General features: G+C 56.0%; 37 protein-coding genes, 1 tRNA gene, 2 rRNA genes and 3 pseudogenes (2 of these 43 only partly in view). 13 read left to right on the top strand and 30 right to left on the bottom strand.

Translation table 11 applies throughout. The features are described 5' to 3' along the window. The 6 genes and pseudogenes from ACZ1HV_RS15000 to ACZ1HV_RS15025 form a co-directional block, all read right to left on the bottom strand. Positions 1–189 (bottom strand): annotated as a pseudogene (locus ACZ1HV_RS15000) (SDR family NAD(P)-dependent oxidoreductase) (its annotated part extends 507 nt beyond the left edge of the window); the annotation flags it as partial. A gap of 88 nt (positions 190–277) precedes the next feature. Next, positions 278–1,705: a carnitine 3-dehydrogenase gene (locus ACZ1HV_RS15005; RefSeq protein WP_472715619.1), complete on the bottom strand. Its 1,428-nt coding sequence runs from the start codon at positions 1,703–1,705 to the stop codon at positions 278–280. Beyond that, a complete protein-coding gene (bcoG, locus tag ACZ1HV_RS15010) occupies positions 1,702–2,613 on the bottom strand; it encodes a 3-dehydrocarnitine:acetyl-CoA trimethylamine transferase BcoG (protein WP_472715620.1) in 912 nt (303 codons plus the stop codon). The genes ACZ1HV_RS15005 and bcoG overlap by 4 nt, the downstream gene beginning before the upstream one ends. Before the next feature lie 9 nt (positions 2,614–2,622). After that, positions 2,623–3,407 (bottom strand): annotated as a pseudogene (locus tag ACZ1HV_RS15015) (carnitinyl-CoA dehydratase). Further along, positions 3,397–5,439 (bottom strand): acetate--CoA ligase family protein, encoded by a 2,043-nt coding sequence (locus ACZ1HV_RS15020; protein WP_472718453.1) that lies wholly within the window; start codon positions 5,437–5,439, stop codon positions 3,397–3,399. Before ACZ1HV_RS15020 ends, ACZ1HV_RS15015 begins: the two are co-directional and overlap by 11 nt. Further along, positions 5,436–6,596, bottom strand: coding sequence for an acyl-CoA dehydrogenase family protein (locus ACZ1HV_RS15025; protein ID WP_472715621.1), 1,161 nt, complete (start codon positions 6,594–6,596; stop codon positions 5,436–5,438). The genes ACZ1HV_RS15020 and ACZ1HV_RS15025 overlap by 4 nt, the downstream gene beginning before the upstream one ends. A gap of 78 nt (positions 6,597–6,674) precedes the next feature. Between ACZ1HV_RS15025 and ACZ1HV_RS15030 the strand changes: the two genes are divergently transcribed. Beyond that, positions 6,675–7,628, top strand: coding sequence for a GlxA family transcriptional regulator (locus ACZ1HV_RS15030; protein ID WP_472715622.1), 954 nt, complete (start codon positions 6,675–6,677; stop codon positions 7,626–7,628). Positions 7,629–7,687: 59 nt separating this feature from the next. Here ACZ1HV_RS15030 and pcaQ read toward each other — a convergent pair whose 3' ends face one another. Further along, positions 7,688–8,608 carry a pca operon transcription factor PcaQ gene (gene pcaQ, locus ACZ1HV_RS15035; RefSeq protein WP_298822675.1) on the bottom strand — a complete coding sequence of 307 codons (921 nt, stop codon included), beginning with the start codon at positions 8,606–8,608 and terminating at the stop codon, positions 7,688–7,690. 92 nt (positions 8,609–8,700) lie between these two features. Between pcaQ and pobA the strand changes: the two genes are divergently transcribed. The 8 genes from pobA to ACZ1HV_RS15075 all read left to right on the top strand — a co-directional run bounded on the left by pobA (position 8,701) and on the right by ACZ1HV_RS15075 (position 14,735). Then, the gene (gene pobA / locus ACZ1HV_RS15040; protein WP_472715623.1) at positions 8,701–9,870 is read left to right on the top strand and encodes a 4-hydroxybenzoate 3-monooxygenase; all 1,170 of its coding nucleotides are present in this window, start codon (positions 8,701–8,703) and stop codon (positions 9,868–9,870) included. After that, complete coding sequence (gene pcaD / locus ACZ1HV_RS15045) at positions 9,870–10,670, top strand: 3-oxoadipate enol-lactonase (RefSeq protein ID WP_472715624.1); 801 nt, start codon at positions 9,870–9,872, stop codon at positions 10,668–10,670. The genes pobA and pcaD overlap by 1 nt, the downstream gene beginning before the upstream one ends. Then, the gene (gene pcaC / locus ACZ1HV_RS15050) at positions 10,654–11,037 is read left to right on the top strand and encodes a 4-carboxymuconolactone decarboxylase (RefSeq protein WP_298965983.1); all 384 of its coding nucleotides are present in this window, start codon (positions 10,654–10,656) and stop codon (positions 11,035–11,037) included. The genes pcaD and pcaC overlap by 17 nt, the downstream gene beginning before the upstream one ends. Before the next feature lie 28 nt (positions 11,038–11,065). Next, complete coding sequence (gene pcaH, locus ACZ1HV_RS15055; protein WP_298965986.1) at positions 11,066–11,794, top strand: protocatechuate 3,4-dioxygenase subunit beta; 729 nt, start codon at positions 11,066–11,068, stop codon at positions 11,792–11,794. A gap of 3 nt (positions 11,795–11,797) precedes the next feature. Beyond that, entirely contained in the window at positions 11,798–12,418 is a 621-nt protein-coding gene (gene pcaG, locus ACZ1HV_RS15060) for a protocatechuate 3,4-dioxygenase subunit alpha (RefSeq protein WP_472715625.1), read from the top strand. Positions 12,419–12,522: 104 nt separating this feature from the next. Further along, positions 12,523–13,359, top strand: coding sequence for a 3-oxoadipate:acetyl-CoA acetyltransferase (locus ACZ1HV_RS15065; protein ID WP_472715626.1), 837 nt, complete (start codon positions 12,523–12,525; stop codon positions 13,357–13,359). 54 nt (positions 13,360–13,413) lie between these two features. Then, positions 13,414–14,298, top strand: a complete 885-nt coding sequence (locus ACZ1HV_RS15070) for a lyase family protein (RefSeq protein ID WP_472715627.1) — start codon at positions 13,414–13,416, stop codon at positions 14,296–14,298. Then, positions 14,295–14,735 carry a hypothetical protein gene (locus ACZ1HV_RS15075; protein ID WP_472715628.1) on the top strand — a complete coding sequence of 147 codons (441 nt, stop codon included), beginning with the start codon at positions 14,295–14,297 and terminating at the stop codon, positions 14,733–14,735. The genes ACZ1HV_RS15070 and ACZ1HV_RS15075 overlap by 4 nt, the downstream gene beginning before the upstream one ends. Positions 14,736–14,786: 51 nt before the next feature. Here ACZ1HV_RS15075 and ACZ1HV_RS15080 read toward each other — a convergent pair whose 3' ends face one another. The 15 genes and pseudogenes from ACZ1HV_RS15080 to ACZ1HV_RS15150 all read right to left on the bottom strand — a co-directional run bounded on the left by ACZ1HV_RS15080 (position 14,787) and on the right by ACZ1HV_RS15150 (position 29,832). Beyond that, entirely contained in the window at positions 14,787–15,917 is a 1,131-nt protein-coding gene (locus ACZ1HV_RS15080) for a Kae1-like domain-containing protein (RefSeq protein WP_472715629.1), read from the bottom strand. After that, positions 15,869–17,128 (bottom strand): carbamoyltransferase HypF, encoded by a 1,260-nt coding sequence (gene hypF, locus ACZ1HV_RS15085; RefSeq protein WP_472715630.1) that lies wholly within the window; start codon positions 17,126–17,128, stop codon positions 15,869–15,871. The genes ACZ1HV_RS15080 and hypF overlap by 49 nt, the downstream gene beginning before the upstream one ends. A gap of 98 nt (positions 17,129–17,226) precedes the next feature. After that, positions 17,227–18,936, bottom strand: coding sequence for an enoyl-CoA hydratase-related protein (locus ACZ1HV_RS15090; protein ID WP_472715631.1), 1,710 nt, complete (start codon positions 18,934–18,936; stop codon positions 17,227–17,229). A gap of 2 nt (positions 18,937–18,938) precedes the next feature. Next, positions 18,939–19,975: pseudogene (gene hypE, locus ACZ1HV_RS15095) on the bottom strand (hydrogenase expression/formation protein HypE). Next, positions 19,972–21,126: a hydrogenase formation protein HypD gene (gene hypD / locus ACZ1HV_RS15100; RefSeq protein ID WP_298822663.1), complete on the bottom strand. Its 1,155-nt coding sequence runs from the start codon at positions 21,124–21,126 to the stop codon at positions 19,972–19,974. Before hypD ends, hypE begins: the two are co-directional and overlap by 4 nt. Continuing rightward, the gene (locus ACZ1HV_RS15105; RefSeq protein ID WP_298822662.1) at positions 21,123–21,377 is read right to left on the bottom strand and encodes a HypC/HybG/HupF family hydrogenase formation chaperone; all 255 of its coding nucleotides are present in this window, start codon (positions 21,375–21,377) and stop codon (positions 21,123–21,125) included. The genes hypD and ACZ1HV_RS15105 overlap by 4 nt, the downstream gene beginning before the upstream one ends. A gap of 9 nt (positions 21,378–21,386) precedes the next feature. Beyond that, positions 21,387–22,256 carry a hydrogenase nickel incorporation protein HypB gene (gene hypB, locus ACZ1HV_RS15110; protein ID WP_472715632.1) on the bottom strand — a complete coding sequence of 290 codons (870 nt, stop codon included), beginning with the start codon at positions 22,254–22,256 and terminating at the stop codon, positions 21,387–21,389. Next, a complete protein-coding gene (gene hypA / locus ACZ1HV_RS15115) occupies positions 22,256–22,597 on the bottom strand; it encodes a hydrogenase maturation nickel metallochaperone HypA (protein ID WP_472715633.1) in 342 nt (113 codons plus the stop codon). Before hypA ends, hypB begins: the two co-directional genes overlap by 1 nt. Before the next feature lie 648 nt (positions 22,598–23,245). Further along, on the bottom strand, positions 23,246–23,671 hold the full coding sequence (locus ACZ1HV_RS15120; RefSeq protein WP_298819558.1) for a GlcG/HbpS family heme-binding protein: 426 nt from the start codon (positions 23,669–23,671) through the stop codon (positions 23,246–23,248). A gap of 42 nt (positions 23,672–23,713) precedes the next feature. Further along, entirely contained in the window at positions 23,714–24,919 is a 1,206-nt protein-coding gene (locus ACZ1HV_RS15125) for a CaiB/BaiF CoA transferase family protein (protein ID WP_472715634.1), read from the bottom strand. Beyond that, positions 24,916–25,692, bottom strand: a complete 777-nt coding sequence (locus ACZ1HV_RS15130; RefSeq protein ID WP_298966006.1) for an enoyl-CoA hydratase — start codon at positions 25,690–25,692, stop codon at positions 24,916–24,918. Before ACZ1HV_RS15130 ends, ACZ1HV_RS15125 begins: the two co-directional genes overlap by 4 nt. Further along, positions 25,689–26,969 (bottom strand): TRAP transporter large permease, encoded by a 1,281-nt coding sequence (locus tag ACZ1HV_RS15135; RefSeq protein ID WP_298819552.1) that lies wholly within the window; start codon positions 26,967–26,969, stop codon positions 25,689–25,691. Before ACZ1HV_RS15135 ends, ACZ1HV_RS15130 begins: the two co-directional genes overlap by 4 nt. Continuing rightward, positions 26,969–27,535 carry a TRAP transporter small permease gene (locus ACZ1HV_RS15140; protein ID WP_298819549.1) on the bottom strand — a complete coding sequence of 189 codons (567 nt, stop codon included), beginning with the start codon at positions 27,533–27,535 and terminating at the stop codon, positions 26,969–26,971. Before ACZ1HV_RS15140 ends, ACZ1HV_RS15135 begins: the two co-directional genes overlap by 1 nt. Positions 27,536–27,637: 102 nt before the next feature. Beyond that, positions 27,638–28,618 carry a TRAP transporter substrate-binding protein gene (locus ACZ1HV_RS15145; RefSeq protein ID WP_298966011.1) on the bottom strand — a complete coding sequence of 327 codons (981 nt, stop codon included), beginning with the start codon at positions 28,616–28,618 and terminating at the stop codon, positions 27,638–27,640. Positions 28,619–28,653: 35 nt separating this feature from the next. Further along, a complete protein-coding gene (locus ACZ1HV_RS15150) occupies positions 28,654–29,832 on the bottom strand; it encodes a pyridoxal-phosphate-dependent aminotransferase family protein (protein ID WP_472715635.1) in 1,179 nt (392 codons plus the stop codon). A gap of 167 nt (positions 29,833–29,999) precedes the next feature. Between ACZ1HV_RS15150 and ACZ1HV_RS15155 the strand changes: the two genes are divergently transcribed. After that, positions 30,000–32,846 (top strand): FAD-binding and (Fe-S)-binding domain-containing protein, encoded by a 2,847-nt coding sequence (locus ACZ1HV_RS15155; protein WP_472718454.1) that lies wholly within the window; start codon positions 30,000–30,002, stop codon positions 32,844–32,846. A 31-nt stretch (positions 32,847–32,877) separates the two neighbouring features. Continuing rightward, the gene (locus ACZ1HV_RS15160; RefSeq protein WP_298966030.1) at positions 32,878–33,546 is read left to right on the top strand and encodes a GntR family transcriptional regulator; all 669 of its coding nucleotides are present in this window, start codon (positions 32,878–32,880) and stop codon (positions 33,544–33,546) included. A gap of 95 nt (positions 33,547–33,641) precedes the next feature. On the opposite strand, the gene ACZ1HV_RS15165 is transcribed toward ACZ1HV_RS15160, so the two are convergent. The 5 genes from ACZ1HV_RS15165 to ACZ1HV_RS15185 form a co-directional block, all read right to left on the bottom strand. Continuing rightward, on the bottom strand, positions 33,642–34,727 hold the full coding sequence (locus ACZ1HV_RS15165; protein WP_298984414.1) for an Ldh family oxidoreductase: 1,086 nt from the start codon (positions 34,725–34,727) through the stop codon (positions 33,642–33,644). After that, the gene (locus tag ACZ1HV_RS15170; protein WP_298819540.1) at positions 34,711–35,577 is read right to left on the bottom strand and encodes an ABC transporter permease; all 867 of its coding nucleotides are present in this window, start codon (positions 35,575–35,577) and stop codon (positions 34,711–34,713) included. Before ACZ1HV_RS15170 ends, ACZ1HV_RS15165 begins: the two co-directional genes overlap by 17 nt. Further along, the gene (locus ACZ1HV_RS15175) at positions 35,574–36,383 is read right to left on the bottom strand and encodes an ABC transporter ATP-binding protein (protein ID WP_298819538.1); all 810 of its coding nucleotides are present in this window, start codon (positions 36,381–36,383) and stop codon (positions 35,574–35,576) included. The genes ACZ1HV_RS15170 and ACZ1HV_RS15175 overlap by 4 nt, the downstream gene beginning before the upstream one ends. Beyond that, a complete protein-coding gene (locus ACZ1HV_RS15180) occupies positions 36,380–37,405 on the bottom strand; it encodes an ABC transporter substrate-binding protein (protein ID WP_472715636.1) in 1,026 nt (341 codons plus the stop codon). The genes ACZ1HV_RS15175 and ACZ1HV_RS15180 overlap by 4 nt, the downstream gene beginning before the upstream one ends. A 66-nt stretch (positions 37,406–37,471) precedes the next feature. After that, entirely contained in the window at positions 37,472–38,398 is a 927-nt protein-coding gene (locus tag ACZ1HV_RS15185; RefSeq protein WP_472715637.1) for a fumarylacetoacetate hydrolase family protein, read from the bottom strand. Between the two features lie 135 nt (positions 38,399–38,533). On the opposite strand from ACZ1HV_RS15185, the gene ACZ1HV_RS15190 reads away from it, so the two are divergent. After that, on the top strand, positions 38,534–39,214 hold the full coding sequence (locus ACZ1HV_RS15190; RefSeq protein WP_472715638.1) for a FadR/GntR family transcriptional regulator: 681 nt from the start codon (positions 38,534–38,536) through the stop codon (positions 39,212–39,214). Between the two features lie 150 nt (positions 39,215–39,364). Further along, positions 39,365–40,048: a fumarylacetoacetate hydrolase family protein gene (locus tag ACZ1HV_RS15195; RefSeq protein WP_472715639.1), complete on the top strand. Its 684-nt coding sequence runs from the start codon at positions 39,365–39,367 to the stop codon at positions 40,046–40,048. 725 nt (positions 40,049–40,773) lie between these two features. On the opposite strand, the gene ACZ1HV_RS15200 is transcribed toward ACZ1HV_RS15195, so the two are convergent. The 3 genes from ACZ1HV_RS15200 to ACZ1HV_RS15210 all read right to left on the bottom strand — a co-directional run. After that, positions 40,774–40,850 (bottom strand) — tRNA-Met (locus ACZ1HV_RS15200). A 192-nt stretch (positions 40,851–41,042) separates the two neighbouring features. After that, positions 41,043–41,157 (bottom strand): 5S ribosomal RNA (gene rrf / locus ACZ1HV_RS15205). A 380-nt stretch (positions 41,158–41,537) separates the two neighbouring features. Continuing rightward, positions 41,538–43,910: ribosomal RNA gene (locus ACZ1HV_RS15210) — 23S ribosomal RNA — on the bottom strand (it continues 352 nt past the right edge of the window).

Here is a 43,910-nt window from a genome sequence, read left to right on the forward strand (position 1 = left end):
CGAGACATCACAGCGTGCGAACCGAACGGCCCCGGAAAGACTTGTCGCAACAGTACGAAGACGCGCGTCCGCAATGTCTCCAAGGATCAAGTCAGCACCCTGTGCAGATAGTTTTTCAGCAAGCAGCTTGCCAAATCCGCTAGCTGCGCCGGTGATGAGTACGCTCTTTCCAGCAAACTCGGATGTCATCTGATGGTCCTGACTGTTGCGCGCCGCTCAGTCGGACAGCAGATGCATCGGATTGCAAGGATTATTCATTCAATGCCAATGAACGACGCTATCCCACCTGACTTTTTTGTCCCACGTAGCGACCTGCACCTTCCGGCAGCGGCAGGTTCTTGTGCTTTGCTGCAAAAATGCTGAGCCTGGAAGCGACAGTCGCTTCAGGAGGGCAACTCGACCGTGAATTCAGATCAACGTGCAGCAGCAACGTTTCCATGGTCGCTGCGAGCTTGCCGTCCGCGTTTTTCAGAAAATGAAACAACTTCAATTTCTTGCCTTCGCCCTCAAGAACCTGTGTCGTGATGATGAGGCGCTCACCCTCTTTCAGCTCGTCCAGATAGCGAAGGTGATTCTCAACGGTAAAGTAGCTCTTGCCAGCAGTGATGTAGTCAGCGTCTGCCCCTATCAGCTCCATAAAACGGTCAGCGGCTGCCGCACCGGCTTCCAGATAGTGAGCCTCATTCATGTGGCCATTGTAGTCGGTCCAACTCTGCGGGATCTGCCGGTCACCCGTGATCGGCAGCGAGGCAGATGTCGATTGCGTCAGTTCGTTTTCGTGAGAAGAAATGACCCCGCCGGCGCCGCTTCCACTTTTCTTCAGGCTCCGCAATAACCCGACGAGATTGTCGTCCCGCAGCCGCTCCAGCTCCCGGATCGACCTATGTCCAGACTGATCGTCGGATTGGCCCGCAATCAGATCGACAAGGTCCTCCGTGAATTCCGGAACATCCATCAGTTTTGTCCAGGGCCACTCCAGCGCCGGCCCAAACTGAGCCATGAAATGTTTCATGCCGGCTTCACCTCCCGCAACCCGATAGGTTTCAAAGAGCCCCATCTGTGCCCAGCGCAAGCCAAAACCCATGCGGATGGCTTCGTCGATTTCCTCAGTTGTCGCGACCCCGTCCTTGACGAGCCAAAGGCTTTCCCGCCAGACCGCCTCTAGGAGACGGTCGGCAATATGGGCTTCAATTTCCTTGCGAACGTTCAGGGGGAACATGCCGATGCTACGCAGGATATTTGCCGCCCGTTCCGTTTCGCTCGATTTGCCAACGAGTTCCACCAGCGGCAACAGGTAAACAGGATTGAACGGATGAGCGACAATTGCCCGGCCACCATCGTGATTCAGCTCTGACGGTTTGAAGCCTGATGTTGAGGATCCGATGACCGCATCCGACTGAGCAAGGTCCGTCAGATTTCCAAGCACCTTGTGTTTCAACTCCAGCCGCTCCGGAACGCTTTCCTGTATCCAAGCTGCCCCCTGAACAGCGTCGACGAGATCTGCGTGAAATATCAGTTGCCCTTCTTCAGGCAGAGATCTGTCATAAAGAGAAGGAAGACTGCGGCGGGCATTTTCGATCACTTCGCCGATTTTGCGTCGAGCTTCCGGATCCGGGTCAAACACGGCAACGTCCCAGCCGTTGAGCAGAAAACGCGCCGCCCAACCGCCACCGATGACGCCACCTCCGACGATTGCGGCCTTCATGCCGGTACCCCCAGCGTCAGGTCCAATCTGTCCCGTACCTCGGTAGGCCCGATCAATCTGGCGCCCATGCCTTCAATGACGGCCGCGGCCTTTTCAACCAGTTGAGCATTGGTTGCCAGAACTCCCTTTTCCAGAAAGAGATTATCTTCCAGTCCAACACGCACATTACCGCCTGCGAGCACGGACGCCGCAACAAACGGCATTTGGTCACGGCCGAGGCTGAATGCAGACCAGGACCAGTCATTTGGGATCGCGTTGACCATGGCCATGAATGTGTTCAGGTCATTGGGCGCTCCCCAGGGCACACCCATGCAAAGCTGGACCAGAGCCGGTGACGCCAGTGTTCCTTCTTCAACAAGTTGCCTGGCAAACCACAAATGGCCCGTGTCAAAAGCTTCGATTTCGGGCTTCACACCCAATTCCGTCATCATGGACCCCATGGCGCGCAGCATGCCGGGCGTGTTTGTCATGACATAGTCGGCTTCGGCAAAGTTCATCGTGCCGCAATCAAGCGTGCAGATCTCCGGCAAGCATTCCCTGATATGAGCCATCCGTTCCGTGGCCCCGATCATGTCGGATGCTTTCTCATTGACCGGAAAAGGTGCTTCGGTTGAACCGAATACAATATCGCCGCCCATGCCTGCGGTCAGGTTGAGCACGACATCCACCTCAGCTGAGCGAATGCGGTCCGTCACTTCCCGGTAAAGATCCAGCCGGCGGGAAGGTGCTCCGGTTTCCGGGTCGCGGACGTGACAATGCACGATTGCGGCCCCCGACTTGGCGGCGTCGATCGCGCTTTCAGCAATCTGGGCAGGGCTGCGCGGGACATGAGGTGATTTGTCTTGCGTGCCGCCGGACCCGGTTACCGCGCAGGTGATGAAAACCTCGCGATTCATTTGCAATGGCATCTTGATCTCCTATCGGCCCTTCCAGACCGGATCTCGTTTCTCGGCAAAGGCACGCGCGCCTTCCTTCTGGTCTTCCGACCGGTAAAGTGTCTCGACCGTTTCAAACTGGCTTGCAGTGATGCGGTTCAGCGCGTCCTGAAATTTCATGTCTTCCGCCTCGCGCACAACTTCCTTGATTGCGGCGTAGACAAGGGGGGACCGGAGGCCAGAAGTTCAGCCAGCTTCCGTGCCTCGTTCATCAGGTTTTCGGCGGGGTAGATGTGATTGATCAAGCCCCAGCGCGCCGCCTCCTCCGCATCCAACCATCGACCGGTGAACAGCATTTCCATCGCAATGTGGTAGGGGATACGTTTCGGTAATTTGATGCTGGCCGCATCTGCGACCGTACCGGAGCGGATTTCCGGCAAGGCAAAGGTTGCATGACCGGCAGCAAGGATCATGTCGGCAGAGAGAGCCAGTTCCAGACCGCCGCCACAGCAGATACCGTTCACTGCAGCAATCACGGGCTTGTTCAAGCCGCGCAATTCCTGAAGGCCGCCGAACCCGCCCTTGCCGTAGTCGCCGTCAACAGCATCGCCATCCGCCGCGGCCTTGAGATCCCATCCCGGACAGAAGAACTTTTCGCCGGCGCCGGTGACAATGGCGACCCTTAGCTGCGGATCATCACGAAACTCCGTGAAGACCTCGCCCATGATCCGGCTGGTGGCCAGGTCGATGGCATTTGCCTTGGGCCGGTCGAGTGTCACTTCAAGAACATGTCCGTCCCTGCGGACCTTGATCGGTTCATCGTTCATATTCCGCTCCACACTTGATCAACGCGTCCGCCGCGATGGCAAAATCCTTTCCGCACAACAACGGATTGATTTCCACTTCCTCGCTCGGCACCGATGACACAAATTCCTGCACTGCCATGACGGCAGAAATGATCGCAGGTAAATCGCAAGCTTGCCTGCCCCGATACCCCTTCAGAACTTTGCCGATTCTCAAGGAGTTGAGCGCCGCCTCAATCTCCGCGGGGCAGGTCGGCAATATCAGGGAAACACTGTCATCAAGAAGTTCAGTCAGGATGCCACCGGCACCGAGCGTCAAAACGTATCCGTGGGCCGGGTCCAGAACGACGCCGACCAGCAGTTCGGCAAATGCGTCCGTGACCATTTCCTCAACCATCAGAGATGATACCGGCATTCCGATGGCTGCCTCTTTCACGTCATCCAACGAACCAAGGTTGAGAGCAACGGCCCCTGCTTCGGTTTTGTGAGCGAATCCCGTGGCCTTCAAAACAACGGGCAAACCGATTGATTGTGCTGCTTCGACAGCCTGCTGGCACGAATGTGCGAGGCGTCTCTTCGGTGCCTGAAGGCCATACGCGGAAAGTACGTCTTTTGCGCTGTTCTCCGTCAATGTGATTGTTTCACCGATGGATTCCGGTGCCAGAATGTCTTTTCCTGTCAGCGTCCGATTGCAGGACGCAACAGCGCCAATCGCTTCGAGCGCTTCCGCCATGCCGCACAAGGGCACAATGTTTCGATTGATAAGATCGCGTGCAATTGTTTCAGGCAAAGTTTCTGAAAGTGAGCTCAAGACAGCTATTGGTTTGCCGCTTTGTTTGGTGGCGACTTCGATCGCGTCGATCACCTTGAGCCACTCTCCGGCCGAACACCGGTCCTGGCGCGGGAAATCAAGAACGACGATGCCCAAAGACGCCGGGCCGGACATCATGGCGCCAAAAGCGCGGCTCATGGCATCAACATCGCCCCAGATATAAGTGTGGTAGTCGAGAGGATTCGCGAGGGCAACCTTGGGACCGAGCACTTCGCGAAGCAGATCTTTTTGGGTTTCAGTCAGGTCCGGAAATCGGGTCGAGCAACTTTTGGCTATATCTGCCATCAAGCTGGCTTCGCCACCGGAACAGGACATTGACGCCAATTCCGCATTGGGAAGAGCTCCGGTCACATGCACCAGTTTCAATGCTTCAAGCAGCACCGGCAAGCTGCTGACTTCGGCAATGCCAAGCCGCCTGAAAAGAGCCGATGAGCCGGCTGAACTGCCGGCTATCGCGGCCGTATGAGAAATTGCGGCGCGACGAGCCTGTTCCGACTTTCCAACTTTGAGGGCAATTATGGGCTTCCCCATTGAATTGGCCCTGCGCGCCAATCGCTCGAAATGGCCAAGATCGCCAATTCCCTCAATGTGCAGGCCAAGCGCAGTCACCCGGTCATCGTCCAGCAGTGCTTCGCAGATCTGTGACATGCCCGTTTGCGCCTGATTGCCTACCGTGACCAGGTAGGAAACCGGCAGCCCCCTGGCCTGCATCGTCAGGTTCAGGGCAATATTGGAAGACTGAGAGACAATCGCGACACCGCGGCCCACTGCCTCAAGGCCATGTTGGTCCGGCCAGAGCGCGGCACCGTCAAGCGCGTTGATGAAGCCATAGCAGTTTGGGCCCAGTACCGGCATGTCACCTGCCGCATCGACAAGCGCACCCTGAAGACCGGCGCCGTCGGACAACTCGGCTGCAGCTTCCTGAAAGCCGGACGCAAAACAGACCGCTCCGCCGGCATTCATAGCCGCAAGTTCTCTGACGATGTCAACTGTCGCGATCCGATTGACGCCTATGTAGGCAGCGTCCGGAACGATCGGCAATCTGTCCAGCGAAGGCAATGTGGCACAGCCGGCGATCTCCGCGCGCGTTGGATGAACCGCCCAGAGCTCACCGTCGAAGCCGAACTTCCGGCATTCACGAACCACATTTTCGCACCAGCGGCCTCCGCCGATCACGGCAATGGATTTTGGGCGCAACAGACGGTCAAGTGCGTGCATCCTCAGGCTCCAAGCGGGCGGAAGAGATCGCGGCTGATGATGTGGCGCTGGATTTCGCTGGTGCCATCCCAAATTCGTTCGACGCGCGCATCCCGCCAGAAACGTTCGATTGGAAAGTCGTCCATGAGACCCATTCCACCGTGGATCTGAAGCGTTGCGTCCGTAACCCTTGCCAGCATTTCGGTTGCGTAGAGCTTCGCGCTTGCGATCTCCCTGTTTGCCGGAAGACCTTCGTCCAGCCGCCAGGCGCCCGCCAATGTCAGCCAGTCGGCTGCGTCGATCTCCGTAATCATGTCGGCAATTTGGAAGCTGACCCCTTGAAATTTTGCGATCTGCTGACCGAATTGCCTTCGTTCGACAGCGTAGGATACAGCGTGGTCGAAACAGCGGCGTGCCCTGCCGACGCTCATTGCCGCAACCGTCAGCCGCGTGGCATAGAGCCATTCGTTCATTACCTCAAAACCACCATCGACCTTGCCGAGCACCTGGGCATCCGGCAGCCGGCATCCATCAAAATAGAGGATGTAATTCTTGTAACCGCGATGGCTGACGGATTTGTAGCCGTCCCGGACTTCAAAACCCGGCGTGTCCCTGTCGACCAGAAAGCATGTGATCCTCTTTTTCGGACCCTTGTCGGTGTCATCGACACCCGTTGCAACGAACACGATAAAGAAATCGGCATGTTCAGCGCCGGAGATGAAGTGTTTGGAACCGGTCACGACCCAGTCACCGCCCTCGCGCACTGCCTGACATTTCATGCCGCGGACATCTGATCCGGCGTCCGGCTCAGTCATGGCGAGGGCGTCCATTTTCTCACCCCGCACAGCGGGCAACAGATAGCGCTCCCGCTGATCACCTTCGCAGGCCATCAAAATGTTTTGCGGGCGGCCGAAGAAGTGCGTCAGCGCCATTGATCCACGACCTAGTTCACGCTCCACAAGCGTGAAATCCAAATGACTCAGTCCGGCGCCCCCAACTTCTTCCGGGAAATTGCAGGCGTAAAATCCGAGATTCAGACATTTGCGCTTGATCTCTTCACCCAATTCCGGCGGCACGTCACCGGTCTGCTCCACCAGTTGCTCGTGCGGATAGATTTCGTTCTCGACGAATGATCTGACCGTAGAGACGATCATGTCCTGTTCTTCGCTCAAACCAAACTGCATGCGGCTGCTCCTGTTGCGCCAAGACAGGCAGCATGAGACAACGCGCCCTCAATAATCGTGCTGTTTTGGATTAATTTCATGCCATTTTCGGAAAAACTCCCCGGCCACCGAAAAATTTCCGTGCTCCTGTTCGAGGCATTTTCAAATCATTGCCTTGCAAACACCATTGAGCCGTTCCGAGCGGCCAACACGATTGCCCGGGAACCGCTATACATTTGGCAGTATTTCAGCATGGATGGAGGCACAGTTACATCCTCGAGCGGGCTCCCGGTTGAGACCGCTTCCTGGCCGCATGCCCGGCCCCAGGGCGACATTCTGTTTCTCATGCCGAGCTACGGCTTTCGGGATCTGGCAACACCGCGACTGAGCCACACCCTTCGCGCCGCAAGGGAGCGCTTTCAGCTGATTGTGGGATTGGATACGGGCGCCTGGCTGATGGCGTGCGCCGGATTGCTCGACGGACGGCAGGCAACGATCCACTGGGATGAGTTTACGCTTTTCGCTGAGACCTTCCCCGACATCGATGTGCTGGAAGACCGGTTTGTATTGAATTCGGACCTGGCGACATGCGGAGGCGCTTCAACGGCGATCGAACTGATGCTTGAAATGATCAAGCAGCAGCACAGCGCGATGTTCTCGCTCGAAGTCGGCGCTCTTTTCATGCATGGCGACAAGCTTGACCTGCACGACCCTTATCAAAGGATGAGTTCGCACAAACTGGTTGGAAGCGCGACAGCGCTGATGCGGCGGACCATCGAGACCCCTTTGACGATACCTGAATTGGCAGGCCGTCTCAAAACCGATCAGCGCGAACTTGAGCGCCATTTTCAAAAGGAAATGACGATGTCACCGCTCGCTGTCTATAAGGCGATCCGTTTGCGGGAAGCGCGCCGTCTTGTCGAGCTGACACGTTTGAGTGTTGCGGAGATCGCGACGCGGTGCGGATATCGAAATGCCAGCGCACTGACCCGCGCCTACAGGTTGGAATTCGGGGCACCACCCAGAACCCACCGGAGCGCAACCGGGCCGTAAATCCAGCGACGCACCAATGACATTTCGATCCCCGCATCTCGTTTGATGTCACGTCAGGGTCAGGAGCTCAACATAAGATCCTCGATCACGCGTTGCACCGCGAGACGGAACACCTGCTCTTCCGGTCGCTGAGGTGCCTCGGGCCGCGTCATCAAGCCGACCGGGCCCTTGGTAATGTCCGTATCGAATGGCAGGCGAACAAGATGACCGTCAGCGGTTTCGTTTTGGACGACACCAGATGAGATGATCCAGACGGCATCGGTTTTGCGTGTATAGATTCTGCCGAATGCACCCGAGACCGTTTCAACCTTGTTGGGAAGGTCGCCGACGCCGTTCGCAATCATGAAACGTTCAACCAGGGGCCTGATCGCCGCGCCTTCCGGCGGGTAGATAACCGGCCAATCGGTGATGCGCTTGATGTCCGGGTTTTGCAGAAGGGGATGGCCTGCGCGCACCACAAGATCGACACGCTCTGAATAGAGCTGGGTAAAGGACACAGCTTCCATTGAAGCCGGCCGGCCGAGACGGCCAATGACAAGGTCAAGCTTGCCAAGCTTCAGATGTTCGATCAGGTGAGAATGCGGGCCATCCATGATCCGGACCATCACATGTGGTGCCATCTCGGAAAATTCACGGATAACCGGCGGCATTAGGCTGGCGGCCACGCTCGGCAGGACGCCGACATTCAATGTCGCACGCGCCTGATCACCTTCCTTTTCCACGCCGTCCAGGCCCTGTTGCAGACTGGCCAGGGAAATCTGCGCGAAGTGCAGAAAGACTTCCCCCTGTTTGGTCAGTGCTATTCCCGCCCGATTGCGGGTCATCAGTGTCGCGCCGACGATCTCCTCAAGCTCTTTCAGTGTCTTGGACACAGCTGGTTGCGTAAGACCCAACTTGTCTGCAGCCAGCTTCAAACTGCGCTCCTGAGCGATTTCAACGAGGCACTGGATGTGACGGAATTTGATGCGGCGATCGATCATTTAGTTATCTATTTTGGAAAGTAAGAGGCTTCATATCTCATTTTACTTCTCAAATTCGTTCATTCAATATGAATTCAGGTGAGGAGAAATATATGCGAACACAAGTTGTCATTGTCGGTGGAGGCCCTTCCGGTCTTCTGCTCGGTCAGCTTCTTCATTTGAAGGGGATCGAGACAGTGATCCTTGAACGCAAGACACGTGACTACGTTCTGGGCCGCATCCGTGCAGGTATCCTGGAGACTGGCCTGGTCGACATGATGCGTGAAGCAGGTGTCGGCAAGCGCATGGACGAGGAGTGTTTCATCCATCACGGCACCTGCATTTCCTATGACGGCGAGATGTTCGACATCAATTTCCAGAAACTGATTGGCGAAAACGTCATCGTTTATGGGCAGACAGAGGTCACACGGGATCTTTATGATGCCCGGGACACCGCCGGTTGCCGGACGATTTTTGAAGTCGAAGATGTCGAGATCCGTGACGCCGATACGGACAATCCCTTTGTCACTTTCAATGTGGACGGCAGTGCGCGCCGGATCGATTGTGACTTCATCGCAGGTTGCGACGGGTTTCACGGGGTCAGTCGCAAGACCATTCCCGATGCGGTGCTCAAGGAGTACGAGAAGGTCTATCCCTTTGGCTGGCTCGGTGTCCTTTCCCAGACACCACCTGTCCATGAGGAACTTATCTACGCCAATTCAGAACGTGGATTTGCGCTCTGTTCGATGCGCAACGAAAGCCTGTCGCGTTACTATGTTCAGTGCGGTCTCGATGATGATCTTCAGGAATGGAGCGATGACGGGTTTTGGGATGAACTCAAGCGGCGCGTTCCCGAAAAGATCGCCGACAGTCTGATAACCGGGCCCTCAATCGAAAAATCAATTGCGCCGCTGCGCTCATTTGTCTGCGAACCCATGCGCTGGGGTCGTCTGTTCCTGTGCGGGGATGCCGCCCATATCGTGCCGCCAACAGGTGCCAAGGGCCTCAACACGGCCGCCTCTGACGTCCACTACCTGAATGAGGGCCTAGTCCAATACTATCAGGATGGCGATACGCACGGCATCGACACATATTCGGAAAAGGCACTCGCCCGGATCTGGAAGGCAGAAAGGTTCAGTTGGGCCACCACCAACATGCTGCACCGGTTTCCGGATCAGTCCGAATTCGATCTCAAGATGCAAAGAGCGGAGATTGAATCGCTTCATTACAACGAGACGGCTCAGAGGTGGTTCGCGCAAAACTATGTAGGACTGCCCTACTGATGAAGATAGAACGCCTTTCGGAGGTCGATATTCATTGGCAGGAAGATGGTGACCCCAACGGTTTTGCCGTCGTTTTCGCCAACTCCCTGGGTACCGATCTGCGGCTCTGGGACAAGATTATCGACCGACTGCCGCATACCGGGCTTCGCCTGGTGAGGTTCGACAAACGAGGACATGGTTTGTCTTCCTGCCCACCAGGTCCCTACTCCATGGAAACCCTGGCAAATGACACAGAACAGTTGTTGCGTCTGATCGGCATCGACAAATGTGCATTTGTCGGCCTCTCCATTGGCGGGATGATCGGGCAGTTGCTTGCGCACCGCCAACCGGGCCTGATCCAGGGACTGGTACTGTCAAATACCGGTGCGAAAATGGGTGACGCGGCAATGTGGCAAGACCGAGTCTCGCGGATCCTCACAGGAGGCCTTGAAAGCATCGCCGATGCTGTCATGGATCGCTGGTTTTGCAAACCATTTCGCGAAACAACCGAATGCAGAGGCTGGCGTAACATGCTGACGCGAACGCCTGCAGACGGCTATGTTGGTTGCTGCAACGCAATCGCCGACGCCGACCTGACTGGTTCAACGTCCGAGCTGCGGCTGCCCACGCTTGGTATTGGCGGATCAGACGATCTTGCCAGCCCTCCCGAGGTGGTTCGCACGACGACAGCTCTGATACCGGGTAGCCGTTATGTGGAGATTTCCGATGCAGGGCATTTACCGTGCGTGGAACAGCCCGACGTCTTTGCAGGCCATCTGATGACTTACCTGAAGGAGGACCTCCATGTCAGATCGATATGAAAGTGGCATGAGGGTTCGGCGGGCAGTTCTGGGCGACGATCATGTCGACCGTGCCGAAGACAACAAGACAGAGTTCGATGAGCCGTTCCAGCGACTTATAACGGAGGCCGCCTGGGGTAATGTATGGGGCTCCGGGCGGATCAATGCACGCGAAAGATCCATGCTCACTCTGGCGTTGCTGGCCGCACTCGGCAACTTTGAGGAAATTCCGATGCATATTCGTGCAACGGCAAATACCGGCGCCAGTAAAGAGGACGTCCTGGAAGCTTTTCAGCATGTTGCCATTTACGCCGGGGTTCCCCGCGCCAACCAGGCGCTGAAACTGGCCAAACAAACTTACGCGGAGATGGAAGCCGAAGAGGGATAGCCCGTTCGACTCCAGAAAGGGAGAAAATATGCTCAAGCCGGGCGAATTCTATCAACGCAATCGCGAACGTCATCCGCCAGCTCTCACGCGGGACTACAAGACCTCTGTCTCTCGGTCTCCGCAATACTCTCTGATAAGTCTTCAGAATTCGGTTTCGGAGACAACAGGACCCGTGTTTGGTCACAACGACATCGACCCGATGGACCGGGACCTGATCTACAACTATGCGCAATCGGGCGAAAGCGCGATCGGTGAAAGGATCATCCTTCATGGCCGGATCCTGGACGAGAACGCTCGACCGATACCCAACACCCTGGTTGAAATCTGGCAGGCAAATGCGGGCGGCCGATACCGCCACAAGAAGGACACATATCTAGCCCCGATCGATCCGAATTTTGGCGGATGCGGCCGGACGTTGACCGACGAGAATGGCTACTACTATTTCCGAACCGTCAAGCCGGGCGCTTACCCCTGGCGCAACTGGGTCAACAACTGGCGGCCGGCCCATGTTCACATGTCGATCTTCGGGACTGCATTCTGTCAGCGTCTGATTACGCAGTGTTACTTTGAAGGTGACCCTTTGATACCAGAATGCCCGATAGTCAAAACAATACCGGATCCTGAAGCGATTGAGCAGCTGATAGCAAAGCTGGACATGAACGCGACGATCCCGCTGGACACCATTGCTTACAAGTTCGACGTCGTTTTGCGCGGGCGTCGCTCGACCCTTTTTGAGAACCGTCTGGAAGGGAACTGACCGATGCCACAAAAATTGCATTATCTGGCAGAAACGCCTTCGCAGACCGCCGGTCCTTACGTGCATATCGGGCTGGCACCGGGCGCGGCCGGCTTTGATATCTATCGCCAGGAACTTGGATGGGACATTGCCGGCCCAGATGCGAAAGGCGAACGAATACGCGTCGAAGGCATTGTCATGGATGGCACAGGCAGTCCGGTGAAGGATGTCATGCTGGAAGTCTGGCAGGCGAATGCCGACGGTTTCTATGCTCATCCGGAGGATGGTGGAGATGTGGAGGACGGATTTAGCGGATGGGGCCGCGTCATCACGGATTTCGAAACTGGCGAATGGGGTTTTGACACCGTCAAACCGGGGCCAACCACCGGCCGGGATTCAACACAACAGGCACCGCATCTCAATTTCTGGATTGTCGCCCGTGGCATCAATATCGGTCTCAACACCAGGCTTTATTTCGAAGACGAACCCGAGGCAAATGCCAAGGACCCAGTGTTGAACCTGATCGAGTGGGAACGGCGGCGCGCGACGTTGCTGGCCAAGAAGAGCGAACGCGATGGCAAGACAGTCTACCGTTTTGACATTAAGCTTCAGGGTGAAGACGAAACCGTCTTTTTCGACGTCTAGCGACCGGATCCAACAACCGGCCCCTTCGTGGGCCAACATGCTGCTCGCGAGCGGAAGCCTGACAACACCGGTGTCCAGCGCACACAGGAGTTAAGAGAACAATCATGAGCAAACCCTGCATCATCTGTGTCGCCATCACCGGGTCGGTGCCAACCAAGAAGAACAATCCCGCCGTCCCCATATCGGTTGAAGAGCAGGTGGAAAGCACTCACGAAGCCTTCGAAGCAGGTGCTGCAATTGTTCATGCTCATGTTCGCAATGAGGACCAGACACCATCGTCGGATCCAGAAAAATTCGCCCGCCTCAAAGAAGGTCTGGAGAAGTATTGCCCCGGCATGATTATCCAGTTTTCGACTGGAGGGAGGTCCGGGGCCGGACATGAGCGCGGCGGGATGTTGCCGCTTCAGCCTGACATGGCCTCGCTTTCCGTCGGCTCCAACAATTTTCCGACGCGCGTCTACGAAAACCCGCCCGACCTCGTCGACTGGCTGTCCAGTGAAATGAGGATCCATCGCGTCAAACCGGAGATCGAGGCATTCGACCTCAGTCACATCCATCAGGCAGCAGTCATGAACAGAGACGGCCGAATTCCTGGCAGGCTCTATGTCCAATTCGTCATGGGTGTGAAAAACGCCATGCCCGTCGACCGGGATGTCTTCGACTATTACATCAAAACGGTCGTGAGGCTTGTGCCCGATGCCGATTGGTGCGCGGCCGGAATTGGCCGGTTTCAGCTGGACGTCAACGAATGGTGCGTGGCCGCGGGCGGCCATACACGCACAGGACTTGAAGACAATGTCCGGTTGGACAAGGATTCCCTTGCCCCATCGAACGCAGCTCTTGTGAAGCGGGTGGTCGATCTTTGCGAAAAGTATGAGCGGCCCGTCGCGAGTTGGCAACAAGCACGCACAATGCTGGACCTCCCGCAACGCGCCGCTTGACCACCCACGTCTCTTGGCTCTCTATGCAGGGCACGACCTAAGAACTTGAGAGCCATGCCTGTTTCCCTGTTTGCAAGCCCTGTTTACGCTGATTTGTTTGCCGACGAGGAACTCTGTCGGCTCTTGAGTGACGACAGCGACGTCGCCCATATGATCGTGTTTGAGCGGACCCTGGCAATTGTTCAGGGAAGACTTGGGGTCATTTCTGCTATTGCAGCCGGTGAAATCGAGGCGAAACTCGCGCACGCACAAGTCGATCCAGCCCGGCTCGCGGCAGGGACGCAAGCTGCTGGTATTCCCGTACCCGCCCTTTTGACGGAGCTACGCGAGTTGGTCGGCAAAGATGCAGGCGACTGGCTCCATTGGGGTGCCACCAGCCAGGACGTCATGGACACTGCCATGATGCTGCAGGCCAAAGTCGTCTTCGGCATTCTTTCGGCCCGGCTGACGAAACTGGTTGATACGCTTCAAAGGCAAAGCACGAGATATGCCGATGTTCTAATGGCGGGCAGAACCCGAAGCCAGGTTTCAACGCCGATCACGCTCGGTTACCGGATCGCGCAGTGGGCTCATCCGCTGATTGACGCTGAAGCCGCATTGCCGGAGCTTCGACATAATGCGCTAAAGGTTCAATTCGGCGGCGCGTCGGGCACCAACAACGCCATTTATCCTGAAGGACCAACGGTTTCAAAAGCTCTATCGCAGGAACTTGGGCTTGCGGACTCTCCCTCTTGGCATGTCAACCGGACGCCATTGCTCAAGATTTCCAGCTGGCTCGTGCAACTGACGGCCGCCCTGTCAAAAATGGCCCAGGACCTGACGCTTCTTGGACGCAGCGACATTGGAGAAGTCACGAGCGGTGCAGGAGGCGGATCTTCGACCATGCCGCAAAATCCAACCCCGTGCAGGCCGAAACCATTCAAGTGCTCCATCAGATGAGCATCACAGCAGAACACGGCCTTCTCATTGCGGCCAATCCAGCCGAGGAACGCGACGGTGCCAAATGGCCCCTGGAATGGCATTGTCTTCCACAGCTGTTCCTGTGCACCGGCCGGTCACTTCAGCATGCACAAGCTCTCGCCGAGAGTCTGACGCCCCGGCCCGACGGGCTTTCTGGAACAATCGACGCCAATCCGGCCATCATGGCGGAAGCTGCCAGTTTCGCGTTGGCCAAAGCAGGTGTGTCACGCGTTGCAGCCAAGGAGATTGTTGCTGCGGCAAGCACCGACACGCGTCCTTTTAATGAGGCCTTGTCCAGTCGCAGCCCGGTTGAAATCAACTGGTCTGAAATACTGGACCCCTCCTCTGCAATCCGGCCCACACAAGAAATGGCAAATCAGATTTTTTCACGCCGCCAACACCGTTCTGCGGACTGAGTCGGAGGAAGCACTTTTCAGTGAAGGCGCTCCAAGGTCGCTAAGATCTTTTCACACCTCAGCTTTGATCGCTGCAATGACAGCCTGCCCCAGACAGATGCCACCATCATTGGCCGGGAGTTCCCTCGGTAAGATTACCTCCATGCCTTTGCTCCGCAGTCTTTCTTCCAGTCCATCCAGCAACAACTCGTTCTGCATGACACCCCCGGAAAGGACGATGCGTTTCATACCCCGCTCTTGGGCTATTTGTATGCTGCACCTGGCGAGAGCATCGATCAGGGAAATGTGAAATCTTGCCGATATCCTGCCCCTGTCGACACCTGCTTGCAGATCCTCAAGAAGAGCCGTCCAAAGAGACTTCCAGGTGAAAACCTTCGCTTCAGCGCCGTTGATATCGATTGGGTAACCCTCCTCGTTGGAGGCGAATGGCCGGGCCATCGCTTCCAGCGCGAGACCTGTTTCGCCCTCAAAGCTTTGCCTCTCCACGCAAACACCCAATGCAGCAGCGACTGCATCGAACATCCGGCCCGCAGAAGACGACAGTGGGGCGTTCAAGCCCATGTTGATCATTCGGTCCAATATGGAAAGGTTCCTATCCGTGAACCGGTCGTTTAAGATGCCGTTACAGACTTTGAGAGCCTCTTCCGAACCGAATGCGGCTTGCAAATGTGCATACAGATTACGCCAGGGTTCACGTATGGCCGCGGTTGCTCCGGGCAAAGAGACCGGCTGGAAGTGGCCAACGCGTTCAAAGTGCCTGTAGCCTCCGACCAACAGCTCTCCTCCCCAAATTGTCTTGTCAGTGCCCAGGCCAGACCCGTCCAGAACGATGGCAAGTGACGCATCATCGTTGGGAGGAACACCGGCTTCAGCCAGGCAAGCGGCAAAATGCGCATGATGATGTTGAACCTCAGTCAGCTCAGCACCCGCCTCTGCCGCTATCCTGCGGCCGAGCTGGGTGGACAAATAGTCGCTATGACTGTCAATCGCGATCAATTGAGGGTCAAAATCGTACATTCGACGAAAAAGTGTCAGCGTCTTCTGAAAGTCTTCGAGCGTCCGGCGGTTTTCCAGGTCGCCCATGTGCTGGGAGACAATTGCCTGCCCATTCTGGAGAAAACAGAATGTCGACTTCAGCTCTCCACCCATTGCCAGAACAGGTACCGATGATTGCTTGAGCACTTCTGCCAGGCGGATTGGCGTGGGTGCGAGCCCCTGGCGCGGCGCAAGACGGCATTTCCGGACCGGGACACCCGTACGACACTGTCATCAAGCCGGTTCATGATCGCCCGGTCATGCATCAGATACGCGTCGGCAATCTGATTGAGAGACTTACGCGCTTGTGTGTTTTCGATTGCCTGAGGCTCTTCAGACAAATTGCCTGAGGTCAGCACAATCGGCCTGCTGAGTTCCGACATCATGAGATGATGCAAAGGCGTATAAGGCAGCATCACACCGAGGCGATCTGTTCCCGGCGCAAGTCCTGAAGCAAGGCCGGTTTCTTGCTTGGGTTCAAGGAGGACGATAGGAGCGGCAGCTGAGGTTAGCAGGTCCGCCTCTTCTTTACTGACATCACAATAGGCCCGAACCTGATCAAGGTCCCTAGCCATGATGGCCATCGGCTTTCGGGGTCTTTTCTTTCTTGCGCGCAGCGTATCAACAGCCTTGTCGTTGCTCGCGTCAACGGCCAGGTGAAATCCACCAATGCCTTTCACGGCAACAATCTCACCTTTTGCAATGCGCTGTGCGATCAACTTTATCGGCTCAGTCGTGCCAACTTCGTTGCCTGCCTGTTCAATCCATACCCTGGGACCACACTGCGGACACGCAATGGGCTGAGCATGAAACCTCCGGTCGGCAGGTGCCTCATATTCAGCCTGACATTGGGCGCACATGACAAAAGGCGCCATCGACGTGTTGGCACGGTCATAGGGAATCGCGGTGACAATGGATAACCGCGGGCCACAATGGGTGCAATTCGTGAACGGATACCGAAAACGTCGGCCCGCAGGATCGAGCGTTTCGCGCAGACAGGCCGGGCAGGTGGCTGCATCCGGTACGATGCCGGTCGCCACCTCTCCCGCGATGCTTGTGGTGATCTGAAATCCGGCAAGAGCTTTGTCGAGCGGGGCCGTGTCGGGTTCAGATCTGATATCGTCAATCCGGGCCAACGGTGGAGCTTCCGCGCGCAACCTGGAGAGAAATCTAAGAACAGCGTCTTCTGGCCCAATGACGGTTGCCAAGACGCCCGCCGCATCATTCCAGACCTTTCCGCTGAGACCTTCTTCTTCAGCCAGACGCCAAACGAACGGACGGAAACCGACACCCTGGACAAGTCCAGTAACGCGAACTCGTGTCGCTCGTATACCTGGATTTGACGCGTGACTATTCATTGGTGGAACACCGTTGGAGACATGTGCAAACTGCCTTCGTTTTCTGTTTGCTCCGATCTGGCATCTGTCCTGCCAACGATTTGATCTCACTTTCGGGCCTACAATTCGGATGTCGTTCTGAAAATCGACGGTTGCGATCGACGCTTGTTCTTGCCGGCGCGATGAACAGCGAGGGTTAGCGGGGTCCGCGATTTCGGTACTTTCCGGACGAAATTGTATCTGGCGACATGATAGCTGGGATCGAACCCGAAAAAGTTCTTGTGCATCTGCTCAAGTTCGCGAGCGCGATAGGATGCAAGCGGTTTCGACAGTTCATCGCGCGCGCGCACCTTTCGTTTTGTGCACAAACGATCAGTCAGGTTCTCGCTGGCCAGCCTATCTGCAGCAGCAGCTACCGCGCCCGGGAAGGCACTGTGATCCTCTTCAAATAGTCTGTCAGCAAGACCCAAGGAGAGTGCTTCGTGTGCCCCCATTGGCAGGCGCGCCTGCGTTATCTGCCTGGCGTTCTCCGCACTGGTAAATTTCGGGAGCAGATAGGTCCAGTATTCCGAACCATAGAGGTTGCCCATATCCTTGTAGTGCGGGTTGAGCACCACACCTGACCTTATCCAGACCTCATCTGCCGCCCGGGCCAGAAACACACCTCCCGCCCCCGCATTGCCGCCGACCGCCGAAATGATCCACTTGTCTGTTGTCCTGATGATTGCTTCGGAAAGATCGTCCATCGCCCGGATGTTGTCCCAGCTTTCCTCTGCCGGGCTTTCAGCAGCTTCGATCAGATTGAGATTGAGACCGTTTGACCAGTGATCCCTTCCACCCATCAGAACCAGTATATTTGCGTCGCTGGCAACGGCTGTCCGAAACACACTCAGAAGCCGCCGGCAGTCATCTGTTCCCATGGCACCATTATAGAAATCGAAGTGAAGGTATGCGACATCTCGTATGATCTTCAAAGAGATGTCGCGATAGCCGCCAGACACTTCGGTCAATGCAGCCGATTGCGTTGCAAAGGCCCTGGTTGCCGGAAGTTTGACCCCATCTTTTGAAGCTTTGCGGACATGGCCTATCCAGACGGCTCCGTCGACAGTTTTGATCGCAATCGCCGGACCGGAGCGCATCAGCACAGTTCCCGGTTCAATCGCATCGTCCAGGGCCTCATGGCAGGGTCTGGCATCATAAAAATAGACTTTTTTACCTAAGACTTCGTCCAGCACCCCGGGCATGCCATCAGCCGAGCGGATCTTCCGCAGGACTGTTTCAGTTTCATCGTTCTGCCAATCGACCTGCCTGTCCACCTGACTCACAGAAGGCCGCCAGCCGGAGAGTTTTTCCGTGATTTGTTCAGGAGACTGACCACGTTCGAGCTTTTCAAGAGCTTCAATAACCGCCGCCACCGCCGCCTCCGAGACCTCAATGCGGTAGAGACTAGATTTTGAGGCAGGCCTGAGTGCGAAAGAGCGGCTGGCCCAGACAGGACCAGCATCCAGTTCGGCCACGGCCTGAAGAACCGTCACACCCCAGGTTTCGGCATCGTCAAGGATTGCCCAGTCAAGCGCATTCGGTCCGCGGTCTCCCGGTGGTCCCGGATGAACGACGAAACACTTCAGGTTTTCATGGACCGATGCAGGTATTGCCCGTTTCAAAAACGGAGCAATCAGGACATCCGGCTTGAACATGGCCACCGCTTCTTCTGTCACCGCATCGTTGATATCGAATTCGACCGAGACGTCATGCCCAGTCGAATTGAGATCGCAAAAGAGTTTCTGGGTCAGCGAATTGAAGCCGTGGCAGAGAAGAAGGATCCGCATAATCAGCAGATCCTTGGAAGCTGTTCACCCGAAAGCCAGTCCACGACCCGCAAACCCCCGATTTCCGTCTCCATTTCGACAAGTCGTGCTTCATCTTCCGTGACCCTGCCGATGATCGCGGCGTCGCGCCCAAGCGGATGTGCCTGCATGACGGACAATAATTTGCCGGCATCAGCTTGCTCACATAAGCAGACAAGTTTGCCTTCGTTTGCCACGTGAAGCGGATCCAGACCCAAGAGCTCACACGCCGCCGAGACGCCACCTTTTACCGGTATTGCGGTTTCGTCGAGATGCATGCCAACGCCCGCCGCCCGGGCCAGTTCGTTTAAAGTCGCCGCGAGGCCCCCACGGGTCGGGTCCCGCAACACCGCAATATCCGGGGCCGCAGCAACCATATCGGCAACAAGCGTATGCAGCGCTGCACTGTCGGACAGAATTTCGGTTTCAAATTCCAGGTTCTCCCGCTTCGACAGGATGGCAACACCGTGGTCTCCAATCGAGCCTGACAGAAGAATTGCCTGACCGGGTTTCGCGCGCGCCACCGATATCTCGACCCCGTGCCGCACAACACCCAATCCGGTTGTCGTTATGAAAACACCGTCGCCCTTGCCTTTTTCAACGACTTTGGTGTCACCTGTCACAACCGGGACACCGGCCTGGCTGGCTGCCGAAGCCATGGACATGACAATCCGCTCCAGGTCGGCAAGGGGAAACCCTTCTTCAAGGATGAAGCCCGCTGTAAGACAAAGAGGCCTTGCGCCTGCCATCGCCACATCATTCAATGTTCCGTGGACAGATAGGGACCCGATATCTCCACCTGGAAAAAGAGCGGCGAGATAACATGCCCATCTGTTGAAACCACCAGCTTTCCCGGCTCAGCTTCCAACAAGGCCGCATCATGGCCCTGATCCAGGATCGGATTGCTAAGGTGCCTTTGAAACAGATCCTTGATGAGCTCTGCCATGGCCCGGCCACCGCCACCATGCACCATGTCTACCGTACCATTCCGTCGCCCGGGATCCGACAGTGCGACGGTCATGCCGCGGCCTCCTGCCGGGACGAACGCGCCTTGTCGCGATACCGGCCGTATGTCCAGTAAGCGGCGCAAGCCCCTTCAGAGGAGACCATGCAGGATCCCATCGGATTGTCGGGCGTGCAAACGGTTCCGAAAAGCTTACAATCCGTTGGTTTTTTGACGCCGCGCAGGATGGCCGGGCATTCGCAGGATTTTACTTCACGCGAGACTTTTTCCGTAACCTCAAAACGCTTTTCTGCATCGAACTCCGCAAAGTCTTTTCTTATTTTCAATGCGCTATAGGGCACTTTGCCGAGGCCACGCCACTCGAAACTCTGACGCAACTCGAATACCTGTGAAACAAGATTTTGCGCTTTCAGGTTTCCTTCGCGGGTAACGACACGCGTATATTCATTCTCAACCTCATGACGACCTTCGTTGATCTGCCGAATGAGCATCAAAGTGGACTGCATCACGTCCAAAGGTTCGAACCCTGCAATCACCACAGGCTTACCGAATTCCTCGGCGAAAAACTCATAAGGCTCAGAACCGATTACCGAGCTGACGTGGGAGGGCCCCAGAAAACCGTCAATCCGGACGGTTCCAAGGTCCCGCACTTCAGGCGATGCCAGAATGTGCCCAATCGCAGACGGCGTCAGAACGTGATTGCAAAAAACTGAAAAATTGGACAATCCCTCTTTCTGCGCCTGAATTATGGCGACTGCTGTCGGAGGCGTCGTGGTTTCAAAACCGATTGCGAAGAAGACAACTTGCCGACCGATATTGTCGCGGGCAATCTTGAGCGCATCCATTGTCGAATAGACCATGCGAATATCTGCGCCAGCCGCTTTAGCCTTGATAAGGCTGCGTTGCTTCGTTCCGGGAACACGCATCATGTCGCCATAGGTGCACAGAATAACGTTATGACGCTCGGCAATTTCCACGGCGTCATCCAAGCGCCGAACCGGTAGAACACAGACCGGGCAACCGGGCCCATGAACAAAACGAACATTCTCCGGCATCAAGTCCTTGACACCGTATCGGAAGATTGCGTGTGTGTGCCCACCGCAGAATTCCATAAGGTTGTAGGTCCGGCCCGGGTCAGCTTCCTGACGAATGCCCAGGGCTATGGATTTTGCAAGATCCCGATCGCGAAACTCATCGACATATTTCATCGGGATGCCTCCTCGATGTCATCAAGCTCTTCCTGGAGCACACCGACCTCCGCCATGAGAGCGAGCGTCCGGTTAGCTTCCTCCGGGCTGACCTTATGGAGCGCGTATCCCACATGAACCAGCACGTAGTCGCCGACCGACAAATCCTCGACCAAGGCAATAGATATCTTTTTCCTGATCCCCTCCAGAGCGACGATTGCCATGGCGTCGTCCAGCAGTTGGGTGACCTTCGCCGGGATAGCTAGACACATGATCTGCTCCTATTGCGCTGCGCTGAGAACCGGATGCCCGGCCAGTTTCATTGTGCGGGCCGCCTCGATCCAGGTAAGCCAATGGTCGAATCCCTCGCCAGTGCACGCCGAGACCGTCAGGATGGTGATGTCCGGATTGACCCTGAGGGCATTTTCCTTGGCTGCCTCGACGTCAAAATCGAGATGCGGCAGCAAGTCGGATTTATTCAAGAGCATCAGGTCCGCAGCGGCGAACATGTCCGGGTATTTGATCGGTTTGTCCTCACCCTCAGTGACCGACAGGATCACAACCTTGTGGGCTTCGCCCAAGTCAAAGGCAGCCGGACAAACGAGATTGCCCACATTTTCAATGAAGATCAAACCGCCATCACAAGGGGCCAAATGCTCCACCGCGTGGCCGACCATGTGACCATCGAGATGGCAGCCCTTGCCAGTGTTGATTTGAATTGCCGCGACGCCCGTCGCCCGGATGCGGTCAGCATCCTTGCTGGTCTGCTGGTCTCCCTCAATGACATAGCAGTGCCGCGTTTCAATCAGTCTTTTAAGTGTTTCCACCAGCAAAGTTGTCTTGCCGGAACCTGGGCTGGAAACAAGATTGAGCGCAAAAATCGCCCGCTCGGCGAAGTACCGCCGGTTGGTGTTGGCATAGGAATTGTTCTTTGACAGAATGTCCTGTTCAATCTGGATCATCCGGGACTGGCTTATGCCAGGTGCGGACGCGCTGGCTCTGCCGGTTCCATAATGGTGGAGATGAGCACTGCCATGTTCCTGAGAGTGACCGTGCGCATGATGATGAAGCTCACCACCATATTTAGGCTTCGCCTTCTCAGGACCCTCTACCCTAACATTACCGGAGCCGCACCCGCATACTGTACACATCAGGACACCTCCATTTCCTTGATCCGCAGTTCGCCACCGCTGGTGATTTGCAAACTGACAGCACCGCAATTTGGGCAGGGATCGTAGCGTTCGAGAATGGGAACATTTGTCTCGCAGGCCTGACACCAGGCCGTTGCTTCCGGGCATAGAATGTCCAGTCTTGCATCTTCCGCTACACTGCCGCGCATAACGACGTCGAAACCGAAACGCAGGGCCTCAACCTCAACACCCGACAGTGGGCCAACTTCCAGGCGCACAAGATCCACCTTCGAAAAAGCCTGCTGATCCGCCTGAGCGGTTATGATCTCAAGGATATTCTCGCACAACGACATTTCATGCATGAATCGATCCCAAGGGTCCTGCCTCTAAACCGTTTCGACTACGATAGAACAGTTGTTGGGCCGCACGCTTTGAGATTAATCATTCAGGCAGTCTTTAGCGTCTCCTGCAACCATTGCGTGATTGCACCAATCGGGTCGCAAGTCGTTGGAAGCTGTTGAGGCTTTGGTCAAAGAACTCCAAAAAGCCCCTTCGTTGTCAATCGCGGCTATTCCGTCGGTCCTGCGTCGAGCTTCGCCCTCCTATGGGGCAATCATCAGGCTTTCGCGTCCGTTTTTGAGATTGAAAAATCCTTGAAGGACGATACCACGAAACTGGCTCGCCGACGCAAAGCGCCATCGCATCCCTTGAATTCGGTTCTCAACTGTTTGTGCAACAGCTGCCCTCACAGCAAAGGCAACTGAAATTCGCGAAGCCTTCTCTTATTTGCGCTGAGCGCGCTGGGTTTTTTGATTTTGTTTTTGGTTTGTTTTTTTGACTCGTTCTGTTGAGATTTCGATTCGGTTTCCAACAAAAAACCCGGCACGGAGCCGGGTTGTGTTATTGGTTGCGGGAGCTTGATCACACCGGGACTTGTACCTTCAGGGCGATCCCGACTGGAAGACCGGACGTTGGGGCGGCTTCACAGTTCCTGTCGGCTTGGGCGTCGATTAGCCTCCGTCTGCCGTAAATCCCGCGGCCTCAATTGCTGCGATTGCGCAGGTCTCGTCATTGTCGGACGAGTCACCAGTTATTCCGACTGCCCCGAGGATTTGACCGTCCTCTTTGATTAAAACGCCACCGGGAACCGGCACCAGCGATCCTTCGGCAATGCTGTTCATTGCTTGGATAAAATAGGGCTGTGACTTTGCCCGCTCAAACAGGGCACGCGAGCCGAGCCCCATACCGATTGCGCCACGCGCCTTGCCCTGCGCAATGTCCGGACGCAGATTGCTAGTGTCATCTTCGCGGGCCAGTGCAATCAAAAAACCTCCGCTATCAAGAACCGCGATTGTTATAGGCTTCATCCCATTGGCGCGCCGCCATCCCAGAGCCGCCGAGACAATTTTCTGCGCTGTATCTAAAGCAAGTTTCACTCCGACCCCCGATCTACATGTTCACCTTGGTCTATAGGCGGACTACGCCGCTATGACCGCCCCGCTATCTATCAGGCTGGCGACCGTTTCCTGATCATACCCAACCTGTTCCAACACCTCTCGGCTATGTTGTCCCAACACCGGCGCGGCTTTGGCAACTTTGGCAGGTGTTTTGCTGAACTTGACCGGGTGTCCAATGGTTTTGACATCGCCCGCAATGGCGTGCTTTGTCTCCACGATCATATCACGCGCAACCGCCTGAGGGTCCTCGTGCATTTCCAGAATGCCCAAGACCGGACCAGCAGGAAGCGCTGCCGCTTCCATCTTGGCCAACCAGTTGGCGGTTGTGTCCCGCTGCAGTTTTTGATTCAGGATTTCGACGAGCGCAGGCAAGTTTTGCATCCGCGCCTGGTTCGACGCAAACCTCGGGTCGGCATCAAGCTCTGGCGTCTCAATGACATCCAGAAGCCGGAGCCAGTTGCCCTGGTTCGCGGCACCAACGTTGATCCAGCCGTCGCTGGTCGCGAATGCCTGGTAAGGCGCATTGAGTGGATGCGCGGAGCCAAGCGGCTGTGGATTTTCACCAGTGGAAAAGGCAATCGCCGATTGCCAGTATGTTTGCACAATCGCAGCCTCAAACAGCGACGTGTCAACTTTTTGACCCCGGCCGGTCTTCAACGCATTTGCGTAAGCCGCGCTCACGCCCATGGCCGCCAGAATACCGGCATTGATGTCTGAAATCGGTGCTGCCACTTTGACCGGCGGACGCCCCGGTCCCTCGCCGGTGATCGACATCAGACCGGCCATGCCCTGGGCAATCAAGTCAAAACCGCCGCGCTCCGCGTACGGACCGGTACGCCCAAAACCGGAGATTTCGCAATAGATCAGGCGCGGGTTGATTGCGGCCAGATCGTCATAGCCAAAACCCAGCTGTTCCATTGTGCCCAAGCGATAATTTTCTATCACGACATCCGCATCTGACAGGAGCTTGTGCAATACGCCGCGTGCCGACGGGTCCTTGAGGTTCAGCGCAATTCCCCGTTTGTTGCGGTTCATCATTATGTAGGCTGCGGATTCGCCTTCAATCTGCGGGGGAACAAATCGGCGAGAATCATCGCCTTGCGGCTTTTCCACCTTAATGACATCCGCGCCCATGTCCGCCAGCATCAGGCCACAGACCGGACCCGCCATGATGTGCGCAAGCTCGATGACCTTCATACCGGTCAATGGGCCGGTGGCGGTCGTCATTTCCCGGTCCACTTTGGTCTGGATTTGCTCAGGAATGCATCGATACCGATGTGGAAATCGTCGCTGGTGTAACACATCGCGATCAGGTCATCGTCTCCCACCGCAATCGCGGCACGCCGGCGACGCATGGCCTCTTTTGTGGAACGCAAGGTCAGGGGTGCCATGGTGCCGACCAACTGTGCCAGTTCCTTGGCTCGCGCCATCAGGGACTCCTCGTCCGGCAGTACCTCACTCACCAGGCCAATCGCCTGGGCTTCTTCCGCCAGGATCAGCCGCGCAGTGAAGATGATCTCGCGGACGCGGCCTGCTCCCATCAGATCCGACAGGCGGGCAAGGTTGTCACTGGCAAGGCAGTTTCCCAAGGTGCGTGCGATGGGAAACCCGAACTTGAGGCTGGCAGAGGTAATACGCAGATCACATGCCGCCGCAATCGCGGCCCCGCCACCTGTGCACGCCCCATTGATCGCTGCGATCGTCGGTACCGGACAACGCTCCAGGTCGTCCAGCGCTTGCGCGATGCGGGCTTCGTAGTCCAGTGCGTCCTGCGCAGTCTTGAAGTCGCGGAACTGGCTCATATCGGTACCGGCCGCGAACGCCTTTCCGCCGTTACCGGAAAGAACGATGGCCCGGACCGATCCGTCGGTTGGCAGCGACTTGCAGAGATTTGCGAGCGCGTCGTACATCGCAAATGTCAGCGCGTTGCGCGACTGCGGGCGGTTGAATGCCACCCACAAGACACCGTCTTCCAGATCTTGCGTAAGCTCTTCGGTCATCGGTAGAAGTACTCAACGAGGAACATCGGCACCGTTGGTACGTAAGTACAGAGCATCAGCACCGCCAGCAGGACCGCGACAAACCAGATATTCACTTTCGACACGGCCCAGATATTCGCCCGCGCCACAGAGCAGGACGTGATCAGAACGGAGGCGACCGGGGGTGTCTGTTGGCCAATCGCCAGGTTCAGTGTAACGACAAGACCAAAATGCACGGGGTCGATGCCCGCGGCGGAGATCAGCGGGATCACAATCGGGACAACCAGTATGATCGCGGCCGCGGAATGCAGAAAGAACCCGATGATCAGAAAAAAGAAGTTCAGGATCAGCAAGATTGCCCATTGCTGAGCCGTCACGGACAAGATCGCTTCCGCCAGTTGCTGAGGGATCTGCGCACGGGTCAAGAAACCGCCCATCAGAACCGATGCGGCAACCAAAAGCATGACCACGGCGGTTTGTATGCCGCCATCGAGCATTGCTCGGCGCAAATGTGCCAGGTTCAGGTTGCGATACCAGCCAGAGACAACAAGTGCGGCAAGCACGGCCAGCCCTGCGGCTTCGGTTGCGGTGACAAACCCGCCGAATATCCCGCCCAGGATAATTACCGGCAACGCAAAAGCGGGCAGTGCGTCCTTGAACGTCTCGCGTACGCGCGGCAGATTGAATGCCTCTTCCACCGGATAGTCATAGCGTTTCGCGAAAGCATAGGCCACGCCCATCAACCCGGCAGCACCCAAGAGCCCCGGCACAACGCCGGCCACAAACAATTGCTCGACCGAGGTGTTGGCTGAGGCTGCATAAAGGATCATGGGGATCGATGGCGGGATGATAATCGCCAGAGAGGCAGAAGACGACGTGACTGCGGCGGAAAACTCCTTCGAGTAGCCGCGCTTTTTCATTTGCGGGATCAGAATCGAGCCCATTGCAGCGACGTCCGCTACAGCCGATCCCGAAATCTCCGCGAAGAACAGCGAAACGCCAATGTTGACCATAGCCAGACCACCGCGGATGAAACCGATGATGGCGGACACAAAGTTGATCAGCCGATCCGTGATCCCGCCCGCGTTCATGATGGCACCTGCCAACACAAACATCGGAATCGCGATCAACGAAAACTTCGTCGATCCGTCATACATGTCCAGGGCAATCGTGACCAAACTGCCTGTGCCCTCGACCGCCAGGAGGCCGATCACGCCACACATGGCCAGTGCAACTGCAATAGGCACATTAATGCAGATCATCGCCAGCAGTGCGCAGAAGATCGCAGCCATCAACATCAGGTACGATCCTTGTTCTTGATCATCTCGGACTCGACCTCTTCCTCGATCTCCGCGTGTTCCAGCGAAATGCCGTCGGCGGTGACTTTCCAGTAGTTCGGCAGGCTAAGAAGCTGGCACAGGATGAACAGGATCGCGCCAATCGGAATAATCGACTGGGTGAATTGAACCGGAACCCAGGTCAGTGAGATCAGCGTGTCGCCTTCAAGAACTTCGAGAACTTGAAGCCCGGCTCGCGCCATCAGCACAAAGAAGATCAACACGATTGCCTCGCCCGCCAGCAGGGCCGCCAGACGCGCCTTGATCGGCATCGCCAAAAGCACCGTATCAAACCCGATGTGACGACGGTGAAGCGCAGCGAGCGCAGAGCCGTAGTAGGTTATCCAGGCGAGCATGATCGCTGCGACTTCGTCATACCACGAAAAACTCTGGCCCGAGAGACGTGCAATCACCGCCGAAATTACGACGATGGTCAGAAGCACCATCAGCGAGATCGTGATCCATTCAAGCACTTTGCCGAGGATCTTGACAATCCGAGGTAGGAGTGAGGTTGAGAGCTGGTTCACTTCGCGCCTTGCCTTCTTGCAGGAGCCAAAGGGAGGCTCACGCGGGTCTGTTTGGCCACAAGAATGAAAGGGCAGCGGATTGCCCGCTGCCCGACACAAGCGTCAGTTTGAGTTCGCCATGCCCAGAACCTGGTCAATCATGTCCTGCCCGCCTTCGACCTCGTCGGCGAAAGCCTTGTAGATCGGTGCGGATGCCTCGACGAATGCATCCTTGTTCGCCTCATTCACCTCGACACCGGCAGCCTTGATGACGTCCAGCAATTCGGTTTCAAGTTGCGCCGCCTTTTCGTAGGTGAAGTCCTGCGTGGACGCCGCACAGGCAGTCAAACCGGCCTGCACGTCCTCCGGCAGTTTCGCAAAACCCTTCTGCGAAGCGAGGATATAGGCAGGTGTGTAGACATGCCCGGTAATTGACAGGTACTTCTGGACTTCCTGGAATTTTGCGGATGCAATCTGCGCATAGGGGTTTTCCTGGCCGTCCATCACGCCGGTTTGCAACGCGGTGAACACGTCCGAGAAGGCCATTGGCGTGGGGTTTGCGCCATATTCCGTGAACATCTTTACACGCCATACGCCGTTGGGCGTGCGAAGTTTGATGCCTTCGAGGTCACTCGGCACATTGATTGGCCGCGTATTGTTGGTGATGTGGCGGAAGCCGTTCTCGGCCAAGCCAACGATGTGATATCCGCCACCGTTTGCTGCGTCCTGAAACTTGTCCATCATCGCGTCTTGGACACGACGCATGTGATCGCGGTCACGGATGATGTAGGGCATCTCGAAAATGCCGAACGTATCATCGACCGAAGACATAACAGATGAGGGAAGCGCGAAGTCGACCTGACCCAGCTTCAGCTTTTGCAAAAGTTCCTTGTCCTTGCCCAACTGAGAAGAGCCGAACGTCTGCACCTCGACTTTGCCGCCCATCGACGAATTTACACATTCCGCGAAATTGTCGACGCTTGCTTCAAAGAGCGAACCGGGATTGCCGACATGGCCAAACTTCAGCGTGATGTCGGCGGCAAAGGCACCGCTCGTTCCGCCAATCGCAGCGGCTGTTGCAATCAGAATTGCCTTGATGGTCATGTGTGATTCCTCCCTTGGAAATGTGACTGTTTTCGTCACTCTGCCGCGATTTGCGTGTTCTCCAGCATCGCCATCGCAGCTCCGACTCCCCCTGCGTTGTGGGGAATTCTGGCCTTTGTCAGACCCATTTCGACACCCGCCAGTGTTGCGACCAACATGAGATCGTTGAAATCACCAAGATGGCCAATGCGGAACACTTTGTCGGCGACCTTCGACAGGCCGTTGCCCAAAGAAATATCGTAGTGATCCAAAGTCGTTGCTCTGAACCCATCTGCGCTGTGGCCTTCCGGAACCATGACAGCCGTCAGCACACCGCTTTCCTGCCCCTGCTTGTTGCAAAGAATTTCCAGTCCCCAGGTGCGGACGGCAGCGCGTGCAGCTGCCCCGTGACGCGCATGTCTGGCAAAGACATTTTCCAGCCCTTCTTCGTGCAACATTTCAATGGCGACATTCAGTCCGTAAAGAAGGTTCGTGGCGGGCGTAAAAGGGAAGTATCCAGTTTTGTTCGGACCGACCATATCCGCCCAGTCCCAGTATGATCGCATTAAGGTGGCCGAACCGTTCGCAGCCATGGCCTTGGCACTTATCGCGTTGAACGAAAGACCCGGCGGCAACATCAGTCCCTTTTGTGATCCGGAAACCGTGACATCAACGCCCCATTCGTCGTGCTGATAGTCGAGCGACGCGAGACCCGAGATTGTGTCGACCATGAACAATGCCGGATGTCCTGTGTTGTCGATGGCCTTGCGGATCGCAGCAATCGGCGAGACGGACCCGGTTGATGTCTCGTTGTGAACAACGCAGACGGCCTTGATCTCGTGATTTCTGTCTTCAGCCAGATATGCCTCGATCTGATCCGGATCGGCACCGCCGCGCCAGTCGCCTTCAATGAACTCGGGCCTCAAGCCCAGTTTCTCGGCAATCTTTTTCCACAACGTCGCAAAATGCCCGGTTTCAAACATCAGCACCCGGTCGCCCGGCGACAACACATTAACCAGCGCTGCCTCCCAGCCGCCGGTGCCTGACGATGGATAGATCACGACGTTCTGTTCGGTCTTGAAGATGGTTTTGATCCCTTCAAGAGCCTGTGCACCGACTTTGCCGAACGCTGGGCCTCGGTGGTCAATCACCTGACCGGAGATCGCGCGCAATATGCGATCCGGAACCGAACTGGGGCCGGGAATTTGCAGAAAATGACGACCAGCTTGTCTCATAAATCGAACCTTGTGGGACCTGCGTTTGAACGTGCGGCACAGAATGACATTGAAGTTGTGAATTTGCAATTTTTAATTCATAATTCATTTTTAGATTACGCAGATCAAGGATCCCGCCGTTGAACGACATTGCGCGTGAACTTTCAAAAAGGGTGTCGGGCGATCTGATGTTCGATCTGTTCTCGCGCGGTCGCTACGCGACGGACGCTTCGATTTATCAGATGATGCCGGTGGGCGTGCTGGCACCCAAATCGGAAGACGACATTCTGACGGCGATAGACTGCGCGCGCCATCAAGGCGTACCGGTCCTTGCCCGTGGCGGCGGTACATCACAATGTGGCCAGACCGTAAACGAAGCGCTGGTTTTGGATAACACTCAGTATTTCAACGAAATTCTCGAACTTGACGTCGCAAACAAACGCTGTCTCGTGCGCCCGGGCATCGTGCTCGATGAACTGAACCGGGTGCTCAAACCGCATGGGCTTTGGTTCCCGGTGGATGTCTCTACCGCGTCGCGCGCAACCATTGGCGGGATGGCGGGCAACAACTCCTGTGGTGGAAAGTCCATCCGATACGGCATGATGCGGGACAATGTCCTGTCAATCGACGCGATCCTGGCTGATGGCAGTAAACACAGGTTTGGGGCAGGTCTTGCCGGGCAGAATGGGGTCTATAATGCGCTTTCCCGTGATCTTGCGGCGATTGGCCAACGGGAATCGGCTGAAATTGCTGCCAGGTTCCCCAATGTCATGCGCCGCGTGGGCGGCTACAACATCGACGCACTGACTTCTGGACCGGACGCCCAGAATCTCGCTCATCTTCTTGTTGGCTCGGAAGGCACACTTGCCTACACCACCGCGATCGAGTTGAAACTCTCCCCGCTTCAGGACGGCAAAGCCTTGGGCGTGTGTCACTTCCCGACCTTCCATCAGGCAATGGATGCCGCACAACATCTGGTGACGCTTGATCCTGAGGGCGTTGAGTTGGTTGATCATACGATGATCGCGCTTGCCCGGGACATACCGCTTTTTGCCAGGACTATCGAAAGTTTTGTGACCGGCGCGCCTGAGGCTTTGCTGCTGGTGGAATTCACGCGAGCCAACGGGGAGCAAAAGTTAAAAGACCTCGACCGGATGATGGGTGACCTCGGGTTTTCCTGGACCGGTACCGGCAAGGCCTGGGGCGGTGTCACAGCGGTGACGGATACAGGCCTGCAGGGACAAATCGCTGAACTGCGCAAATCAGGCCTCAACATAATGATGTCCATGAAGACCGCCGGAAAGCCCGTGTCGTTTGTAGAGGATTGTGCGGTCGAACTACCCGACCTTGCCGCCTATACGGCTGGGCTCACGGAGGTTTTTGAGCGCCATGGCACCACAGGGACATGGTACGCACATGCGTCGGTCGGGTGTTTGCACGTGCGCCCGGTATTGAACTTGAAGCTGGACAATGACGTTGCCACAATGCGCGCGATTGCCGAGGAATGTTTTGATCTTGTTGCCCGCTACAAGGGTTCGCATTCAGGCGAGCATGGGGACGGCATCGTCCGGTCGGAGTTTCATGAAAAGATGTTTGGCTCCCGGATGGTCGCGACCTTTGAGGAGGTGAAAGAACGTTTCGATCCGACCGGCGTGTTTAATCCTGGCAAAATCGTCAATGCGCCAAAGATGGATGACCGCAGCCTTTTTCGCTATGGACCGGAATATCAACCCTCACACCTGAAAACCGAACTGGATTGGTCCGAGTGGTCAGGGAAAGATGGCGGATTTCAGGGGGCGGTTGAAATGTGCAACAACAATGGAGCCTGCCGCAAACTGAAGGGTGGCGTCATGTGTCCCTCATTTCGGGTGACACGCAAAGAAAAGGACCTGACCCGCGGCCGCGCCAATACCCTCCGTCTTGCGATTTCCGGACAGCTTGGGCCCGACGCACTGGTGTCCGATGAGATGGCGGATGCGATGAAGCTGTGTGTGTCCTGCAAGGGCTGCAAGCGCGAGTGCCCGACAGGCGTGGATATGGCGCGGATGAAAATTGAAGTGCTTTCTGCGCGCGCCAAGAAGCATGGCCTGAGCACTCATGATCGGCTTGTTGGCTATTTGCCGCGTTATGCTCCCTGGGCAGCAAAATTGCCTTTTCTTATGAACCTGCGGGACAAGGTGCCCGGTTTAGCCAAAGCAACTGAACGATTGACAGGTTTCACGGCAAAACGCCCCTTGCCCAAATGGGTCGCCAAACCGTTCAAGGACACCGAGGTCAGCGTGACCTCCAAACCGGACGTCGTTTTGTTTGTTGACAGTTTCAACCGCTATTTCGAGCCTGAAAACCTGCGCGCGGCAGTCAGAGTTCTGAACGCTACGGGCAGTTCGGTTGATGTCGTAAGACCCGCTGCCGGCAATAGCCGTCCATTGTGTTGTAGCCGTACGTTTCTGTCGGTCGGATTGGTTGATCAGGCGCGGCAAGAAGCCAAACGGCTTGTCGATGCTCTTATACCTTATGTAGAATGTGGCGTTCCTATCATCGGCTTGGAACCAAGCTGCCTATTGACCCTTCGCGACGAGATCCCGGTGCTTTTACCCGGAGAAGATAGCGCAAAGATCGCCAAACTGGCTCTGATGTTCGAGGAGTTCATTGCTGATCAGAAGGACAATCCGCAGTTCACTTCGCACCTTCAATCCCCGGCGCCCGAGGTAACATTGCACGGGCACTGCCACCAAAAGGCAATGGGGGTCATGCCGGCAATCGAACGAACGCTGGCACTCCTGCCGGACACGAATGTTACCAGGATCGACAGCAGCTGCTGTGGCATGGCAGGCGCATTCGGCTACGGTGTGGACACCTATGACACGTCGATAAAGATGGCAGAACTGGACGTCCTTCCCGCGGCGCGAGCCGCATCTGGTGATGCCATTATCGTGGCCGATGGCACGTCCTGCCGCCACCAAATCGCAGATAACACCGAGCGCAATCCGATGCACATAGCCCAACTTCTCGACTTGGCACTGAAACGAGTGTAAACGCTGGAAAATGACTGATGTATCAGCAAACATGATAATCGAACGAAGGTCGCTTCACCTTGAATTGGTGGAGCGTCTGCGTCCTTTGATCATTGAAGGCCAAATGGCCCCGAACAAAAAAGTTCCCGAAAAGGCACTTTGCGAACAATTCAGCGTATCAAGGACCCCATTGCGCGAAGCATTGAAGGTTTTGGCCGCAGAGGGGTTGGTACGATTGGAACCAAATCGCGGCGCATGGGTCACCGCGATCACGCTAGAAGAGGTCGACGAGGTCTTTCCCGTGCTCGCCGTACTTGAGGGCCTGTCGGGAGAGCTGGCTTGCGAAAAGATCTCTGATGAGGAAATTGCCAAGATCCGCTCGCTTCACGACGCGATGATACAAAGCTATCGTGACAGGGACCTGGCCACGTATTTCAAGCTTAACCAAGACATCCATTTCGGCATACTTTCCGCGGCAAGAAACGAGACCCTGGCAAACTCAAGTATGGCATTGTCAGCTCGTATGCTGCGCGCGCGATATGCGGCCAATATGTCCGACGAGCGCTGGGGCGAAGCGGTAGACGAACACGATGGAATTATTCGAGCGCTGGAAGCTCGCGATGGTAAGAAGTTGGCGTCAATCTTGATTGTTCACATGAAAAACAAGCAAAACTCGGTGACGCGCTGGTTGCTGAACGCGCCCGACGATGAAGCTGATTAAGGCACACTGGTTTCAGTGTGCCTTTGACTTGGCGCTGTCAGAATGACATCGACGACATTGCTTCTCACGCGCAAGGGCTCCGGGCAAACGCATTCTCAGCCTTTTGCATTTTCATCCGGAAACGGAGCTTGTAGTCCGCAATCAGCAGCAAGCACATTCAGGTCGCGCCGCAGAGCGGGGTTCAGGCCAAGGCCGTTGGATCGACGCGCATCAGCCGACGCGGTCTTTCCCTCACCCGGCAAACGCACAGGATCATGACCGGGAAGTGGTTCCGAGGCACGCATCTCGTCAAACACCCGACTGGCGTTGCTCGCAAAGTCGTCTCCAATTCCGAAGGCAGCGGGGTCAAGTGCCATGACAAACAGCCCGGTATTGGTGGAAGAGGTCGTGTCGTTCGTGAAGTCGACGACGTCTGATCCAAAGGCAGCCCCATTGAGAACACCTGCCATAAGCCCGATAGCAACCGACAAACCGAACCCCTTTGGGCCGCCGATCGGCAGGAGGAAACCCTCTGATTTCCGGGCTGGATCCGTGAGCGGCTTACCGTCCCGCCCAACCATCCAGCCTTCCGGCATCTCCATGCCCTGTTGCAGAAGCGTTTTTATCTTTCCCATCGCAGCAACGGTGGTGGCCATGTCGAATACGAAAGGGTCGGCGCCGTTGGCAGGCGCTGAAAACGCAATCGGGTTGGTCCCAAGCAGAAGGTCGGTTCCTCCGTATGGAGGAACGTGGTTTGCGCTTCCGACTGCCGCCGCCATGCCAAGCAGACCCGCCTCGGCTTGTGGCCTCACATAGAGCGCCAAGGGCCCGGCATGATTACCGCGGCGAACGCCAACCCAGCCAATACCGGCGGTGCGTGCCTTTTCGATAGCAAGATCAAGCGCCGCGGACATTGCAAGATGACCGAGCCCGTCGTCCCCGTCGATCACGCCCGTGGCAATTGTTTCATGCGCCACGGTCACCGACGGGGTCGGGTTGCAGCCGCCGCCGTCCAGTCGCGCCAGGTACTGCCGCAGGCGAAAAACACCGTGTGTGCCATACCCGAAGATGTCCGCTTCTACCATGAGCGTGGCGACCTTGACGGCATCATCATGGGGGACGCCCTTCGACTGCAGCGCCGCAGAAACGAATTCGCGCAGGGTATGCACTGGTATGGTGGATGCCTCAGTGATCTTGTGCACCTACGGATTCCTTCTGCCAGAAGACGACCCTGCGCTGCGTCCATTGCACGATCAGGTACAGCACCAACCCGACGAGGCTCAGATACAGGATCAACGAGAACACCCGAGGCGTGTTAAGCTGGGATGCTGCGACCCTGATCAGCTCGCCAAAGCCTTTGCCACCGCCCAGGAATTCGCCCGTGATCGCGCCTGCCATGACGCCAACGGCACCAATCTTAAGCCCAGTAAAGATTTGTGGCAGTCCGGTGGGAAGCTTCATCTTGATCAATGTCTGTATGCGGCTTGCGCCCATGGTCTTAAAGAGCATGCGGGCATTCTCATCGGCAGAATGTAGGCCCGCAGCCGTTCCAACCACGATCGGGAAGGTGGCGATAAACGCTGCCAAAGCCACCTTGGATTCGATGCCAAAACCAAGCCAGGCCACAAAAAGTGGTGCAAAGGCAACCTTCGGCATGGTGTCTATGGCTACCAGGTATGGCATAACAGCCTTTTCGCCGAACGCCGTTTCGCCGACGAGTACGCCAAGCGAGAAGCCGAGGGCGATGGCAAGCGCGAACCCATAGATCACCTCTTTGATCGTGATCCAAAGAGAAACAAGCATATAGTCGCCGCTAAGAAGATTGTTTCCGACAAAGATCATGTCGTCGAAGGTTTCCCACGGCGTGGGCAAAATGATCGGCGAAACAAGTTCCAGACGTGTTACCAGATCCCACGTGCCGATGAAAACCACGAACACAAATGTCATCGCGATCCAACGGGGCACGGAATCGATGAATGCAACTTTCTGAACCCAGACGGTATCGTCCGCCGCCTCGGTCTCTAGCCGCTGATTGGTGGGCGCATCAGTCACATGTCTTCTCCCTTGTCCAACATGCTGCGAATGTGATCCACGATTTCGCCAAATCTCGGTGTCGTCATCATATCAAGCGTACGCGGCCGGGGCAGATCAACCTGAACGATCTCCGCAATCCGGCCTGGGCGGGGCTTCATTACGACAATCTCGTCCGAGAGGATCACCGCTTCCTGAATGGAATGGGTGACCAGAAAAGCCGTCGCGTCCTGCTCACGGCAAATTCTCTGTAATTCCATGTTCATCATGTCGCGAGACAGCTCGTCGAGTGCGCTGAACGGCTCATCCAAAAGCAGAACCGCTGGTTCGGTAATCAGCATCCGGCAGATCGACGCACGCTGTGCCATGCCTCCAGACAATTCGTTGGGATAAACGTTCTCAAAACCCTTCAGCCCGACTATCTCGAGAAGGTCATGTGCTTTTTCCTTGGCCTTCTTGGCGGCCCCTTTGCCGTCCCGGATCTCGATCGGCAGCACGATGTTTTCAACCGCGGTTTTCCAAGGAAAGAGCGTGGCTTGCTGGAACATCATTCCGATGTCGCGGCGCGGGCCGGTGACAGGCTTGTCCTGAAGGATCACACGGCCTTTCGTGGGGGGAATGAGCCCTGCCATGATCTTCAACAGGGTCGATTTCCCGCAGCCGCTTGATCCGATAACCGACGTGAAGCTTCCGTGACGCAAGGTGAGGTTCACGTTCTCTAACGCGATCACCGCATTACGCGCGTAGGTCTTGCTGACGTTGGTCAACTCATAAACCGGCGCTTCAGATGAAGCGCCGGAGTAGTCATTTGCCAATGAGGCGTTCATTTGCCGACGCCTGCACTTCCGAGCTCAGCGAACTCATTGGTCCAGATCGCGCCCAGATCGTCGAGAGGTCCTGGGATTTCACCGCCAGCGACGAGAGCTTCCTGCCATTCTTCCCAGACTGCCGCCGGATACCAGCCAAGATGCGGGCTGTCGCCAGCAGCAATTGTCTTGGAACGAACCGCATCGAAAAGTGCCGCCTGGAACTCCTTGTCTTCACCTTCCTGCGGGTTGCCTGCGGCAAGGTGGGCAAGAACTGCATCGCGATTGGCGTCGTCCAACGCAAAAGCATGGCCTTTGGCAAAGGCACGGCTCCATGCTTCAACAAGCTCACGGTCGTTGGCGATCGTTTCGGCCATGGTGGCAATGCCGTTGCCGAAGAACCGACCGAACTCGGCGGGTGTAATGTCACGCACCTTCATGCCACGCTGGTTGAGAACTGCTGTATCTGCCGTGGACGCAGAATAGGCGTCAATTTCACCGTTTAAGAACGCCGCAGTTGCGGGACCACCGTCACCGACCGTGAGAAATTCAAAGTCGGTGCCTTCGACCATTCCAGCACCCGTCAGCACGTTGCGGGCAAAGCCCACCTCGGCACCGTCCGCTGTACCGGTCCCGATAACCTTGCCGCGCAGGTCCTCGATCTTCTGAAACTCGGAGCCTTCTTGAACTGCGATTCCAAAATTGCTCCGTGCAGCCACGTTGTAGATATGTGTGGCATCCACACCGCGTGAACGCGCTGCGATCAACGGGCCGGGGCCAGGACGGCCGAATTGCGCTTGACCTGCAGACAACGCCTGCAAAACCGCACCCGAGCCGTTGATGGCTTCGACCGTAACGTTCAAGCCCTCATCTTCGAAAAACCCTTCGCCTATGGCGACAAAGACCGGAAACGAGTTGATGGCAGACGGGCTCGGCTGCACGAAAGTAATCTCTTTCAAGTCTTGCGCAAACGCAACTTTTCCAAACAAACCGGCTGCTAGCGCTGCCGTCAGTAACGAGGTTAATGTTCTGCGGTTCATCATATGCTTAGTCCTCCCTTCGCATTCTTCCCAATCCCCCTCGTCCTATCGGCGTCTTCGGAAGATTGCTTAAACGGCACGCACTGAGTTTGTGAGCGTCCCGATCCCTGAAATATTACAAACGACGGAATCGCCATCTTTTAAGAAACTCGGTGGGTCCATGGCGTATCCCACGCCCGAAGGCGTGCCGGTCGCGATGATGTCACCGGGCTCTAACGTCATGCCCTCCGATAACGAGGCGATGAGTGTCTCGATATCGAAAATCATGTCCCTGGTATTACCGTCCTGTCGGGTCTCGCCATTCACCGTCAGTGAGATCGGCAATGCATGTGGATCATCAATGGCGTCTGCGGTCACAATCCAAGGGCCCATGGGGCAAGAGCCATCAAAGGCCTTTCCCTTGAAATTCTGCCCACCATGGCGGCGCTGGACGTCACGGGCTGAGATGTCATTCAATATGGTATAGCCAAAGACGTGTTTCATAGCGTCCGCCCTGGCGATATTGCGACCCGTCGTGCCGATAATCACAGCCAACTCGACTTCGTAATCAGTTTGCTTTGAAATGCTCGGAAAAGTCAGTACATCGCCCCCCGGGCCTACGATGGACGTCGGTGGCTTGGTGAAGAAAACCGGATATTCGGTTACGCCGACCTTTTGCTTTTGCGCACGGTCTCCCTCGGCGATGTGTTCAGCGTAGTTGCGTCCTACACAAAGAACATTTTTGCGAATGGCGGGGATTGGCGCCAGCAATTTTGCCCCTTCGGCCAAAATTGCCGTGCCAAGAGAGCCGGCTTCAGCGTCTCCCACAAGACCGCGTGCGACATCAAGCGTCTCTGGCGGTCCGCCAATCAGAAGGAGCATTGAATTTGCCTTCAGTGCCTCAGCGGCGGGACCCGTCAGATGGCGCGCGGCTTTGGACAGGCTCAAAAGGCGGTCGTCACTCAGAACGGCCGCACACATTTCCTCTCCACTCGCTGACACTGTGGCTAGTCGCACGATTTTTCCTCCCGACACTGTCTTTTTTTGCGGCAGCGCGTCGCAAAGTTCTGCGATCTCTTGCTAACCTTGCAGACAAGAGTTGATTGACTCTCGTTCTAATTCAATCAACCAATCAGCAAATTGGGTGGCGATATGAATGACACAGCCGAACTATCACAAAGACTGCGTGACTTGATCGATAGTGCCGGATATCGGTTGAATGACCGCATCTTGCCCGAGCGCGAATTGTGCAAACGTCTGGACACGACACGCAACCAATTGCGCAAAGCCCTTGCCGATCTGGAGGCGCAAGGACTGATCTGGCGGCACGTCGGACGCGGCACATTTGTCGGTTCAAGGCCCGTGCTGAACCTTCAGGATGTTACCTACCTTCGCGACCAGATTAAGCCGGAACAGGTTGTAACGGTCCGCTACAACATTGAGCCCGAACTGGCGCGGCTCGCGGCAATGAATGCGAGTAAATCTGATTGTAAACAAATGAAGATTTGCGCTGAGAAGTGTCGCGAAGCAAAAGATTGGCGCGCTTACGAAGCTTGGGACAACAAGTTGCACCACGTCATCGCACGTAGCACACGCAATCAGCTCTACCTGTACTTTTTTGAAACGCTGAACTCGGTGCGCCGCTCAATTGTCTGGGGCCAGCCGCGCGATACCCGCAAGCCCGTGCCCGGCTATACAAGCTTCATAGAACACGATGCAATCGTGCGCGCGATCACAGCCAGAAACGGCGAGCTGGCAATGCAAATGATGCAGCAACATCTGCGCTCGGTTTATTCGCGGATGATGCCAGAAGCGGTTTTGGGCGAAGATTGAAGTCCAACCAATTATAGAAATGGTTGACCAAAACTCATTGCCAACGAGTTTATTTTTCGTGCATTCGGTCCAAGTCATAAAGCGAGCGGTCCTAAATCGGTATCGCGAGTCTGCGGGCCTAACCACAACCGACCGCAAGCGAGGAAAGCGATGTCTGAGCACGTAATCGAGACCCCAGAGTTACACGTCATTCCCACCAGCGACGGAGGGTCCTTTCCCGTCCGTCGTGTCTACTGCATTGGCCGGAATTTTGCGGCACATGCAGTCGAAATGGGACACGATCCCAATCGCGAACCGCCTTTCTTTTTTCAGAAAAACCCAAATAATCTAGATGCTTCGGGAGAATTTCCCTATCCACCTCACACATCAGATGTACACCACGAGGTCGAACTCCTGGTTGGCCTAAAGAGTGGCGGAACCAACATCGCCCTTTCAGATGCGCTTAACCACGTCTGGGGTTACGGCGTGTCGCTGGACATGACACGGAGAGACTTGCAGGGCGAAATGAAGAAGATGGGACGCCCGTGGGAAATCGGCAAAGCCTTCGAGCGATCCGGACCAGTAGGTCCATTGCATCCGGTGTCCGATGTTGGTCACCCCGCTCAGGGTCGGATTGCACTGTCAGTCAACGGCGACTTGCGACAAGAAGGTGATCTGAACCAGATGATCTGGAAGGTACCTGAAATGATCTCCTATCTCTCGGAATATTTCGAACTCTCAGCGGGAGATGTGATCATGGCCGGTACCCCTTCGGGAGTAAATGCCGTGGAGCCAGGCGATACCATGGAAGCAAGCATCGAATCCGTCGGCGTACTGAACGTCAAGGTCGTCTGAACTCAGACCGACCGGACGGTCTGGGCCTTCTCTGAAAAGCCAATCGCTGGATGATCGCACTCTCGTTCACCCTGAAGAGCGCACATCAGATCCGACCTGGGCCAATCGGGACATCCAGGCGGACATACAATCCGTTGCACCTAGAGCCTCCGTTGTTGCTTTTCGGTACAAGGGTGCTGCCACAGGATTGCTAGCAGCAAAGCTGGCGCAGGGATTAGTTCTTAGCGGGATGGTTTATCCTCCGCCTGTGAAGAGGTCAGCCATTGTGCTTAGGGAAACGGCGGTCAGGGTGCGTGGTCTGTTTTAGGTCAGAACGACGAAAGCCCGCAGGCTTTGAGCATGCGGGCTGGTTTTGGATTTGACTGTTTTTACCCCTTTGCGTTGGGTGGATTCTTTTTTGCGTGGGGGTCTTTCCGTTCACAAATTGCCGTTCGGTTTCCATCAAGGTACCGGGAACCTGGCCGGGTTGCTCTATTGTTTTTGTCCCGCTCTGTTGATTTTTTGTTGTTTTGTTTTGTTTTTGGTTCTCATTGCACCAAAACAAAAAAGCCGCCCTGTAGGGGCGGCTTGTTTTTGTTGGTTGCGGGAGCAGGATTTGGGGGTTTTCTGCCCTTCTGCGTCGGGCTTTGCCCTCCTTGATGGGGCCCGGGGAGGTTCTCGCCTGTATCCGTTACCCGAATACGACAACAGCCCCACCCCTTACGGGATGAGGCTGTTGTCGAATTTGGTTGCGGGAGCAGGATTTGAACCTGCGACCTTCAGGTTATGAGCCTGACGAGCTACCGGACTGCTCCATCCCGCGTTATTTTTTTGCTCGTCCTCGATCTTTTGGATCTTCGGTCGTCGCGTGGGCTGCTCCATCTGGGGCGTACCCGTAATTCTCGTTTGACCGGAGGACTGCGCTGACATGGGACTTAAGATCCGGAGCGCAGCCCGAAGGGCGGTACGCGCGTGAGCGACAGCAAATTGAAGAGTTTCAAACTGCGTTTAGCAGGCCTGGCGGCGACCTACTCTCCCACACCTTAAGATGCAGTACCATTGGCGCTGGGGAGTTTCACGGCCGAGTTCGGGATGGGATCGGGTGGGGGCTCCCCGCTGGGGCCACCAGGCCGGCGAAGCGCAGTTTGTTGTGAACTGGTAAGATGAGTTTATCCTCACGGTTGAGCGGGCTTCGCCCTAACCTCCGGACGGGGCGCGCAAGCATGCGCGGCGGCCGGTCAGCCTTGCGGACCCTTCGGTCCGGGCTCTTTTTCCTTGCAGATCAAGAGCCTGAAGGCTTTGAGAACACTGGTCTTTTCTTAATTATTGATCGATTTCGGTTTGGGCACGTTCCGGAGCTTTACTCCGCAAGCGCAAGTGCGCGCCGGCCGGTCAGGCCGCGTGGTTCGCAGGACAGGTCCGTGAGGACCGGTACGTCCGTGAGAACAAAACCGCATGATCTTTTAAATGCGCCATGGGCGCCTTTAAAAGATGAACATTGACTAATGAGAGGATCAAGCCGAACGAGCTATTAGTAAAGCTAAGCTTCATGCGTTGCCGCACTTCCACACGCTTCCTATCGACGTGGTGGTCTTCCACGGCTCTTCAGGGAGAGCTGGTTTTGAGGTGGGTTTCCCGCTTAGATGCTTTCAGCGGTTATCCCTTCCGTACATAGCTACCCTGCAATGCGGCTGGCGCCACAACAGGTCCACCAGAGGTACGTCCATCCCGGTCCTCTCGTACTAGGGACAGATCCTCTCAATTCTCCTACACCCACGGCAGATAGGGACCGAACTGTCTCGCGACGTTCTGAACCCAACTCACGTACCACTTTAATTGGCGAACAGCCAAACCCTTGGGACCTGCTCCAGCCCCAGGATGTGATGAGTCGACATCGAGGTGCCAAACAATGCCGTCGATATGGACTCTTGGGCATCATCAGCCTGTTATCCCCGGCGTACCTTTTATCCGTTGAGCGATGGCCCTTCCACGAGGGACCACCGGATCACTATGGCCGACTTTCGTCTCTGCTCGACTTGTCAGTCTCGCAGTCAGGCAGGCTTATGCCATTGCACTCAACGAGCGATTTCCGACCGCTCTGAGCCCACCTTCGCGCGCCTCCGTTACCATTTGGGAGGCGACCGCCCCAGTCAAACTACCCGCCACACACGGTCCCGGATATTGTTGTACCGCGGTTAGATATCCATGACGACAAGGGTGGTATTTCAAGGGTGACTCCACCTCAGCTGGCGCCAAGGCTTCAACGTCTACCACCTATCCTACACATGTCGTGACGAATACCAGTGTGAAGCTGTAGTAAAGGTGCACGGGGTCTTTCCGTCTGACCGCAGGAACCCCGCATCTTCACGGGGAATTCAATTTCACTGAGTCTATGCTGGAGACAGCGGGGAAGTCGTTACGCCATTCGTGCAGGTCGGAACTTACCCGACAAGGAATTTCGCTACCTTAGGACCGTTATAGTTACGGCCGCCGTTTACTGGGGCTTCAATTCGGTGCTTGCACACCTCCTCTTAACCTTCCAGCACCGGGCAGGCGTCAGACCCTATACGTCGTCTTGCGACTTCGCAGAGCCCTGTGTTTTTGATAAACAGTCGCCACCCCCTGGTCTGTGCCACCCCAATCCGGTTGCCCGAACTGAGGTCTCCCTTCTCGCGAACTTACGGGAGCATTTTGCCGAGTTCCTTCAGCATAGTTCTCTCAAGCGCCTTGGTATTCTCTACCAGTCCACCTGTGTCGGTTTCGGGTACGGTTTATACGGTGGAGCTATTTCCTGGAACACCTTCGCTGCACCCCCAATCCAATAAGGAGATACAACACACGGCATCCGTCACTACCACCAAGCTGCAGAATATTAACTGCATTCCCATCGACTACGCCTTTCGGCCTCGCCTTAGGGGCCGGCTAACCCTGCGCCGATTAGCGTTGCGCAGGAACCCTTGGACTTTCGGCGAGAGTGTCTCTCACACTCTTTATCGTTACTCATGTCAGCATTCGCACTTCTGATATCTCCAGGAGCCCTCACAGGTCTCCCTTCGCAGACTTACAGAACGCTCCGCTACCGCGCATCAAAGATGCACCCGCAGTTTCGGTGTATGGCTTGAGCCCCGGTACATTTTCGGCGCGGGACCCCTTATTTAGACCAGTGAGCTGTTACGCTTTCTTTAAATGATGGCTGCTTCTAAGCCAACATCCTGGTTGTTTTGGGAGTCCTACATCCTTTCCCACTTAGCCATAACTTAGGGACCTTAACTGGCGGTCAGGGTTGTTTCCCTCTCCACAATGGACGTTAGCACCCACTGTGTGTCTGCCGGATAGTACTTCTCGGTATTCGGAGTTTGGTTAGGATCAGTAAGGCGGTAAGCCCCCATAGCCCATCCAGTGCTCTACCCCCGAGAGTATTCATCCGACGCTCTACCTAAATAGATTTCGCGGAGAACCAGCTATTTCCGAGTTTGATTGGCCTTTCACCCCTAGCCACAGCTCATCCCCGACTTTTTCAACAGGCGTGGGTTCGGTCCTCCAGTGCGTGTTACCGCACCTTCAACCTGGCCATGGCTAGATCACTCGGTTTCGGGTCTAATCCAACGAACTAAAACGCCCTATTCAGACTCGCTTTCGCTGCGCCTACACCTACCGGCTTAAGCTTGCTCGTTAAATTAAGTCGCTGACCCATTATACAAAAGGTACGCTGTCAGGCTTGCGCCCTCCAACTGTTTGTAGGCATCCGGTTTCAGGGTCTGTTTCACTCCCCTCGTCGGGGTGCTTTTCACCTTTCCCTCACGGTACTTGTTCGCTATCGGTCGACAAGGAGTACTTAGGCTTGGAGGGTGGTCCCCCCACGTTCAGACAGGATTTCACGTGT

The organism is Roseibium sp. JB4-4 (assembly GCF_055693425.1).

Coding starts and splice junctions, on each gene's coding strand:
- ACZ1HV_RS15005 (WP_472715619.1), bottom strand. CDS start 1,705: ATGAAGGCCGCAATCGTCGGAGGTGGCGTCATCGGTGGCGGTTGGGCG.
- bcoG (WP_472715620.1), bottom strand. CDS start 2,613: ATGCCATTGCAAATGAATCGCGAGGTTTTCATCACCTGCGCGGTAACC.
- ACZ1HV_RS15025 (WP_472715621.1), bottom strand. CDS start 6,596: ATGCAGTTTGGTTTGAGCGAAGAACAGGACATGATCGTCTCTACGGTC.
- ACZ1HV_RS15030 (WP_472715622.1), top strand. CDS start 6,675: ATGCCATTTTCGGAAAAACTCCCCGGCCACCGAAAAATTTCCGTGCTC.
- pcaQ (WP_298822675.1), bottom strand. CDS start 8,608: ATGATCGATCGCCGCATCAAATTCCGTCACATCCAGTGCCTCGTTGAA.
- pobA (WP_472715623.1), top strand. CDS start 8,701: ATGCGAACACAAGTTGTCATTGTCGGTGGAGGCCCTTCCGGTCTTCTG.
- pcaD (WP_472715624.1), top strand. CDS start 9,870: ATGAAGATAGAACGCCTTTCGGAGGTCGATATTCATTGGCAGGAAGAT.
- pcaC (WP_298965983.1), top strand. CDS start 10,654: ATGTCAGATCGATATGAAAGTGGCATGAGGGTTCGGCGGGCAGTTCTG.
- pcaH (WP_298965986.1), top strand. CDS start 11,066: ATGCTCAAGCCGGGCGAATTCTATCAACGCAATCGCGAACGTCATCCG.
- pcaG (WP_472715625.1), top strand. CDS start 11,798: ATGCCACAAAAATTGCATTATCTGGCAGAAACGCCTTCGCAGACCGCC.
- ACZ1HV_RS15065 (WP_472715626.1), top strand. CDS start 12,523: ATGAGCAAACCCTGCATCATCTGTGTCGCCATCACCGGGTCGGTGCCA.
- ACZ1HV_RS15070 (WP_472715627.1), top strand. CDS start 13,414: ATGCCTGTTTCCCTGTTTGCAAGCCCTGTTTACGCTGATTTGTTTGCC.
- ACZ1HV_RS15075 (WP_472715628.1), top strand. CDS start 14,295: ATGAGCATCACAGCAGAACACGGCCTTCTCATTGCGGCCAATCCAGCC.
- hypF (WP_472715630.1), bottom strand. CDS start 17,128: ATGAATAGTCACGCGTCAAATCCAGGTATACGAGCGACACGAGTTCGC.
- ACZ1HV_RS15090 (WP_472715631.1), bottom strand. CDS start 18,936: ATGCGGATCCTTCTTCTCTGCCACGGCTTCAATTCGCTGACCCAGAAA.
- hypD (WP_298822663.1), bottom strand. CDS start 21,126: ATGAAATATGTCGATGAGTTTCGCGATCGGGATCTTGCAAAATCCATA.
- ACZ1HV_RS15105 (WP_298822662.1), bottom strand. CDS start 21,377: ATGTGTCTAGCTATCCCGGCGAAGGTCACCCAACTGCTGGACGACGCC.
- hypB (WP_472715632.1), bottom strand. CDS start 22,256: ATGTGTACAGTATGCGGGTGCGGCTCCGGTAATGTTAGGGTAGAGGGT.
- hypA (WP_472715633.1), bottom strand. CDS start 22,597: ATGCATGAAATGTCGTTGTGCGAGAATATCCTTGAGATCATAACCGCT.
- ACZ1HV_RS15125 (WP_472715634.1), bottom strand. CDS start 24,919: ATGACGACCGCCACCGGCCCATTGACCGGTATGAAGGTCATCGAGCTT.
- ACZ1HV_RS15130 (WP_298966006.1), bottom strand. CDS start 25,692: ATGACCGAAGAGCTTACGCAAGATCTGGAAGACGGTGTCTTGTGGGTG.
- ACZ1HV_RS15135 (WP_298819552.1), bottom strand. CDS start 26,969: ATGTTGATGGCTGCGATCTTCTGCGCACTGCTGGCGATGATCTGCATT.
- ACZ1HV_RS15145 (WP_298966011.1), bottom strand. CDS start 28,618: ATGACCATCAAGGCAATTCTGATTGCAACAGCCGCTGCGATTGGCGGA.
- ACZ1HV_RS15150 (WP_472715635.1), bottom strand. CDS start 29,832: ATGAGACAAGCTGGTCGTCATTTTCTGCAAATTCCCGGCCCCAGTTCG.
- ACZ1HV_RS15155 (WP_472718454.1), top strand. CDS start 30,000: ATGTTCGATCTGTTCTCGCGCGGTCGCTACGCGACGGACGCTTCGATT.
- ACZ1HV_RS15160 (WP_298966030.1), top strand. CDS start 32,878: ATGATAATCGAACGAAGGTCGCTTCACCTTGAATTGGTGGAGCGTCTG.
- ACZ1HV_RS15175 (WP_298819538.1), bottom strand. CDS start 36,383: ATGAACGCCTCATTGGCAAATGACTACTCCGGCGCTTCATCTGAAGCG.
- ACZ1HV_RS15180 (WP_472715636.1), bottom strand. CDS start 37,405: ATGATGAACCGCAGAACATTAACCTCGTTACTGACGGCAGCGCTAGCA.
- ACZ1HV_RS15190 (WP_472715638.1), top strand. CDS start 38,534: ATGAATGACACAGCCGAACTATCACAAAGACTGCGTGACTTGATCGAT.
- ACZ1HV_RS15195 (WP_472715639.1), top strand. CDS start 39,365: ATGTCTGAGCACGTAATCGAGACCCCAGAGTTACACGTCATTCCCACC.